A 56,939-nucleotide genomic window follows, 5' to 3' on the forward strand; every position below is an offset into this window, starting at 1 on the left:
GGCGGCGGTGGGGTCGGGGTTGATCAGGTGGACGTAGTCCTGGCGGCCGGCGGCGGTGGAGGCGCCGGGGAACCAGAAGTCGGCGCCGGGGGCGGTGCAGGAGGTGCCGAGCAGGCCGCGGCCGGCGCCGGCGTCCACGGTGGTGGTGGCCTGGGCGGCCCAGCCGGGGGCGAGGCGGCCGTCGGCGGTGCCGGTGAGCGCGGGGGTGGTCCGGCCGCCGTCGGCGGTGACCGGGGTGCCGGGCCGGGTGAGCGGGGCGACGGGTTTGCCGCCGCCGCCCGTGGCGGTGCCGCCGGCGCCGTCGGAACGCTGGGCGGGCCGCAGGCTCGCCGTGCCGTCATCGGTGCCGCCGGTGCCGGGCGGGGTGTAGGAGGTCCAGGTGGTGGAGGCGTAGTCGGTGCCCTCGACGCCCGGGCACAGCAGGGTGGAGCGTTCGACGGGCTTGCGGGCGACGGTGCCCTGCGTGGCGGGCCGGGTGGCGGTGTCGGGGGCCGGGGCGAGCGCGGTGGCGGCCCCGGTGACGGCGGCGAGCGCCACGACGACGCCGGCGAAGGAGACGATGGTGCGGTTCACTGCTGGTCGCTCCCGTCGCGGTGGTGGCTGCCGGGGTCGCCGGCGCCGTAGGCCGGGTCGTAGCCGTGCGGGTCGTAGGGCGCAGCCGCCGGCCCGGGCTGCTGGTAGCCGTACGGGTCGGGGTAGCCCTCGGGCGGCGGGTACGGCTCCTGGTAGCCCTGGTAACCGCCGTCCTGGTAGCCCTGGTAGCCGCCGTCGCCGGGGTAGCCGGTGTAGGGGTCGGGCTGCTGCTGCGGGTACGGGTAGGCGTACGGGTCGGTGTAGGGCTGGGCGTCGCCGTACTGGGGGGCGGGGTAGGGCTCGGGGGCGGGCGCGGGTTCCGGTTCGGGGGCCGGCGGTGCGGCCGGGGTCCCGGGGGCGGGCTGCCGTGTCGGGTCGGCGGCTTCGGCCGCTTCGGCGGCGGCGCGCAGGCGGCGGGCGCGGCGGCCTTCGCCGGCCACCGGCTGGGCGGGGATGGCGAGGGGTTCGGCCGCGGTCTCCTCGGGCAGGTCGTCGTCGACGTCGCGGCGCCGGCCCGGCAGCGCGAGGACGATCATGACCAGGGCGAGGAAGCCCTGCGCGGGCAGCCACAGGGTGTGCGCCAGCGGCTCGTGGTAGACGAGGTCGAACCGGCCGCCGTCGGCGGGGAGCCGGAAGCCCTGGGCCCAGCCGTCCACGGTGACCGGGGTCAACGGCTTGCCGTCGAGCGTGGCCTGCCAGCCGGGGGCGGCGGTGTCGGCGATCCGCAGGACGCGGCCGTCCGGGCCGGAGGGGATGGTGGTGTGCGCCTCGACCTTGCCGGCGGCCACGGTGACCGGGGCGGTGGCCGAGCCGCTGGGGGCGGTGATGGTGATCCGGGCGACGTCGGAGGAGACCCGCCACAGCGCGGTGCCGCCGGACTGGCTGAGCCGGTTCAGGCCCGGGGTGGCGTCCAGGATGCGGCTCATGGCGGCGGGGGCGCCGGGGCGCAGCAGCACGTAGCGGATGGCGTAGCCGCCGAGTTGGCCGGCCTGGTCGCCGCCGGAGCCGGCCACCAGGTTGCCGACGACCGCGTCGAGCCGGGGGTCGCGGCCGGCCTCGGCGGTGATCTCGGCGTCGCCGATGCGGGCGCCGGAGCCGCGGACCAGGCTGTAGGTGACGTGGCCGGGGTCGCCGTCGAGGACGAGGGTGCGGGCCTGGTCGCGGGTGGAGCTCTCCTCGGCGACGAAGGCGGGCACCTGGGTGGGGTCGCGGCGTTGCAGGGGTCCGGCGGCGCCTCCGATGGTCCAGGTGACGGCTGCGATCAGCGGGGCGGCGCCGGCGGCGAGCGCGATGAGCACGGCGACCGGTTGCCGCCAGCCGAAGCCGGAGGCGGAGATGCGTTCCCGGGCGCCCTCGGCGCCGACCACGGCGGCGGCCAGCAGGGCGAGCCCGTAGACGAGGGTGGCGGGGCCGGCCCAGGCGGTGTGGTTCTGGCCGGCGGCGGCCAGCAGCGCGGTGAGCGCGACGGCCCAGGCGGTCAGCACGGCGGTGCGGCGTTCCCGGCGCAGCGGGGCGGCCAGCGCGGCGAGGACCAGGCCGACGAGGAGGAAGCCGGCGCCGGCCTTGGGGCCGCCGGGGCTGAGCATGAGCAGGTCGAGCCCGGAGGCGGTGCCGCCGCGGTAGGGCAGCCCGGCCTCCCGCAGCCAGAACGAGGGGTGTTCCAGCAGCGTCAGCGACCAGGGGGCGAGCACGATCAGCGGGGTGGCCAGCACCCACAGCAGCCGCAGCGTCTGCGGCAGCAGCAGGGCGCGCCGGCCGCGTACCAGGTGGGCCACGAGCAGGAGCACCGACAGGACCGCGGCCAGCGGCCACACCACCGGGGTGAAGGCGGTGGTGGCGGTGAGCAGCAGGGCCAGGCCCCAGGTGGCGCGCCAGGTGGGGCGCAGGCCACGGTCGACGGCGGCGGCGGAGAGCTGGAGTCCGGCGGCGGCGACGGCGCAGCGGGCCATCAGCGGCAGCAGCACGGCGAGCATCGCGGTGCCGATCCGGCCGCCGGCCAGGGCGCCGGTGGCGGCGGGGAGGAAGGCGTAGGCGACGGCGGCCCAGGCGCGCAGCAGCCGGGATGCGACCAGGGGCCGGGAGGCGAAGTAGGCGCTGATGCCGGCCAGCGGCACGGAGGCCACCAGCAGCACGGTCAGGGTCAGCGAGGTGCTGCCGAAGAGCACGGAGGACAGCAGGGCGAGCGCCGCGAGGTAGGGCGGGGCGGCCTGGACGGTGCCGGTGCCGACGGCGTGCCAGGCGCCGGCGTAGGCGCCCCACAGGTCGTGGGCGCCGTCCGGGGCGGGCAGCAGGGCGCCGCCCATCAGCGAGCCGCCGCCGAGCAGGCCGCGGCAGGCGATGAGGGAGGCGAGCAGCAGGACGGCGAAGAGCACCGGTCCCGGCTTGTGGGCGACGCGCTTGAGCCGGGCGAACTGTTCGACGTCGAGGAACTCGGCGTCGTCGTCGCCGGGTCCGCTCTCGACGGCGCCGCCGTGGCGGCCGGCCGAGGAGGTGTCGGCCTCGGCGCGGCCGGCGACGTTGCCGAGGAGTTGTTCGACGGTGGCGCGGACGGTGGCGCCGTGCGGCGGGAACAGGGCGCGCAGTTCGGCCGGGGAGATGGCGGGTTTGCCGCGTTGTCTGCGGGCGGCGAGGATCCGGCCGGGCCGCAGCAGGACGCCGAGCAGCCCGGTGACCTCGTCCAGCGCCTGTCCGGGGACCTTGCCGACGAGGAGGCCGAGGGTGCGCAGCAGGGTGCTGAGGATGATGCGCACGGTCACGTAGGGCAGGGCGGCGCCACGGGTGTTGGCCAGCAGGGTGTAGACGGCGCCGGCCTTGTCGACCCGGTGCGGGGAGGGTCCGCGCAGCGCGAACCGTTTCGTCGCGGTCTCGGTGCCGGTGTCGGCGGCGCCGGTGGGGCGGCCGGCGGTGCGTCCGCCGCAGTCCACGGCGCGGCGTTCCCGGGAGGCGGCCTCGGCGTGCCGCAGTACGGCGTCGGGGGCGACGAGGACGCGGTGGCCGGCGGCGTTGACGCGCCAGCAGAAGTCGGTGTCGTCGCGCATGAGCGGCAGGCGGCGGTCGAATCCGCCGAGTCGGTCCCACACGTCCCGGCGGACGAGCATGCCGGCCGAGGAGACGGCGAGGACCTGGCGGACCTGGTCGTGCTGGCCCTGGTCCTGTTCGCGGCGTTCCAGGCCGGTCCAGCGGCGTCCGCCGCGGGCGATGCTGACGCCGACCTCCAGCAGTGCGCGCCGGTCGTACCAGCTGCGCAGTTTGGGGCCGACGACGGCGGCGGAGGGGGTGGTGTCGGCGACCCGCAGGAGTTCGGCGAGGGCGTCGGGGGCGGGTTCGCAGTCGTCGTGGAGGAGCCACAGCCACTGCACGGGTTCGCCGTTCGGCGCTCCGGCGGGGTGGGCGGGGCCGGCCGCGCGGACGGCTTCGGCGACGGCGGAGCCGAAGCCGGCGCGGCGGGCGAGGTGGACGACCCGGTCGGCGCCGAGGGCCTCGGTGAGCAGCCGGGGGGTGTCGTCGGTGCTGCCGGTGTCGGCGGCGACGACCTGCTGTACCGGCCGGTGCTGGCCGAGGAGTCCGGCGAGCGCGTCGGGGAGCCAGCGGGCGCCGTCGTGGGCGACGAGGACCGCGGTGACGACGTGGCGCGGGAATTCGACCGCGGGGGACGGGCCCTGGCCGGCGTCGTAGCCGTCGTAGGCCGGTGGCTGGGCGGAGTACGCGCCCTGGTGACTGTGCACGGACATCGAGGTGCGGGCCCCGGTTCGCTGGACTGCGGTGGGCGCGTGGCTCCCGTGGGGAGCTGACGAGCCTCGGACGGCCCCCCACACTAACGGCTCCCCGGCGGTGCGGTTCCGGCAGCGTTCGGTGGCAGGGCGTCCAGCGGCCTGACGGGCAGTCAGCCCGTTGGGTCGGGGCGGCGAGGGCGTCACCGGTTCGGGACCGGCGGCGGCGACCGGGGTTCGGCCGCGGAGCGGCAGGACGGGCGCGGGCCGGGGGCTTGCGCGTGGACGCCCTGGGGTGGCGCCCCGGGACACGGCCCGCAACGGCGGCCTCGACCGGGCCGTCGGGACGCGGCCTCGCAGTCCCGGACCGGGACCGGGCGGCGGCGTCGGCCGTGGCCTTCGATCGCGGCCTTAGATCGCGGCCTTCTTCAGGCGGCGGCGTTCCCGCTCGGACAGGCCGCCCCAGATACCGAAGCGTTCGTCGTTGGCGAGGGCGTACTCGAGGCATTCGGCGCGGACTTCACAGGCGAGGCAGACCTTCTTGGCCTCACGTGTGGAACCGCCCTTTTCCGGGAAGAACGACTCCGGGTCGGTCTGCGCGCACAGCGCGCGTTCCTGCCAGCCGAGCCCCTCGTCCGCCCCCTCGGCCAGCAGTAGCTGGAACTGCTCGGTCATGCGCGCCCCTCGTCCGTCCGTCGCTTCCCCGTGATGCCGTTGTTACCGTTCGCGGCTTGACGACACGTCTGAAATTACAAGTGTGCGGATCCGGGCCGGTCAAGCCGAGATCTGCTATTGAGCCCCTTATTCACTCTGCGGAACCAAGGGCATGCAGTAAGTGTTCAAATCAGCCCAAACCATGACACTCATAATCGGTGGTTCACTGCGGCCTCCCTCGCCCCGCGCGTCTGCGGTGTGAGACGCGGCAGCCACGCGCACCGTTCCCGTACGCCGCGCGGAGCGGGGTGGATCACAGTCCGATCACGAAAGCGCAACGGCGCCTCCGCGGACGGTTGCTGCGGCAGGTATCCCGACATCGGGTTGAGCAAACCTTTCACCTGAGTGGTCAACCGGATCAGGTGAAACATTGGCGAGGAACCCGGCATCAAGTTGACAAGGCGGTCGCTCAGCCGCTCTGCTGGTACGCATGCCAGTGACCTACCTGCCCGCCCGGACTCGCGCCCGCGAGTTCCGCTGCGTCGTGCCGGTGCACTGTGCCCTCTCCTGTCGCCGCTGTCCGAGCTGCCGCTGACCCGCCGCGCTCCAGCGCCGACGACCGCCCCGCACCACGGCCGTCGTCCTCCGCCGGCCCCGGCGGACCCGTACGACGCCGGACCCGTGCCCACCCCGCCCCGGGCCTCCGGCACCACGGCACACCCCACGCGTAACGCGCCCGCACCGGGCCCCGGCGCCGTACCACCCGCACGGCCCCCGCCCGGCCCCCAGACCCGTCACGACCACGAGGACTCCCCCGTGCACCGCGCCACCCCTCGGCCGCCGGCCCCGCTCCCGCACTCCGACATCTCCATCGCCGGCGACCCGCTCGCCCTGCCCCACCTGCTGCCGCCCGTACCGGCCCACCCCACCACCGTCGCCGGCTTCGCCGGGCTGGCCCGCGCCATCGCCGCCGACCGCGACCGCTGGGCGCCGAAGGTCCGCTTCGACCCGGTCAGCCGCTGGTACGACCGGCTGGCCACCGGTCCCGGGTACGAGGTGTGGCTGCTCAGCTGGCTGCCCGGCCAGGGCACCGGCCTCCACGACCACGGGCCGTCCAGCGGCGTACTGACCGTGCTCCACGGGGAGTTGACCGAACGGGCGCTCGGCGCCGGCGGCGAGACCCGGCGCACCCTGACCGCCGGTCACCAGCGGGTCTTCGCCCCCGGCTACGTGCACGAGGCCGTCAACGACACCCTGGAGCCCGCCGTCACGCTGCACGTGTACTTCCCCGGGCTGACCGAGATGAACCGGCACGGCTGCGCCCGCCCGGCGGCACGGGAGTCGGCCGTCCACTGACCCCGCCGGGCCTGCGAGACTGTCCCCCATGCGCATCGTGGTACTGGCCGGCGGCATCGGGGGCGCCCGTTTCCTGCGTGGCCTCAAGGCAGCGGCGCCGGACGCGGAGATCACCGTGATCGGCAACACCGGCGACGACATCCACCTGTTCGGTCTGAAGGTCTGCCCCGACCTCGACACCGTGATGTACACCCTCGGCGGTGGCATCCACGAGGAACAGGGGTGGGGACGGGCCGACGAAAGCTTCACGGTCAAGGAGGAGTTGGCCGCCTACGGGGTCGGCCCCGAATGGTTCGGCCTGGGTGACCGGGACTTCGCCACCCACATCGTGCGCACCCAGATGATCGACGCCGGGTATCCGCTCAGCGCGGTCACCGAGGCGCTGTGCGCGCGCTGGCGGCCCGGGGTGCGGCTGATCCCGATGAGCGACGACCGGGTCGAGACGCACGTCGTGATCGACACCCCGGAGGAGGGCCGGAAGGCCGTCCACTTCCAGGAGTACTGGGTGCGGCTGCACGCCTCGGTGCCCGCCCAAGCGATCCTGCCGGTCGGCGCCGAGACGGCCAAGCCGGCGCCCGGGGTGCTCCAGGCGATCGGCGAGGCCGATCTGGTGCTCTTCCCGCCGTCCAATCCGGTGGTCTCCATCGGCACCATCCTCGCGGTGCCCGGGATCCGCGCGGCGATCGCGGAGGCCGGGGTGCCGGTGGTCGGCCTCTCGCCGATCATCGGCGGCGCCCCGGTACGCGGCATGGCCGACAAGGTGCTGGCCGCCGTCGGGGTGGAGTCCACCGCCGCCGCGGTGGCCGCGCACTACGGCTCCGGGCTGCTCGACGGCTGGCTGGTGGACACCTCCGACGCCGCCGCGGTGGCCGAGGTGGAGGCCGCCGGGATCCGCTGCCGCGCGGTGCCGCTGCTGATGACCGACGTGGAGGCCGCCGCCGCGATGGCCCGCGAGGCGCTGGAGCTCGCCGAGGAGGTCCGGTGAGCACGCCCGGCTACCGGGTGTGGGGCGTGACCGGGATCCCCGAGGTACGCCCCGGCGACGACCTGGCCGCGCTGATCGCCGCGGCCGGCCCCGAACTGGCCGACGGGGACGTGCTGCTGGTCACCTCCAAGATCGTCAGCAAGGCCGAGGGCCGCGTCGTCGCCGCCGACGACCGCGAGGCGGCCATCGACGCGGAGACGGTACGGGTGGTGGCCCGGCGCGGACGGCTGCGCATCGTGGAGAACCGCAACGGCCTGGTGATGGCCGCGGCCGGGGTGGACGCCTCCAACACCGCCCCCGGCACCGTCCTGCTGCTGCCCGAGGACCCGGACGCCTCGGCCCGCCGGCTGCGCGCGGGACTGGCCGCGGCGCTCGGCGTCGACGTCGCCGTGGTCCTCACCGACACCTTCGGCCGCCCCTGGCGCACCGGTCTGACCGACGTGGCGATCGGCGCCGCCGGCCTGACCGTCCTGCACGACCTGCGCGGCGCCACCGACTCGCACGGCAACGAACTCAACGTCACCGTGGTCGCCGTCGCCGACGAACTCGCCGCCGCCGCCGAACTCGTCAAGGGCAAGGCCGACGGGGTGCCGGTGGCCGTGGTCCGCGGACTGGGCCACCTGGTACGGGACGACGACGGCCCCGGCGCCCGCGCGCTGGCCCGCGGCGCGGCCGACGACATGTTCCGGCTGGGCACCTCGGAGGCGCTGCGGCAGGCGGTGACGTTGCGGCGTACGGTGCGGGAGTTCACCGACGAGCCGGTGGACGGGGCCGCGGTACGCCGCGCGGTGGCCGCCGCCGTCACCGCGCCCGCGCCGCACCACACCACGCCGTGGCGGTTCGTCCTGCTGGAGTCCGCCGACTCCCGGCGGCGGCTGCTCGACGCCATGCGGGACGCCTGGCGGGCCGACCTGGAACGGGACGGCTTCCCGCCGCCGAACGTCGAACGCCGGCTGCGCCGCGGGGACGTACTGCGCCGGGCGCCGTACCTGGTGGTGCCCTGCCTGGTGGACGAGGGCGCGCACGCCTACCCGGACGAGCGGCGGGCCACCGCGGAACGCGAGATGTTCGTCGTCTCGGCCGGCGCCGCCGTGCAGAACCTGCTGGTCGCCCTCGCCGGGGAACAGCTCGGCTCGGCCTGGGTCTCCTCGACGATGTTCTGCCGGGACGTGGTGCGCAAGGTCCTCGACCTGCCGCCGTCCTGGGACCCGATGGGCGCGGTGGCCGTGGGCCGCCCCGCGACGGCCCCGCCGGCCCGGCCGGAACGCGACGCGGAGGGGTTCGTGGAGGTCCGCTGACCCCGGCGGCCCCCGGCGGCCCCCGGCGGTCAGATCAGGCGGAAGTCGCGCGGCGCGAACCGGGGGGCGCGGCGCGGCGGCCGGACGCCGGTGAGCAGGATCAGCCGGACGGCCCGGTGCCGCTGGCCGGCGTAGGGGGCGAGGAGTTCCAGCATGCCGGCGTCGTCGGTACGGGCGCCGGTGAGCGCGTGGCCGACGACGCCGGGCAGATGGAGATCGCCCACGGTGACGGCGTCCGGGTCGCCGTGGGTGCGCTGGACGGTCTCGGCGGCCGTCCACGGGCCGATGCCGGGCAGCGCCTGGAGCCGGGCGGCGGCCCGCTCCGGGGTCATCGCGGCGGCCTCCTCCATCCGGGCGGCGGCCCGCACCGCCCGCAGGATCGTCGCGGAGCGCTTGGCGTCCACCCCGGCCTGGTGCCACCCCCACGACGGGATCAGCGCCCAGGCGCGCGGCGCGGGCATCACCCGCATCCGCCCCACCCACTCGGCCGGGCCGGGCGCGGGCTCGCCGTACCGTTGCAGCAGCAACCGCCACGCGCGGTACGCCTCGTCGGAGGTGACCTTCTGCTCCAGGATCGACGGGATCAGCGATTCCAGCACCAGCCCGGTGCGGCACAGCCGCAGCCCCGGGTGGCGCCGGTGGGCCTCGTGGACGAGGCGGTGGCGGGGGGTGAAGCCGGCGGGTTCGTCGTGGGCGCCGAGCAGCTCCGGCAGCCGGTCGAGCAGCCAGGCGGCGCCCGGGCCCCAGGTCTCGGCACGGACGCCGCCGTCGCGGGGGGTCAGGCGGAGGGTGGCGGGGCCGTCGGGGGTGCGGGTGGCTCGCCAGAGCGAGCCGTCGGGGGTGACGCGGAACGCGGGGTCGCCTGGTCCTCGGCGCAGGGGGCCGAGGACCAGGTCGAGGTCGAGGGGTGCGTTCGGCACCCAGTGCCGCGTGCGGGGCGTATCCACCGTTCCGAGGCTACGTCCCCCGTACGCCCTCCCCCGCCCCGGCCTCCTCGGGGTTCCCCCGATCCCCCGTCTCGTCGTGGCTGACGTCACAGATTGTTCCCCCCGCCCACCCGTGGCTGTATTCGTCCAACGCGGGATGCGCACTGTCTGCCTGGGTTCCGGGGGCCCTCCGGGGTGACTCCTCGCTCCAGGTATCCGCCACAGCTTGGCTCCGGCTACTGGGTCGCTGCGGGGACACCCCTGCACGCCCCCGTTCTGTTGTGTTCCGCGCTGCGGCACGGGGTGGGTGAGAAGGAGATCGGGGTGACCCCAACCTCCTCACTCACCCCCACCCGCGAAGAGAGGCACCCGCACGACGGCGCAAGGGGGTGTGCCGGGGGTGTCCCCGCAGCGACCCAGCAGCCGGAGCCAAGCTGTGGCGGATACGCGGAGCGAGGAGTCACCCCCGGCGCGCCACCGACCCCGTACCGGCAATAGGCGAAGCCACCCCGTGCCGAACCAAACCAAAACCCACCCCACCCCCCACCGGACAGGGGCGAACGGGGCCACCCGGAACCCTGAAACGGGCGAACCGGCCACCACGTAATGGCTGACCGCCAGCGCGAGCGAACCCGCTGATCAGCAGCGTGTAGCGGACCGTCAGCGGTGTTGGAGGCGGGCGGCGGCTTGGCGGATCTGGGGGAGGAGGGCGTACAGGCGGGAGCCGGGGCATTCGGTGGGGTAGCCGTCGCGGTGGCCGGAGATCGCGTGGAAGCGGGGGTGGGCGCCGCGCCGGTAGCGTCCGTTGCCGCTGGAGGTGAGGGCCGCGGTGCCGCGCGGATCGCGTCCGGTCAGACCGAGCTTCCACGCCGCGAGCCGTTCCAGCGCGCGGAGGGCCGCGGTCGGCGGGCGCGTCCGCTGGTAGTCGCCGAGGAGGGCGACGCCCATGGTGTGGGCGTTGAAGCCGAGGGTGTGGGCGCCCATGACGGCCTTGGTGATGCCGCCGGCCCGGCCCTCGTAGATCCGGCCGCACTTGTCGATCAGGAAGTTGTAGCCGATGTCCCGCCAGCCGAGGCTGCGGACGTGGTAGCGGTAGATGCCGCGGATGATCGAGGGCACCTGGGAGCAGCGGTAGCCGTTGCCGGTGTCGCTGTGGTGGACGAAGACCGCGCGGATACCGGAGGTGTAGAGGTAGCCGCCCTTGCGGAGGCGTTCGTCGGCGCCCCAGCCGCGTCGGGTGGTGATCGCCGGGCGGGGGGCGCGGTGGCCGCGGGGGCGTTGTCTGCGGGGCTTGTGGCCGTGTGCGGGCCGGCCGCCGGGGTCGGCCTCCCCGGCGCGGGACTCGGCCTCCGCGTCCTCCTCCGCCTCGGCCTCGGCCGCGGCCTCGTCGTCGGTGACGTAGGTGTCGTCGTCCGACCACTCCTCGTCCGACCAGTCGTCGCCGTCGGCGGGGTCGTCGGCGTCGGCGGGCAGGACGTCGTCCGCCTCGTCCTCGTCGGCGGCGTCGGGGCCGGGGTCGATCATGTCGAGCCGCAGTCCGGCGGGGAGCGCGGCGGACAGGGCGCGTACCTGGACGCCGTCGGCGGGGCCGGTCCACAGCGGGGCGGTGGCGCCGCGCAGGTGTCCGGTGGCGCGGTCCGGGGAGCGCTCGTCGGGGGCGTCGTCGTCGTTCACCTGGACGGGGCGCCAGGGGGACCACCGGTGACCGGACGCCGAGCGGGTGCGCACCTCGACGGTGCCCGCCAGCCGGGCGGCGGGGTCGTTCCAGGTGAGGCCGAGGAGCGAGAAGGGTGCGACGGTCCGGGCCGGTACGCCTGCCACGTCGCGCCGGCCCACCGCCCGGGTGCTCGGCAGCCGGGTGAGCGGCAGGGTGTGGGTCCGGCCGGGCACCCCGTGGGCGGCCGGGCGGCGCGACGGGTGCCCGGCGGCGGAACGGAACGCGGGGCCGGCGACGGTACCGGAGGCTCGGGTGGGTTCGAGCAGTTGCGGGGTGAGCGCGACCGCGCCCGCGCAGGCGGTGGCGATCGCGGCCGTGGTGATGGCACGCGTAGTGATGGCACGCATGGACAAATAGTGACACAACCGGCAAATATGGCGAGTCATCATCTGGTGGTACGTCAACCCGGCGACCGGCGGCCTCGTAGGCTTGGCCTCGTGACCACTACCGCCCGCACCCCCGCCGACCTGTTGCGTTCCGCGCTGGAGACGGATCCGGCCCGGCCGCTGCTGACCTTCTACGACGACGCCACCGGTGAGCGCGTCGAACTGTCGGTGGCCACCTTCGGCAACTGGGTGGCCAAGACCGCCAACCTCCTCCAGGACGACCTGGCCGCCGAGCCCGGGGACCGGCTCGCGCTGCTGCTGCCCGCCCACTGGCAGACCGCGGCATGGCTGCTGGCCTGCTTCTCCACCGGGGTCGTCGCCGATGTGCAGGGCGATCCGGGCTCCGCCGACCTGGTGGTCAGCGGGCCGGAGACGCTGGAGCGGGCGCGGGCGTGCCGGGGTGAGCGGATGGCGCTCGCGCTGCGGCCGTTGGGGGCACGTTTCCCGCAAGCGCCGGAAGGTTTCGCCGATTACGCCGTCGAGGTGCCGTCGCAGGGCGACCGCTTCACCCCGTACGCGCCGGTGGACCCGGACGCGGTGGCGCTGGCACTGCCGGACGGCACCGAGCTGACCGGCGCCGAGGTGGTGGCCCGGGCCCGGACGCGGGCGGCGGAGCTGGGCCTGGAGCCGGGGTCGCGGCTGCTGTCGGCGCTGCCGTACGACGACTGGGAGGGGCTGGCCGCCGGGTTGCTGGCGCCGCTGGCGGCCGGCGCCTCGGTGGTGCTCTGCCGCAACCTCGACCGGCTCGACGAGGGCGGCCTCGACCGGCGCCGGGACTCCGAGCGCGTCACCCACACGGCCCTCGGCTGACCCGCGCGCTCCGCCCGCCCCGGGGAGATCGGACAGTTTGCCCGGGTGTAAACGCAGGCAATTTGTCACGGGCGCCCGTCAGGCGCTGAACTGTGCAGCCAGTGTGGGCGGTTCGGCCGGAACGGGGCGGTCGCGCGTACACGACGACCGACCGAGACGACCGACCGATCGTGCGCCCGGGGGGTAGGCGCGGCGTGCAGTGACGGAGGGCATGGGCAACCGTGGACACGCAAGGCCCTGGACACACCGGCCCGGAGGACGCGGGGACGGACCCCGCCGACCAGTGGGTCCTGGACCCGGAGACCGGCCGTTACGAACTGCGGCTGGACGCGGCCGGTGGCGGGGGCCGCGCGGGTGACTCGATCGCGTCCCGTCCCACCGTGCACGGCACCGGGGTGAGCGCGGTCGGCTCGGACGGCGACGGCTCCGGGGGCGCGCGGTCCGGCGGGCGGCGTGCCGCGCGGGGCGGACGCGGCCGGGCCGCCGGATCCGGCGGCGGGCGCCGCAAGGCGCGCGGCCGGGCCGCCGGCGGCAGCCGCAAGCGCAAGGTGCTGGGGTGGTCGGCGGGCGCGCTGGGGTTCGTCCTGGTCGTCGGCAGCGTCGGCGCCTACCTGCTGTACCAGCACTTCAACAGCAACATCAGCACCGTGGACGTGGGCGACGCGGGCAGCGGCGGTCCCACCTCCGACGGTCCGCTGAACATCCTGGTGATCGGCACCGACAGCCGGGTGGGCCTGGGCCGCAAGTACGGCGACGAGGGCAGCGTGGGCCACGCGGACACCACGATCCTGTTCCACGTGGCCAAGGACCGCAGCAACGCCACCGCGCTGTCCATCCCGCGTGACCTGATCACCGACGTCCCGGACTGCCCGACCCGGCAGTCCGACGGTTCCGTCAAGGTGATCCCCGGTCAGCGGGGCGTGCGCTTCAACACCAGCCTCGGTCAGGACGGCCGCGACCCGGGGTGCACCATGCGCACCGTCAAGAAGCTCACCGGGATCGACGTCGACCACTTCATGATGGCCAACTTCAACGCCGTCAAGGACCTGTCGACCGCGGTCGGCGGGGTGGACGTGTGCGTGGGCAAGGACATCGACGACAAGGGCGGGTCGGGGCTGAAGCTGACCCGCGGTCACCACGTGGTCGCCGGGGAGCAGGCGCTGGCGTTCGTCCGTACCCGGCATTCGGTGGGCAACGGCGGCGACCTGGACCGGATCAAGCTCCAGCAGCAGTTCCTGGGCTCGCTGATCCGCAAGATGAAGTCGAGCGGGACGCTGACCAGCCCCACCAAGCTGTACCGGCTGGCGGACGTGGCCACCAAGGCGCTCACCGTGGACACCGGCATCGGGACGGTGAAGAAGCTCGGCAACCTCGCCCAGGACCTGTCCTCGGTCAACCCGAAGGACATCACGTTCGCCACCGTGCCGGTGGTGGACAACCCGGCGGAGACGGTGCACGCCACGGTGGTGCTCAACCAGACTTCCGCGGGGGACCTGTTCGCGATGGTGCGGGCGGACAACCCGCTCGGCGGCGCGAAGAAGCGGCAGCAGACGGCCGCCGGGCACACCGCCGACCCCCGGCAGGGTCCGAAGGCCGACCCGGCCCAGGTGCGGGTGAACGTGCTCAACGGCAGCGGGCTGCTGGGCGCGGCGCAGGACACGGTGGCGTGGCTCCAGAACAGCCAGGGGATCGTCCGGTCGAGCAACGGCGGCAACGCGGCGGCCGGTTCGCCGCGGACCACCCTGGTCTACGCGGCCGGCCAGGCGGACCAGGCGCGCCGGCTGGCCGAGGTGATGGGGCTGCCGGCCGCGGCGCTCGAGCAGAGCCCGGCCGGGACGGCGTCGGCGCCGATGACGCTCACCCTCGGCAAGGACTTCACCGCCCCGGGGCAGCCGTTGACCGCGCCGACCAAGGCGCCCGCGGATGTACAGCACGTCAAAGCGAGCGATCAGAATCTCTGCGCCAAATGATCAGAAACAGAAGGTAACAAGCAAGGACGCAACCACACGCCCGATTCGGGTGTCTTACGGGCGTGACACGTTTGTCTGAGCAAGCCCCCGGCGGTGGCGAGGCCGCCGGGGACGGGCCCGGCCGTCCCCGAAGCGGCGGCCGGCGGCTCGTCCTGAAGTGGCTCACCGTCACCGCGACCGTGGTGGTGCTGGGCGCGGCGGCGGGCGCGTGCGCGTACTACGAACGCCTCAACGGCAACCTGCACAAGGGCGACCTCAACCTGGGCGGCAAGCCGCTGGACAAGGCGCCGGCCAACGCCGCCGGGCAGACCCCGCTCAACATCCTGCTGCTCGGCTCGGACGGCCGCAACACCGCCGAGGACCTGCGGCTCGGCGGCTCCCACGCGGACGCCGGGCGGGCCCCGCTGGCCGACGTCGAGATGCTGGTGCACGTCGCCGCGGACCGCGGCAGCATGACGGTGCTCAGCGTGCCCCGGGACACCCGGGTGACCATCCCGCGGTGCACCGACCCGGCCACCGGGACGACGTACCCGCAGACCGAGGACATCATCAACGCCAGCCTTCAGCACGGCGGTCCGGGGTGCACGGTGGCCACCTGGGAGGAGCTGACCGGCATCCCCATCGACCACTTCATGATGATCGACTTCTCCGGGGTGGTCGCCATGGCCGACGCGGTCGGCGGGGTGCCGGTGTGCGTGTCGGCCAACGTGTACGACAAGGACTCCGGGCTGCGGCTGACCAAGGGCACCCATGTGATCGCCGGGCAGCAGGCGTTGCAGTGGCTGCGTACCCGGCACGGCTTCGAGGACGGCAGCGACATCGGCCGCACCCACGCCCAGCACATGTATCTCAACGCCATGGTGCGGCAGTTGAAGTCCGGGGCGAAGCTGACCGACCCCGGTGAGCTGATGGGGCTGGCCGACGCCGCCACCAAGGCGCTCACCGTCGACAAGGGGCTGGGCTCGGTGAAGAAGCTCTACGACCTGGCCGACGACATCAAGCGGGTGCCGACCGGCCGGATCACCATGGCCACCATGCCGTGGGACCCCGACCCCAAGGCGCCGGACGAGCACGTGGTGCCCTCGGCGCAGGCCGCGGCGCTCTTCGCGATGATCCGCGGCGACCAGCCGGTGGACGGCGGCCCGGCGGCGAAGCCGCGTCCCGCGCCGCACCCCTCCCCCGCCGACACCGCCGCCCCGCGCGACCGGATCGCGGTGGGCGTGGCCAACGGCACCGGGACGGCGGAGCTGGCCCCGGTCCCCGGGCGGGCGGCGGAGATCACCGCGCGGCTGGCGGCGCTGGGGTTCACCGAGGCGACCACCGACACCACGCCACGGGCCCAGGCCGACACCACGATCAGCTACCCGGACGCCGGGCTGAAGGCCGACGCCGAGGAGGTCGCCAAGGCGCTGGGCATCCCGCTGTCGGCGGTCCGCAAGTCCCCCGAGGTCTCGGGCATCACCCTGGTCGTCGGGGCCGACTGGCGCGGCGGCACCGGCTACCCCGCCCCCGCGCCGCCGCCGTCCGCCGACCGCCTGACCCACTCCGCGTCCGCCCTCAACGCCGGTGACACCACGGCCTGTATGCAGGTCAACGTGGCCGGCGGCTACAGCTGGTAAGAGGAACCCCGCCATCCATGAGCAGCACCGCCGACCGGGCCGAGCCCGCGGCGGCCTCCGCCGAGGCTGCCTCCCCATCCCGTCGCAGCCGTGGCGGCGCCCCGCCCGCCCCGTCCGGCGGGCGGCGCCGCCGCGGGCGAATACTGCGCCGGCTGGCGGCCCTGGTCGCGGCGGCCCTGCTCGCCACGGCCGCCGCCGGCTGGCTGTACTACCAGCACCTCAACCACAACCTGCGCAAGGGGCAGCGCAGTAGCAGCAGCCATGTCTCGGTGCCCAGGCCCAAGCCGAACGCGGCCGGGCAGACCCCGGTCAACATCCTGCTGATCGGCTCGGACGGCCGCGACAGCGCGGACGACCTGGCGCTCGGCGGCAGCCGGGAGAACGCCGGCGGCCCGGCGCGGGCGGACGTGGAGATGCTGCTCCACCTGTCGGCGGACCGGAAGCACGCGGCGCTGGTGAGCGTGCCGCGGGACACCCGGACGACCATCCCGGAGTGCACCGACCCGGCCACCGGCCACCGTTATCCGCCGGTCAACACGATCATCAACGAGTCGCTGGCGCGCGGCGGTCCGGGATGCACGCTGGCCACCTGGGAGAAGCTCACCGGGGTGTGGATCGACCACTGGGTGCTGGTGGACTTCGCCGGGGTGGTGCGGATGGCGGACGCCATCGGCGGGGTGGAGGTGTGCGTCAAGCAGAACCTGTGGGACCGGCCCACCCCGGCCATCCCGCACGGCGGTTCGGGGCTGAAGCTGACCGCCGGCACCCACACCGTCCAGGGCGAGCAGGCGTTGCAGTGGCTGCGTACCCGGGACTCCTTCGGCAGCGACCTGGGGCGGGCCGAGGCGCAGCACATGTACCTCGCCTCGATGCTGCGCTCGTTGCGCTCGCAGGACGTCTTCGGCGACGCCGGGCGGCTGATGGACCTCGCGGACGCGGCGACCAGGTCGCTGCGGGTCTCCGAGGAGATCGGCTCGGTCAAGGACCTGTACGACCTGGCCACCCAGTTCCAGGACATCCCGTCGGACCAGGTGACCATGGTGACGATGCCCAACATCACCGATCCGCAGGACGACGACCATCTGCTGCCGGACCCGGTGGACGCCCCCAAGGTCTGGTCGATGCTCCGCAACGACGTGCCGTTCGACGGCGCCGGGAAGCAGACCGCCGGCACCGGCGCGTCGGCGTCGCCGTCGGCCGGCACCTCCCCGTCCGCCCCGACGGTGACGCCCACCGCCACGGCGTCCGCCACCGGGGCCGCCGCGCCCGATCCGGGGACGGTCGCGGTCACCGTGGTCAACGGCACGGCCGACGGCGACGGCGGACAGGTGGTGCCGGGGCGGGCCGGCGACGTGGCGCACGCGCTGGCCGGGCACGGGTTCACCAGGGCCGCGGCGAGCGAGGAGACCGCCTCCCAGCAGGGCAGCGGGGTGACCTATCCGGCCGGGGGCGGGGGACGGGCCAGGGCGGACGCGCTCGCGGTGGCCCGGGCGCTCGGGCTGCCGGCCGGCGCGGTGCGCGCCGCCAAGGGCTCCGACCCGGTCACCGTGACCGTGGGCGCCGACTGGCCGGAGGGCACCGACTACCGCAGCACGCTGCCGCAGGCGGTGCCCACCAGCGCCGACGTCCTGCACGGCGACGACCGGCACGCCTGCATGGACGTCTACAAGCCGTACCGCTGGTAGGGGCGTCAGACCTCGGCGCGCCGCCGCACCGGCGGGCGGCGGGAGGCGATGACCTTGCGCGCCAGCGACTTGGGGCTGGTCAGGAAGCCCCAGCCCCACGACATGTGCATGGTGGCCAGCGCCAGGGGGATGCGTACCCGGGCGGCGGCGTCCAGGCCCTTGCCGGCCGGGACGGAACCGGCGGCGATGGCCACCAGGTAGCCGCCGGGGACGATCCAGCCCACCGGGTGCACCAGGGCGCCCGCCACCACGCCCGCGGCGATGGCCACCACGGCGGCCGGCGGGGCCAGGTAGCGCAGGTTGATCGAGCCGGAGTGGTAGCGGGCGACGACGTGCCGCCAGCGCCCGTAGTTGCGGTACTGCTTGGCCAGTTCGCGTACGTTGGGCCGGGGGCGGTAGGAGACCCGCAGTTCGGGCGAGAACCAGATCAGGCCGCCGGCCTCGCGGATGCGGTAGTTGAGCTCCCAGTCCTGGGCGCGGATGAACTCCTCGTTGTAGCCGCCCTGTTCCTCCAGCACCTCGCGGCGGAAGACGCCCAGGTAGACGGTTTCGGCGGGGCCGGCCTGGCCGCCGGTGTGGAAGGCGGCGTTGCCCACCCCGATCCGGGAGGTCATGGCGGCGGCGACGGCCCGCTCCCAGGCGTTCTCCCCCTCGGCGTGCATGATCCCGCCGACGTTGGCCGCGCCGGTCTCCTCCAGCAGGCGGACGGCGGTGGCGATGTAGTCGGGGGAGAGCATGCCGTGGCCGTCGACGCGGACGACCACGGGGTGCCGGGACGCCTTGATCGCCGCGTTGAGCGCGGCGGGGGTGCGGCCGGTGGGGTTGGGCACGGTACGGACCCGGGGGTCCTCGGCGACGAGTTGCGCGGCGATCTCGTCGGTGCGGTCGTCGGAGGGGCCGAGGGCGATCACCACCTCCAGCTCGCCCGGGTAGTCCTGCTCCAGGATGTGCCTGACGGATTCGCGCAGGTGTCGTTCCTCGTTGAGCACCGGCATGATCACGGAGACCGCGGGGGTGGCGGTACGCAAAGGCTGGGCGTTCACCGGCGTCACGTTACCGCGAACGGGCCAGGGCGGATCGATCGGCCGGGTGGCCGGGGCGGGGCGGCGGCGTGGGAGCGCGGGCGGTACCGGACGGCGGCCTAGAGTGAACGTTTCTCCAGGCCCCCACCGGCCCGGTACCGGCCCGCTTCCGCGGAGGTGCGTTGGATGACCGCCCCTGTTGCCCGCCGCAGGCTGCGCAAACGGCGCGTGATGCGGCTGGCCGGAGCCGTCTCGCTGGCCGTGCTGACCACCAGCGGGCTCTCCCACATCGCGGTGGGCGGCCTGGGGCACGCGATCACCCGGGTGGACCCCTTCACGGGGCTGGGCCGGCGCCCCGCGGTGGGCGCCGGGCAGAACTTCCTGCTGGTCGGCACCGACGGCCGGGACCGGATCGGGGAACGGGACCGGGAGCGCTACCGGCTCGGCGGCGAGCCGTGCCACTGCACCGACACCATGATGCTGCTCCACCTGTCCGCCGACCGCTCCCGGCTGAGCGTGGTCGGCATCCCCCGCGACACCTACGTGGAGCTGCCCGCCCCCCACGGCGGCCGGCCGCGCCCCGCCAAGCTCAACGCCGCCTACGCGGTCGGCGGCCCGGGGCTGACCGTCCGTACCGTCGAGCGGCTCACCGGGGTGCGCGTCGACCACTACCTGGAGCTGGACTTCACCAGCTTCATGCGCACCGTCGACGCGGTCGGCGGGGTGCCGGTGTGCACCGCCCGCCCGCTGCACGACCCCAAGTCGGGGCTGGAGCTGCCGGCCGGCACCACCGTGCTGGACGGCGGCCGGGCGTTGCAGTACGTGCGCTCCCGGTACCTGGACGGCTCCGCCGACCTGGGCCGGATGCAGCGCCAGCAGCGGTTCGTGGCCCAGCTGATCCACCGGGCGACGGGCAGCGGGGTGCTGCTCAACCCGGTGCGGCTGTCCACCACGATCGGCTCGGCGCTCTCCTCGGTGCGCGCCGACAAGGGGCTGACCACCACCGATCTGCTCGACCTGGCCGGTACGGTGCGCGGTTTCACGCCCGCCTCGGCCGAGTTCGCCTCGGTCCCGGTGGCCGAGGCCGACCACCAGGTGCCGGGGGTCGGGTCGACGGTGCGGTGGGACCGGCGGCGGGCGGAGCGCCTCTTCGCGGCGGTGCGGCGGGACGAGCCGCTGGCGGCGGCCCGGGAGGAACGGGAGCACGACGGGGCGCCCGGTCCGGGGACGCGGGCGCCCGGCGGCGTCCGGAGCGCGGCGGCGTCCGGGCCGGGGCGCCCGCACGACCCGGCCCGGCCCCGGGTGCCGGTCCCGGTCGATCCGGCCACCGTCACGGTGCAGGTGATGACCGATGGCCCGCGCGGCCGGCTGGTCGCCGACGAGCTGCGGGCCACCGGTTTCCGGGTCGTCTCCGCGCCCCACCGCCGGCTGTGGTGGACGCCCCCGCACACGGTGATCGACTACGACCCCGGCCGGATCCGTTCGGCCCGTTCGCTGGCGGCGGCGCTGCCGGGGGCGGAGCCGCGTCCGCAGGAGGGCCTGGGGGCGGTGCTGCGGGTGACGGCGGGTGAGGACTTCGCCGGGGTCACCCCGGTGCGCCCGGACAACCCGGCGCCCAGGGTCAACCCGGCCACCGGGGTCGGTGCGGTCACCGGGGACCAGGTGGTGTGCCCCTGACGAGCCCGCCGACGACGCCGGTGGTCTCGTCGCCGTCGTGGTCGCTGCCGGCGGTGCCGGAGCCGGCCTGGGCGTTGAGGGTGCGGTCGATCTCCAGCCAGGAATCGGCGTGGGAATTGTCGATCAGGGTGAATCCGCTGCCGCCGGGCGGGTTTTGTCCGGCGACCGCGGTGGTCGTCGGCACGGTGAGCGCGAGCACGGTGGACGCGGTGACGGTGAGGGCTTTTCCGTAATGCCGCCGAAGTGGCACCGGACGGGTCATGAGACAGCCGTGGCGAGGGGTTGCGGAATGATTTCGGCCGGGGGCGCGTGGTGGCGGCTGATGTTCTTCTCCAGCAGTTCGGTGGAGACCTTCACCCCGACGCCGTTCTCCCCCATTTCCGGCAGCCGGCCGTCGGCGGCCTTGAGTTCGGCCAGCGCGGTGTCGATGGCGGTGTGCGCGGCGAACAGGCAGGGCGTGCTGTAGATGGCGACGTCCACGCCGAGTTCGGTGAGTTCGGGGAGGGAGATCCGGGGGGACTTGCCGCCGGCGATCTGGTTGAACAGCAGTGGTTTGCCGCCGATCACCTTGCGTACCTTGCGGATCCACTCGACGCTGCGGACCCCGTCGACCAGCACCACGTCGGCGTCGGTCTCGGCGAGCGCGGCGGCCCGGCGCAGGATCTCGTCCTCCTCGGTGGCGTCGGTGCGGGCCACCACGAGCAGGTCGCGGCGGCTTTCGAGGACCAGCTCCAGCTTGGCGAGGTACTCCTCCAGCGGCAGGATGAGCTTGCCGTCGGCGTGGCCGCAGCGGCGCGGCCGGCGCTGGTCCTCCAGGATCACCCCGGAGGCGCCGGCCTTCTCCAGCCGCTGCACGACGTGGCAGGCGACCTCCGGGTCGACGTAGCCGTCGTCGATGTCGACCAGCAGGTGGTGGTGGGGGAAGGCGAGCCGCAGCCGTTCGACGAAGGCGACCATGTCGGGCCAGGCGATGAAGCCGATGTCCGGCAGCCCGTAGTACGAGGCGGCGAAGCCGAAACCGGAGACGAAGAACCCGTTGTAGTGGCGGGCGGCGATCGACGCGGAATACATGTCGTAGATCCCGATCAGCGGTGTGGTCCGCGGACCGGAGATCTCCGTGCGCAGGGCATGCCCGTACCGCATTTGTCCTCCTTGGATTCCGGATGGGAACTCACCCGGGAAAACCGGCCGGCCGGATTTCCCGGGGCTCGCTCGGCAGCACCGCGCACGGCTTTTCGGCCATGCGCCGAGGACATGTCACAACGGACCTGTACCGGGCCTTACGTCCCCTTGGCGCGCCGGGAACGATGATGGCAGACGAGCAAAGGGAAATAAAGGCAACAGTAAAGAGTTCGCCAACTCATATCGTAGGATTAAGCCATCCGACGCACCGGGGACGTATCGCGGGGCCAGTTACTCGGCGAAGCCCTCGGCCACCCGCTGGTCGCGCAGCTCCATGATCGCCCGGCGCCGGGCCAGCCGGTGGGTGCGCCGGATCTGCGCCTCCTGCCAGCGGCGCCGGTCCTTCTCCGTCTCCGGGGCCAGCGGCGGCACCGCCCGCGGCTTGCCCTCCGCGTCCACCGCCACGAAGACCAGGTAGGCGCTGGCCACGTGCTGGGCGGGGGTGGCCTCGTTCCACCGCTCCGCCATCACCCGCACCCCGACCTCCATCGAGCTGCGGCCGGTCCAGTTCACCTGCGCCTTGACGATCAGCAGGTCGCCGACGCGCACCGGCTCCAGGAACGCCATCTCGTCCATGGCCCCGGTCACCGCCGGGCCGCCGGAGTGGCGTCCGGCCACCGCCCCCGCCGCGTCGTCCACCAGTTTCATCACCACACCGCCGTGCACCGTGCCCAGCAGGTTGGTGTCGTGCGCGGACATGATGTGCGACAGGGTGATCCGCGAGGCGGAGGTGGGCTTGGCGGGAAGGGGCTCAATCATGCGTCAACGGTACGTCGGCCGCCCTGGACGCCCGCCGTGGGACCCGTACGCTTCGCTCGACCGGTCACACCAGGCGCAGCGAGAGTCGTAGGTGTCATGAAGCCCGATCTTCCCCCCATCGCCGCCCCCGTCCAACTGGACCACCGCAGCACCGAGTTGCGTCTGCTCGCCGATCCGCGCACCTTCGCGGCGGTCCGGCGGACGGTACGGGCGCAGCTGGGCGAGTGGGGGCTCGCGGAGCTGACGACGGCGGCGGCGATGTGCGTGACGGAGCTGCTGAGCAACGTCCACAAGCACGTGCCGTCGCCGCGGTGCGTGCTGAGGTTCACCAGGATCACCGGGGGCATCCGGATTTCGGTCACCGACGGTGACCCGGCGATGCCGGTGGTGTGCGAGCCGGACTGCCTGGCGGAGCGGGGCCGCGGGCTCTTCCTGCTGACCGAGTCGGTGGCGGACTGGGGGGCGCGGCCGGATCCGGTGGGCGGGGGCAAGGTCGTCTGGTTCGAGCTGCGTACCGATGGATGAGCACAGGGTGACCGGTGGGGCGCGGGTGACGTGGCGGATCCGGGGATCATGGGCATGACTGTGTGAACAATCCATCAGTCCTGCTACAACCCCGTCTCCGATGCTGTCCGGCTCCGGCGCAGCGGGCACACTGCACTGCATGAACGGATGGCCCGAGGGTTGGACCGACGACAGCGAGCCGGAAGGCGCCCGCGTGATGCCACACGTACGGCGGCCGGCGAATCCGGGCCGGCCGTACGGCGGCGGTTACGGTGCGCAGCCGCCCGTACCCCCGCAGGGGTCCGCGGCGCGGTCGCCGCACGCCGAGCCTCCGCTGCCTCCGGAGCTGTCGCCGCGGCGGGGGGCGGCGCACGGCGCCGTGCCGCGGCAGGCCGCCGGGGCGGGCGGTGCCACCACCTACCGGGCCGGGCGCGGCGGCGGACGCGGCGGGCCGGGCGCCCCCGGCGGGCGGCCGAAGAACTGGCGCAAGCGCATCGGCTACGGCGCGCTGACCCTGGTCGTCGTCCTGCTCGCGGTCTCGGTGGGCACCTACTTCTGGGCCGACGGCAAGCTCAAGCACACCGTCGACCTGGCCTCGCTGCCGGACCGGCCGGCGGCCGGCCAGGGCACCAACTACCTGATCGTCGGCTCCGACAGCCGGGAGGGGATGACCGACGCGCAGAAGCAGGCGCTGCACACCGGGTCGGCCGACGGCAAGCGCACCGACTCGATGATGATCCTGCACGTCGGTGACAACGGCGACACCCTGCTGTCGCTGCCGCGCGACTCCTACGTCACCATCCCGGCGTTCACCGGCTCCAAGGGCACCCACTACCCGGCGACCCGGCACAAGCTCAACACCGCGTTCGCCTGGGGCGGCGGGGCGCTGCTGACCCGCACCGTCGAGTACAACACCGGGCTGCGCATCGACCACTACGCGGAGATCGGCTTCACCGGCTTCGTCGGCCTGGTCGACGCCATGGGCGGGGTCGACATGTGCCTGGACAAGCCGATCAAGGACACCGCCTCCGGCGCCGACCTGAAGGCCGGCTGCCAGACGCTGAGCGGCGCCCAGTCGCTGGCCTTCGTCCGCGAGCGCCACCAGGAGGCCGACCAGGACCTCGGCCGCATGCGCCACCAGCAGCAGTTCCTGTCCACGCTGGCCCACCAGGCGGCCTCCCCGGCCACCGTGCTCAACCCGTTCAAGCTCTACCCGGTGCTCGGCGCCGGGCTGGACACCCTGGAGGTGGACAACGACATGAGCCTGTGGGACCTGGGCGAGATGTTCTTCTCCATGAAGGGCGTCACCGGGGGCGGCGGCAAGTCGATGACCGTGCCGATCGGCAACGCCAACCTGCCCACCCCCTCCGACGGCGACGCGGTGACCTGGGACAAGGCCAAGTCGCAGCAGCTCTTCGACCAGCTCAAGAACGACCAGGCGGTGACCGTCTCGGACAAGTGAGCCGGCCCCGGTACGCTGCCGGGAACGCCGACGCCGGGCGGGGACGTGGTGTCCCGCCCGGCGTTCGCGTTCCCGGCGGTGTGCCGGCCGCGGCCCGGACCGCTCCCGGCGGCTCAGACCAGTTCCTTCTTCCGCTTGGCGGTGCCGACGAAGATCCCGGACAGGACCGCTCCGGCCAGCACGATCGCCGAGTTGACGATCACCGCGACGCTCACCCCGTGGAGTACCGCGTGGGAGGTGCTGGCGGCGCCGATCCCGGCGGTGGCGATGGCGCTCATGATCGGGGTGCCCATGGTGATCCCGATCTGCTGGGTCATGGTGGCCAGGCCGGTGGCCATGCCCTGCTCGTCGTCGGGCAGGCCCGAGGTGGCGGTGACCATGAAGCCCACGATGGCCAGCATGTTGCCGACGCCGCCGGCGAAGGTGGCCACCAGCAGCAGCCCCAGCCAGCCGTGGCTCTCGCCGAGGGTGGCCAGCGAGGCGGTGGCGACCGCCTGGAGCACACCGCCGGTGATCAGCGTGGCGCGGGTGCCGATGCGGGCGATGACCCGGGCCGCGGCGACCCCGCCGACGATGGTGCCGACGCCCAGGACGCCGAAGGAGAGCCCGGCGGCCAGCGGCGAGAAGCCCAGCACCTTCTGCAGGTAGAGGGTCATCAGGAAGACCAGCGAGGTCTCGGTGACGAAGGCGATCAGGCCCTGGATGTTGCCGAAGATCACCGAGCGGCGCTTGAGGACGCGGACCGGGACGAGCGGGGCGGCGGCGCGGGACTCGATGGCGTAGAAGGCGATCAGCAGCAGCACCCCGACGGCGAGCGCGCCGAGCGCCAGCGGGTCGCCCCAGCCCTTGTCACCGGCGGTGGTCAGGCCGTAGACGAGGGCGAGCAGACCGGCGGTGACGGAGATGGCGCCGGGCACGTCCAGCTTGGGGCGCTCGTCGGGACGGGACTCGCGGATCACGGCGGGGGCCAGCAGCAGCACGGCGAGGGCGACGGGGACGTTGATGAAGAAGGCCCAGCGCCAGGAGAGCAGGTCGGTCAGGACGCCGCCGAGGATGGCACCGGTGGTGAAACCGGCCGACATCAGGGCGCCGTTGAGGCCGAGCGCCTTGTCGCGCAGCGGTCCCTCGGGGAACGAGGAGGTCAGCAGGGCCAGCCCGGCCGGGGTGACGGCGGCGGTGGCCAGGCCCTGGGCGACCCGGGCGATCATCAGCATCAGCGGGTCGGTGGAGAGCCCGCCGAGCAGCGAGGCGCCGCCCAGCACGGCGAGTCCGACCAGGAAGAGCCGGCGGCGGCCCACGATGTCGGCGACCCGGCCGAACAGCAGCGTGAACCCGGCGGCGGCCAGCGCGAACGCGGTGACGATCCACTGGAGGTTGGCGAGCGAGAACCCGAGGCCCTTGCCGATGACGGGCAGGGCGACGTTGAGGATGGAGAAGTCGACCGCCAGCATGAACTGGGCGGCGAGCAGCACCACCAGGGTCAGCCGACGGCGGCCGGTCATGACGTTGTCGGGCGCGGTGTCCACGGCGAGCGCCGCGGTGTCGGGAGTGGTGTACGTCGTCATGCCGGTAAGACTGGTCCGCCCCGAGCGGCCCACCCAGCCCTCTGGTTTGCGTACCAATCGCGGGGTTACCAACGCGAGGGTTACCAATGGCGGGGTCATGCTGACGGCTCCTCGGCCGGCCGGGGAAGGTGCACACTGGGCCCATGGACCGTAAAGAGGGATCGTCCGAACTCGGGGAGTTCCTGCGGACCCGCCGCGCCCGCTTGCAGCCGGAGGACGTGGGACTGGTCAGTTACGGCAACCGGCGCCGGGTGCCGGGGCTGCGCCGCGAGGAACTCGCGCAGCTCGCCGGGGTGAGCGTGGCGTACTACACGCGGCTGGAACAGGGGCAGTCCGGCAACGCCTCGGACGACGTGCTGGACGCGATCGCCCGGGCGCTGCGGCTCGGTGAGGACGAGGTGGCCCACCTGCGCAACCTGGCCCGTCCCCGGCGGGCCAAGCGGCGCAAGGCCGCACCGGTGGAGTACGCCCGGCCGGGGGCACGGCAGTTGATCGCCGCGATGCCGGAGGTGCCGGCGGTCGTCCTCGACGTGCGCTTCGACGTCCTGGCGTGGAACCCGCTGGGCCACGCCCTGGTCGCCGGCCACCTGGACCCGGCCGCCCCGGACGACCCCGCCCGACGGCCCAACCTCCAGCGGCTGTTGTTCCTCGACCCGCGCACCCGGGAGCTGTATCCGCAGTGGGAGGACGAGGCCCGGCGGGCGGTCTCCAGTCTGCGGCTGTTCAGCGGAAGCAGCCCGGACGACGAGCGACTTGCCGAACTCGTCGGCGAGTTGTCCATGAAATCCGGGGAGTTCGCCGCCCTGTGGTCCCGGCACCCGGTGCACAACTGCACCTTCGGCCGCAAGTGGTTCCGCCACCCCGAAGTGGGCGAGCTGGAGCTGGACTTCGAGATGACGCTGCTCCCGGAGTCCGGGCACCGGCTGCTGATGTACAGCGCGGAGCCGGACTCCCCGTCCAAGGCGGCCCTCGGTCTGCTGGCCTCCACCGCCCGCCGCTCCCCCACCCGCCCCCCGGCCGACACCCCCGCCCAGACCCCCCACCGCTCCTGACCCCCGCCTCCCCCGCAAACCGCCGGCCCGCCACGGCGCGGCCCGGCCCCGCGGCCCTCGCGTACTCCCCCGGCGCGAGGGCCGTTGGTGTCGCAACGAGGTCAAATATCCCAGTACGGGAATATTTCCCAGATGCCGTAGACGGGTCTCGGTCGGGCCTCCTAACGCCTCCCCCGGGGGTCAGGGACCGGCCCTGACCAACGCTGAGGGGGGCGCCATGGCCCGTGAGGAACTGGCCCGGCTCACCGGTGAGGGGGATGGAGAGTGCGGGGGTGATGACTGCCCCAACGTCTACCTGACCGCGTCGGGATCGTTGGTGGTCCAGGGTGACGTGTCGAACGCCTTCGTCCCGCCGGACGGTGAAGCGCTGGTGGAGATCCCGGAGGCCGTTCTGAGGGAGGCCGTTCGTGCTCTTGGCTGGTGATGACTGGCGGAGGGCGTTCGACGCCATGGAGTACGAGGCGTGGCGTTTGGAGACCCTGCCCGTCTACCGGGTCCCGCAGGAGGAAGACGCCATCCGCCGCTTTCTGGCGGGGGAGCCGGTGACGCGACAGGCAACACAGCCTTGGTTCGACCGGGTCCAGGCTTACGTGGCGAGCGGACGCAGCGTCGGACGGGTCCACATCGTCACGCAACCGCTCTCGGACTACCTCCGCTTCGAGTTCGACCATTACCGTCACAATGTCGAGGCCGGGGAAGCCGTTCGCGTCCTCGACGTGACGAACCGCCCCAACCCTCTGGACGGGGTCCAGGACTTCTGGATGTTCGACCGTTCCCGCATCGTGCTCATGCACTACGAGGCGGACGGCACCCAGGTGAGCCGGGAAGTATACGGCGGCGACCCGGAGCCGTTCCGGGAGTACCAGCGCATCGCCCTGGCGGAATCGGTTCCCTTCGAGGAGTACGTGAAGGGTCTTGACGCTTGAAGCGGAGCGGCTAGGGAAACCGAAAGCCGACCTGGCCGAGACGTTGCGCACACTTCGGAAGCGAGTCGGGCTTTCCCAAGTCCGGCTCGCTCAGCGTTGTCGGATGTCCCAGTCGAAGATCAGCAAGTTGGAAACCAATGAGATCACGCCGACTCTGGTTGACGTCGATCTCATCTTGCGGGCGCTCAAAGCCCCTGAGCATGTGATGGCCGAGGTGACGGCCATGGCTCGGCTCGCGAACACGGAGTGGCACCCCGTCCGGGCCTCGTGGCGGCGTGGACTGGAGAAGCGCCAGGCGGAGCTGGCCGGTCTGGAGGCGAAGGCCACGGAACTCCGGTACTTCCTCCCGGCAATGATCACAGGGTTGTTGGCTACCCCCGAATACATTCGGGCGAGCCTCGAATATTCACCGGGAGACGTCTCCAGGACTGTGGCACGAAAGCTTGAGCGGCAAGCGGTGCTTTACGACGCCACGAAGCGCTTCACCTTTCTGCTCACCGAGCAGGCCATCAGGTGGGCCGTGGTGCCGGCCCCGGCCATGGCCGTGCAGATCGACCATTTGGCGTCGCTGTCCCATCTGCCCAATGTCCGGATCGGACTCGTGCCCATGGGTACGGTCATGAGCCGTGGCCCCATGAACACGTTCACCGTCTACGGCGAGAGACTGGCCACGGTCGAGACCTTCACGGGCCGAACCGTCTTCAGCGACTCCCGCGACATCGCCGAACACCTGGAGATCTTCCAGCAGTACGAACAGCTTGCCCAGTTCGGAGACGCGGCAAGGAATCTGCTTCGGGAATGGGCCGGCCTCTACCGTTGATCTTTAGTAGACAACGGGAATGACTCTCGCCTACATCCGTCAACCGGCGGACCATGGTCGAACCACGAAGCCGGGGCGGGGGCCCACGGGCGTTCACACACCATCCGACCAGGAGGAAGAGACGTGACGATCACGCATGCCGGCCAAGCCGAGGTCCTGGGCCTCATCAGCCCCGCCCTCCGGGCGCGGCTCATCACGGACGTGCGCAAGAACTGGCCCGACCTCACCGACGACATGGGCGAGCGCGGCGTGAACCAGACGGCGGCCTTCCTGGTCACCAGCGCCCGCACCACCGAGACGCTGACGCCCTCACTACGGGTGGACGCGTTCTGGCACCGGTTCATCCTGCGGTCGCAGGACTACGCCGCGTTCTCCGAGAGGTTGGGTGCCGGGTTCATCCACCACTTCCCGGACCCCTCCGAGCAGACCGATCCCGTCAAGGGCCGCGCCGCCCTGGAGCGGGCCACGGCCGCCATCGCGGCGGCCGGGTTCACCATCGACGCCGAGTTCTGGCCCGGAATGGGCGCTGCGGAGTGCACCCAGTGCCACGCTGGATGCACCGACAGCCCCGTGAACACGTAGCCACGGCAGGTCGGTCGGCCGCCCGGCGTCCTGCCGGGCGGCCATGCCCGTGGGCAGGAACGGAGGACATGTGACGGACCCCCGCAGTGCGGCATGGGACACGCATGCACACACCAGACCTCAACGGCGCACGACGAACGCCAAGGGCGAGACGACCTGGTTCAACTGGACCCAACATCCCGACCACGGCCCGGGGGCCGAAGCGCTCGGGCTGAAGCCCGGGGACAGCGTCCTCGATCTGGGGTGCGGGTCGGGCGGTAACCTCGCGCACCTGGCCACACTCGGCATGCGGGCCGTGGGAATCGACTTGTCGGGCGCCCAACTCGCCAAGGCCCGCGAACGCTGGGCGCACGTGGACGGGATGGAACTGCACCAGAGCGACGCCCTGGCCTTCCTGGCAGCCTCCGCCACTTCGTACAACGCGATCTACTCGGTGTTCGGCGCGGCCTACTTCACCGATCCTGGTCAGGCCCTGCCCGCCGTTCACGGGCGCCTCCTGCCCGGGGGCGTCTTCGCCATGTCGCAGCATCCACCGGTGGAAGGCTGCTACGGCTGCCAGGCGTCCTACATCCCGCGCGGGCCCGACGAGGACCCGGCAATCGTCAAGCGATGGGACCACCCCCCGGCGGTGTGGACCGGGATGTTGAAGAAGCACGGGTTCGAGGACGTGACCGTCACCGTCCTCCCCGCGCCGGAACACAGCAGGCGCCGAATCGGCACGCTGCTGGTCCGTGGGGTGCGCGGCTCGTCGTAGGAAGGGGGCCCGGCCGTCGACGGCCGGGCCCCCTTCGTCCGGGCAAGGCGGAGGTGCGGTACCCCGCTACGGCAAGTTGCGGGCCATCACGATCCGCTGGACCTGGTTCGTGCCCTCGTAGATCTGCGTGATCTTGGCGTCGCGCATCATGCGCTCCACCGGGTAGTCGCGGGTGTAGCCGTAGCCGCCGAGGAGTTGGACGGCGTCGGTGGTGATCTCCATGGCGACGTCGGAGGCGAAGCACTTGGCGGCGGCGCCGTGGAAGGTCAGGTCGGCGTCGCCGCGTTCGGACTTGGCGGCGGCGGCGTAGGTGAGCTGGCGGGCGGCCTCCAGTTTCATGGCCATGTCGGCCAGCATGAACTGGATGCCCTGGAAGTCGGCGATGGCCTTGCCGAACTGCTTGCGCTCGGTCACGTAGCCCTTGGCGTAGTCCAGGGCGCCCTGGGCGATGCCGAGGGCCTGGGCGGCGATGGTGATGCGGGTGTGGTCGAGGGTCTTCATCGCGGTGGCGAAGCCGGTGCCCTCGGCGCCGATCATGCGGTCGGCGGGGATGCGGACGTTGTCGAAGTAGACCTCGCGGGTGGGCGAGCCCTTGATGCCCAGCTTCTTCTCCGGGGCGCCGAAGGAGACGCCCTCGTCGGACTTCTCCACCACGAAGGCGCTGATGCCCTTGGAGCGCTTCTCGGGGTCGGTGACGGCCATCACCGTGTAGTACTCGGAGACGCCCGCGTTGGTGATCCACCGCTTGACGCCGTTGAGCACGTAGGAGTCGCCGTCGCGTACCGCGCGGGTCTTCATGCCGGCCGCGTCCGAGCCCGCCTCCGGCTCCGACAGGCAGTAGGAGAACATCGCGTCGCCCTTGGCCAGCGGCCCCAGGTACTTCTTCTTCAGCTCCTCGGAGCCGGAGAGGATCACCGGCAGCGAGCCGAGCTTGTTGACCGCCGGGATCAGCGAGGAGGAGGCGCAGGCGCGGGCCACCTCCTCGATCACCAGCACGGTGGCGAGCGCGTCGGCGCCGGCGCCGCCGTAGGACTCCGGGACGTGGACCGCGTGCAGGTCGGCGGCGACCAGGGCGTCGTGCGCCTCCTGCGGGAAACGCGCCTGCTCGTCGACGTCCGCGGCGAACGGTGCGATCTTCGCCTCGGCGAGCGAACGCACCGTCTCACGGAGCATCTCGTGCTCCTCGGAGAGGCGGTAGAGATCGAATTCGTTGGAACCCGCCAAGGCGTCTCACTCCCGACATCCGCATAACCGTGCCCGCCGTGCGGGCGCGCCTGCTAATTACCGTTAAGTAACGTCATCCTAGGCCCGAGGCCGACTCCGCGATACGTGAGCTACCCGACAGCCTGCCCGGCCACGCCCCCACGCACCGCCTCGTCGCACGGCGGCCCGACTATGCTCGGTTGCCACGCGTGCAACCGATGCAGCACCTCGCACCACCCGTGGCACCCCCGAAAGGCGATACAGGCGTGAAGCTCACCGTGATCGGCACCGGATACCTCGGAGCGACCCACGCGGCGGCCATGGCGGAGCTGGGCTTCGAGGTGCTGGGGCTGGACATCGATCCGGACAAGATCGCCATGCTCTCCCGGGGCCACCTGCCGATCTACGAGCCCGGCCTGGACGAGCTGCTCCAGCGGCACGTCGACGGGGTGGCCGGCTCCACCGGGCGGCTGCGCTTCACCACCGACTGGCAGGAGGCCGCCGACTTCGGCGACGTCCATTTCGTGTGCGTCAACACCCCGCAGAAGCGCGGCGAGTACGCCTGCGACATGTCGTACGTGGAGAGCGCGGTGGAGTCGCTCGCCCCGCATCTGACCCGGCCGACGCTGGTGGTGGGGAAGTCCACGGTGCCGGTGGGCAGCGCCGAGCGGCTGGCGGAGCGGCTGGCCGCGCTCGCCCCGGCCGGGGCCGCCGCGGAGCTGGCGTGGAACCCGGAGTTCCTGCGCGAGGGGTTCGCCGTGGAGGACACCCTGCACCCGGACCGGATCGTGATCGGGGTGCGCTCGGAGGAGGCGGAGAAGGCGCTGCGGGAGGTCTACGCCACCCCGATCGGGGCCGGCACCCCGCTGGTGGTCACCGACTACGCCACCGCGGAGCTGGTGAAGAACGCCGCCAACTCCTTCCTGTCCACCAAGATCTCGTTCATCAACGCGATGGCCGAGGTGTGCGAGGCGGCCGGCGGTGACGTGGTCAAGCTCGCCGAGGCCATCGGGTACGACGACCGGATCGGCCACAAGTTCCTGCGCGCCGGGATCGGCTTCGGCGGCGGCTGCCTGCCCAAGGACATCCGCGCCTTCATGGCCCGGGCCGGCGAGCTGGGGGCCGACCAGGCGCTGACCTTCCTGCGCGAGGTCGACTCGATCAACATGCGCCGCCGGGGGCACATGGTGGAGATGGCCCGCGAGGCGTGCGGCGCCGACGGCTCCTTCCTCGGCAAGCGGATCGCGGTGCTGGGCGCCACCTTCAAGCCCGACTCCGACGACGTACGGGACTCCCCCGCGCTCAACGTGGCCGGCCAGATCCAGCTCCAGGGCGGCCAGGTCACCGTCTACGACCCCAAGGGGATGGAGAACGCCGCCCGGCTCTTCCCGACCCTGACCTACGCCGCCAGCGCGCTGGAGGCGGTGCGCGGCGCCGACGTGGTGCTCCATCTGACCGAGTGGCGCGAGTTCCGTGAGCTGGACCCGGTGGCGCTGGGTTCGGTGGCCGCCGTCCGGCGCATCCTGGACGGCCGCAACACCCTCGACCCGCAGACGTGGCGGTCGGCGGGGTGGACGTTCCGGGCGATGGGCCGCCCGCGGGTGTGAGGCGCCCGGCCGGGCCGCGCGGCCCGGCCGGCCATCGGCACGGTCAGCCGTCGAGCTGGTCGATGGTGGCGGTCGACGGGCCGCGTACGGAACGCAGCCGGACGGCCACCGACTCCGCCTCGCGCAGCACCCGCAACGGGTTGTGCCAGGTCAGCTTCGCCAGGTCGGTCTCGGACCAGCCACGGCGCAGCAGCTCGGCGACGAGGTTGGGGTAGCCGGAGACGTCGGCGAGGTCGGCCGGGGTGAAGGCGGTGCCGTCGTAGTCGCCGCCGACGCCGATGTGGTCGACGCCGGCGACCTCGCGCATGTGGTCGAGGTGGTCGGCGACGGTCGCCGCGGTGGCCACCGGACGCGGGTTGGCGGCCTCGAAGGCGCGCTGCACCGCCATCGCCTCGGGCGTGGTGTCCAGCGGGTGGAAGCCGTGGGCGCGCATGTTGTCGTCGGCGGCCCGGGTCCAGGCGATCGCCTCGGGCAGGATGAACTTGGGCACGAAGGTGGCCATCGCCACGCCGCCGTTGGCCGGCAGGGCCGCGAGCACGTCGTCGGGGACGTTGCGGACGTGGTCGCAGACCGCGCGGGCGGAGGAGTGCGAGAAGATCACCGGCGCCTCGCTGACCCGCAGCGCGTCCCGCATGGTGTCGGCGGAGACGTGGCTGAGGTCGACGAGCATGCCCAGCCGGTTCATCTCGCGGACGACCTCCTCGCCGAACCGGGTCAGTCCGCCGGCCGCGGGCTCGTCGGTGGCCGAGTCGGCCCACGGGACGTTGTCGTTGTGGGTGAGGGTCAGATAGCGCACCCCGAGCGCGTACAGCGCCCGCAGGGTGGCCAGCGAGCAGTTGATGGAGTGGCCGCCCTCGGCGCCCATCAGGGAGGCGATCCGGCCCTCGGCGCGGGCGGCCTCCACCTCGTCGGCGGTGAACGCCGGCCGCAGGTCGGCCGGGTGGCGCTCGGCGAGCCGCAGCACGCAGTCGATCTGCTCCAGGGTGGCGCTGACCGCGTCGTCGCCGGCCAGGTCGGAGCGGACGTAGACGGACCAGAACTGGGCGCCCACGCCGCCGGCCCGCAGCCGGGGCAGGTCGGTGTGGAGCACCCCGGTGCGGTCGGCGGCGATGTCGAGCCGGTCGAGGTCGTAGCGGACCTGTTCGCGCAGCGCCCACGGCAGGTCGTTGTGGCCGTCGACCACCGGGTGGGCGGCGAGGAGTTCGCGGGCGCGGGCCGTCAGGTCGCCGCTCACTTGGCGAACCCGAAGTTCTTGCCGCCCTCCACCTTGGTGCGCAGCCGCCGGCCCTTCTCGGTGGCCTGGTGGTTGAGGTCCTCCTGGAAGTGGCCCATGCGCTCGGCGAGTTCGGGGTCGAACGCGGCGAGCATGCGGACCGCGAGGAGCCCGGCGTTGCGGGCGCCGCCGACCGAGACGGTGGCCACCGGGACGCCGGCCGGCATCTGCACGATGGACAGCAGCGAGTCCATGCCGTCGAGGTACTTCAGCGGCACCGGCACCCCGATGACCGGCAGGGTGGTGACCGAGGCGAGCATCCCCGGCAGGTGGGCGGCGCCGCCGGCCCCGGCGATGATCGCCTTGAGCCCGCGGCCGGCCGCCTGCTCCCCGTAGGCGATCATCTCGCGCGGCATGCGGTGCGCGGAGACCACGTCCACCTCGTAGGACACCTCGAACTCGTCGAGCGCCTGGGCGGCGGCCTCCATCACGGGCCAGTCGGAGTCGGACCCCATGACGACGCCGACGGCGGGCGCCTCGGCCGTGCGGGCGCCGGAGCTGGGTGCGGGCGGGACGTTGCTCACTCTTGGATCGTTCCTCGCAGGTAGTCGGCGGCGTGCCGGGCGCGTTCGCGGACGTCGGCCAGGTCGTCGCCCCAGGTGTTGACGTGCCCGACCTTACGGCCTGGCTTGACGTCCTTGCCGTACATGTGGATCTTCAGCCCCGGGTCGCGTGCCATGCAGTGCAGATAGGCGAAGTACATGTCGGGGAAGTCGCCGCCGAGGACGTTGCACATCACGGTCCAGCGGGCACGCGGGCGCGGGTCGCCGAGCGGCAGGTCGAGCACGGCGCGCAGGTGGTTGGCGAACTGCGAGGTGACCGCGCCGTCCTGGGTCCAGTGGCCGCTGTTGTGCGGGCGCATGGCGAGTTCGTTGACGAGGATCCGGCCGTCGCGGGTCTCGAACAGCTCGACCGCGAGGTGGCCGACGACGCCGAGGTCCTTGGCGATGGTGAGCGCGAGTCGCTGGGCGGCGGCGGACAGTTCGCCGGACAGTCCGGGGGCGGGGGCGATCACGGTGTCGCAGACGCCGTCGACCTGGACGGACTCGACCACCGGGTAGGCGACCGCCTGGCCGTGCGGGGAGCGCACGACGTTGGCGGCGAGTTCGCGGGCGAAGTCGACCTTCTCCTCGGCGAGCACCGGGACGCCGGCCTTGAACGGCTCGGCGGCCTCGGTGACGTCCCGGACGACCCATACGCCCTTGCCGTCGTAGCCGCCACGGACGGTCTTGAGGACGACGGGGAAGCCGTCGGTGCCCTCGGCGGCCCCTTCGGCGGCGAAGGCGGCGACGTCGGCCGGGTCGGCGACGATGCGGTTGCGCGGGCAGGGCACCCCGATCGCGGCGAGCCGGGCCCGCATCAGCCCCTTGTCCTGGGCGTGCATCAGGGCGTCGGGGCCGGGGCGTACGGTGACGCCCTCGGCCTGAAGGGCCCGCAGGTGTTCGGTGGGTACGTGCTCGTGGTCGAAGGTGAGCACGTCGCAACCGCGGGCGAAGGCGCGCAGGGTGTCGAGGTCGCGGTAGTCGCCGACCACCACGTCGTTGACCACCTGGGCCGCCGAGTCCTGCGGGGTGTCGCTGAGGAGCCTGAACCTGATGCCGAGGGGGATGCCCGCCTCGTGCGTCATACGCGCGAGCTGGCCGCCCCCCACCATGCCGACTACGGGGAATGTCACCCGTCCAGGGTATCGGCCGTTGCCCGGTTCCATGACGTGGGCCTCGTAGGAACGCACCAAGAGCCGCTCCGGGGGCGCCTCCGGCCTCGGCGGATCGCACAGAACGCGACGGACGGAGCGGCCAGTGTGCGACACGCCCGAGCGCGTGGGGACGTCACGAGAATGTAAGACGAATTTCAGCCTGCGCACCGAACCCCATCGCCACCTGGATCGTCTACGCTCACGCGGGTGCGCCGTACCCGGCCTCCCGCACCCTCAACTGGCTCGAAACAAGCGGGTTTCATACCCTTGCCGAAGCCGCGTTACACCACTCGACAGGCGCTCGTTCATTTCCGGTGGTTAGCATGAGGGCCGGGGGAACAGCCGAACAGCCCAGAAGACCGGCCACCTACAGACAGGGTCCAGCGATCATTATGAGTCGACTGAGCGCGTTGAACGCCCGACTGAGGTTCCTCTACCGCGAGATCGCCAAGTTCGGCATCGTCGGGATCGCCGGCATCGGCGTCAACCTGGTCGTGTTCAACCTGCTGCGCAACGTCACCAACCTGCAGACGGTCCGCTCCAGTGTCGTCGCCACCGCCGTCGCCATCGCCTTCAACTACGTGGGCTTCCGGTACTTCACCTACCGCGACCGGGACCGTGGCGGGCGCGGCAAGGAGATGGGCCTGTTCACGTTCTTCAGCGTGATCGGCCTGGTCATCGAGAACGGCATCCTGTACGGCGCGACCTACGGCATGGGCTGGGACGGCCCGCTGGCCAACAACTTCTTCAAGTTCGCCGGCATCGGCGTGGCCACGCTCTTCCGGTTCTGGTCCTACCGCACCTGGGTCTTCCGCTCGCTGCCGGCGCAGGCCGTGGAGCAGGCCGAGGCGATCCTCAGCGACGCCGAGCGGCAGCAGCGGGTCAACATCGCCCGCAGCGCCGAATAACCCGATCGGGCGACCCCGCACCGGGCCGCCCCCGCACCGTCCTTCCGGGCCCCCGCAGCGGGGCCCGTGGCGTTCGCGGGCGGAAGACCGGGCCTGGCGGCGTCACCGTATCGGCGACGGCCCCTGGTCGTCCTCCGCGGGGCGTGTGGCGGCCCCCGGGGCGCCCTCCCGGGCCAGGAAGAGCGCGAAGACCGGCGGACGCCCCTGGAGCAGCTCCAGCCGCCCTCCGTCGGCCTCGGCGAGGTCACGGGCGACGGCGAGCCCGAGGCCGGTGGAGTTGCGGCCGGACACGGTGCGCTCGAAGACCCGGGAGCCCAGGTCGGCGGGGACGCCCTGGCCCTCGTCGGTGACCTCGACGACGACCTGGTTGCCGGTGACCCGGGTGTGGATGCCGACCGCGCCGGCGCCGTGCATCAGGGCGTTCTCGATCAAGGTGGCCAGCACCTGGGCGACCGCGCCGGGGGTGCCCACCGCGCGCAGCCCGGGGGTGCCGGAGCGGGAGATGCCGCGGCCCTCACCCCGGTAGGCCGGACGCCACTCCTCCAGCTGCTGCTTGATCACCTCGTCGAGGTCGAAGGCGACCGCCGAGCCGGTGCGCGGGTCGCGGGAGTTGGTCAGCAGCCGCTGCACCACGTCGGTGAGGCGCTCGACCTGGCCGAGGGCTATCGTCGCCTCCTCCTTGACCGTGTCGTGGTCGTCGGTGGCGATGATCTCCTCCAGCCGCATGGAGAGTGCGGTCAGCGGGGTGCGCAGCTGGTGGGAGGCGTCCGCGGCGAGCCGCCGTTCCGCGGTGAGCATCCGGGCGATCCGTTCGGCGCTGGCGTCGAGGACGTCGGCGACCCGGTCCAGCTCCGGCACCCCGTACCGCTTGTGGCGCGGGCGGGGGTCGCCGGAGCCGAGGCGTTCGGCGGTCTCGGCGAGGTCGGTCAGCGGGGCCACCAGCCGCCGGGCCTGGCCGATGGCGAGGACCACGGCGGCGGCGATGGCCAGCAGCGCCACCGCGAGGATCACCAGCAGGGTGCGGCCGATCTCCTGGCTTATCACCGACCGCGGCTCCTGGACCACCACGGACTCGCCGTGCACCCCGTCCCGCCGGGCCTGGACGACCTGGCCGGACGGGGGCGTGCCCAGGGTGATCGGCGGCTGCCCGGGGACCCGCACCACGGCGTACCGGCGGGAGTCGATCTGCCGGGTCAGCGCGGGCGGGGAGACCTTCTCGCCGGCCGCGATGCGGTTCTCCACCACCCCGATGAGCTGGATGGCGTCGGACTGCACGGCGTCCTTGGCGCTGCTCTCGATGGTCCGGCTCTCCACGATCACCAGGGAGAGGCCGAAGACCGCGATCACCACGAGGACCACGGCCAGGGTGGAGTTGATCAGTCGGCGGCGCATCGGGGGCGGGCGGCGGCGCGGGCCGCGGTCAGTTCTTCTCGAAGCGGAAGCCGACGCCGCGCACGGTGGAGATGTACCGCGGGTTGGCGGCGTCGTCGCCGAGCTTCTTGCGCAGCCAGGAGATGTGCATGTCGAGCGTCTTGGTCGAGGACCACCAGGTGGTGTCCCACACCTCGCGCATCAGCTGGTCGCGGGTGACCACCCGGCCGGCGTCCCGCACCAGGACCCGCAGCAGGTCGAACTCCTTGGCGGTCAGCGACAGTTCGTCGTCGCCGATCCACGCCCGGTGCGACTCGACGTCGATGCGCACGCCCTGGGTGGCCGGCTGCGACTCGGCGCTGCCGCGGCGCAGCAGGGCCCGCACCCGGGCGAGCAGTTCGGCGAGGCGGAAGGGCTTGGTGACGTAGTCGTCGGCGCCGGCGTCGAGGCCGACCACCGTGTCCACCTCGTCGGCCCGGGCGGTGAGGACGAGCACCGGGAAGCCGTGGCCCTCGGTGCGCAGCCGGCGGCACACCTCCAGGCCGTCCATCCCGGGCAGGCCGAGGTCCAGCACGAGCAGGTCCACGCTGCCCTGGAGCCCGGCGTCGAGCGCGGTCGGTCCGTCTTCGCGCACCTCCACGTCGTATCCTTCGCGGCGCAGTGCGCGTGCGAGCGGTTCCGAGATGGAGGCGTCGTCCTCGGCGAGCAGTACGCGGGTCATGGGCTGATGGTAGTCCGCGGGGCATCGCCCGGGGGCGCACGGGCGGGCGCACGCAGGGGCATTGCCGGAGCCAGGGGTCCACGGCGGTCTCGCGTACGGTTCCGGGCGCCCCTGTGACGTATCTCTCAAGCCGGTGCAAAGGGCACGCATCTTGACCTACCGTGTGAGGACGTCCTTAGCACTACCAGGAGACCTTTGGCCGACACGACGTGCCAAGGTCCCTTATTCGTGCGGAGACCGGCACGAACCGGGATCCTCAGTGACGTGAACCAGTCGGCCGGGCCCTTGCGTCGAAGGTGACGCACGGGCAGGGGGCCGGCCACCCCCCACCGCGGGCGCGTCCTGGTGACAGCGCGCGTCCCAGCACACAAGGAACGACCATGGCGTCCAGCCTGACGAAGGACGCCGCCGCGCAGGTCACCCCTGCATCCGGCGGCAAGACCTTCTTCGGCCACCCGCGCGGCCTGGCCACTCTCTTCATGACCGAGATGTGGGAGCGCTTCAGCTTCTACGGCATGCGCGCCCTGCTCGTGCTCTACCTGGTCGCCCCGGCGGCCAAGGGCGGTCTCGGTTTCGCCGCGGCGACGGCCGCCGCGATCTACTCGGTCTACAACGCCACGGTCTACCTGCTGGCGATGCCCGGCGGCTGGATCGCCGACCGGTTGTGGGGTCCCCGCAAGACGGTCGCGGTGGCCGGCACGATCATCATGATCGGCCACTTCCTGCTCGCGGTGCCGGTCGAGATCTCCTTCTTCGTCGGCCTGGTCTTCATCGCCATCGGTTCCGGCCTGCTCAAGGCCAACATCTCCACGATGGTCGGCCACCTGTACCCGGACCGCAACGACCCGCGCCGGGACGGCGGCTTCACCATCTTCTACATGGGCATCAACCTCGGTGCCTTCGCCGCCCCGCTGGTGATCGGCACCATCGGCCAGAACGTCAACTGGCACCTGGGCTTCGCGCTCGCCGGTGTCGGCATGGCGCTGGGCCTCGCCCAGTACCTGCTGGGCACCCGCCACCTGGCCCCGGTCAGCAACGAGGTGCCGGCGCCGATGCGCAGCGAGGAGCGCACCGCGCTGCTGCGCAAGGCGGGCCTGTGGGCGCTGGCCGCGGTGGTCTTCTACGTGGTGGTGCTGGCCACCGGCTCGTTCACCATCAACTGGGTGCTGTGGCCGCTGTCGCTGGCCGGTATCGCGCTGCCCGCCTGGTACTTCGTGCGGATCCACCGGGACCGTGACCTGACCTCGGACGAGCGCTCGAAGATGACCGGTTACGTCTGGTTCTTCATCGCCGCCGCCGTGTTCTGGATGATCTACGACCAGTCCGGTTCGACCCTGACGGTCTTCGCCCAGGACCACACCGCGGGCAGGCTGTGGGGCGTCGGCTTCCCGAGCAGCTGGTTCCAGTCGCTCAACCCGCTGTACATCATGGCGCTGGCCCCGGTCGTCGCCGCGCTGTGGGTCAAGCTGCGGTCGAAGAACCCGTCGACCACGGTGAAGTTCGCCTACGGTCTGCTCGGCATCGGCATCTCCTTCGGCGTGATGATGATGGCCCAGGCCGCGGCGTCCGGCGGGGCCAAGGTGACCCCGCTGTGGCTGGCGCTGGTCTACCTGATCCAGACGGTCGCGGAGCTGTGCCTGTCGCCGGTGGGCCTGTCGGTCTCCACCAAGCTGGCGCCGGCCAAGTACGCGGGCCAGATCATGGGGCTGTGGTTCCTCGCGGTGACCGCCGGTGACTGCGTGGCCGCCATCACCCAGCTGGTGCTCGGCAACGCCTTCCTCTCCCAGGCGTCCTTCGCGGTGCAGGGCGCGATCGCGGCGCTGGCCGGCGTGGCCTTCGTGCTGTGGCGCAAGAAGGTCATCCGGCTCATGGGCGACGTGCACTGACGTCCCACCGTGGTCCGACCGGGGCCCCGCGGCTCATAGTGCCGCGTCAGCCAGGGTTCGCCCCGTCGCGGCGTCCGGCACGGCGCCTCGCGGCGTTGCCGGATCAGCCGAGTAGACCCACTACGAGGCCGATCCGGCGCCTTGCGACGCACCGCACCGGACGCCGCTCCTTACCGGGCAAACCCTGGCTGACGCGGCACTACAGCCGCGGGGCCCCGGCGTACCCGGGCGTCAGCGCCGGGCGCGGCGCCTGGGCAGGAAGGTGAAGACGGCCGCGCCGAGCAGCACCAGGGTGCCGGCGACGAGGCCGAGGGCGTGCAGGGCGCCGGTGTCGCTCGCGCCGGTCTGGGCGAGTCCGCCGGCCGATCCGGTGCCGGTGGAGCCGCCGGTGCCGGAGGTGGTGGCGCCGGTGGTCCCGGTGGTGCCGGCCGAGCCGCCGCCGGTGCCGCCCGGCTGGGCGGAGGTGTCCAGAGTGAGCGAGGCGCCCGGGTCCTTGGCCGGGGTGCAGGTGGTCGTGGTGCCCAGCGCCTCGACGGTGAGGACGCCCGGGGTCAGCGTGGCCTTTCCGGTGACGCCCGGCTTGTAGGTGCCCGTCAGGTCGGGGATGACGATGGGGGCGCCGGCCTTGATGGGCTGGGCGTTGACCGGTCCGGTGGTCGCCACCGAGCCGGAGTCGGCGCCGCCCACGGCGACCCGCATCGAGGGCTTGACCGCGCCCGCCGGGATGTCGGCCGGGCTGTTCATCACGCTCTTGGCGAAGTGCACGGTGAGCGCGAAGTCCCCGCCCGCCTTGGCCGCGTCGATCTCCACCGGCGAGACGGCCTCCTTGGCGCCGATCGGCGTCCGGCACTTGTAGTCCACGTCGACCGGGGTGCCCTTGAACGAGGTGGGCCCGCCGGATCCGCCGGTGCTCTGGCCGCCGCTGGTGCCGGACGTCGAGGTGCCGCCGGACGTCGTGGTGCCGCCCGATGACGTCGTGCCGCCCGATGTCGTCGTACCGCCGGACGTCGTCGTACCGCCGGACGTCGTCGTACCGCCCGATGTCGTCCCACCCGACGAGGACGTCCCGCCCGTGGACGTCCCGCCCGTCGTCGTACCGCCCGAACTGCCGCCGTCGGACGTCACCTTGATGGTGACCGCGGGCGGCACGGTCGCCGTGGCCTTGCACTTGGTGTCCGTGGAGAGGGGTTTGCTGACGTTGATGTCGTAGTCGGCGGGGGTGAGGGTGACGTCGCCGGCCTGGGTGAGCTTGAGCGTGCCGGTCATGTCGGAGAGGACCATGGGGCTGTTCTTGGGGATCGGCGGGTTGCTGCGGGGGCCGGAGACGGCGAGGGAGCCGGTGGCCGCGCCGCCGATGGTCAGGTGGCCGCTGGGCTGCACGGTGTCCTTGCCCAGGTCGATGATGCCCGGGTTGTTCGAGGCGGCCTGGAGGGTTTTCCACACCACCGTGACCGTGTCGCCGACCTTGGCCGTGGCGGGGGCGGTGATGTCGGCCTTGGTGGTGCCGTTCACCGGGGGCAGCCCGGAGATGGGCGGCGGGACGCACTGGGTGGCGAAGTCGGACTCGGCGGCACGGGCGGCCCCGGAGGAGAGCATCAGGGCGGCCCCGCCGAGGGCGAGCGCGAGACCGGCCGCACCGGCGGCCCGGGTCGCGGATGGTCGGGTACGTAACGTGGTCACGGGGTTCCCTTCGCGCTGGGACGGTCATCGGTGGACGGTGCGGAGGGCGTGGCCGGTGCGGGGCGCGCGCCGGGCATGGAGTGCGGGGCGAACCACGGCAGCGTGGCGGCCCGCGGACCGGGCGGCGGACCGGACGGCGGGCGCCGGGGGCCTCGGGGGCGGCGTGGCCGTATCCGGTCGACCACCGCCATGCCGATCCGGAAGACGGCGGCCGGGACCACCACGCACAGCAGCACCCAGAAAAGCGTCACGCCCCAGGGGCGGGCGACGGACCAGGGCTGGACGGCGAGCACCCGGCCCGCGTACGCCACGCTGATCCGGTAGTCGCCGTGGGCGCCGGCCGCCAGCTCCACCGGGAGCCGTACCAGGGCCTTGGCGCCGGGGGCGACCGTGCCGTGCCACCGCTGGTCCTGCCACTGCGGGGAGTAGACGCCGTGGGCGACGCCGATCCGGAAGACCGGGTCGCGGGCCGGGTCGGCGGCGGTGTTGCCGACGGTGAGCACCAGTTGCCGCTGGGCGGGGGCGCCGAACCAGGTCAGCAGGGAGCCGTCGCCGTCGAGCCGGACGGCCAGCGCGGTGAGCCGGCCGCCGCCGTCGTTCGGCGGCAGCGGGGCGACCGGGTGGCCGGCCACGGTGAACGGGGCGTCCACGGCGGCCGGTTGGCCCAGCACGGTGGCCACGTGCACCACGCACGGGCACGGCTTGGGCGGTTCGGCCACCGGCAGCGACTGCCGGAAGGCGCCCGTGGTGTCGGTGGTGGCGGTGCGGCCGGCCGCGTTGGCGCAGGCGTCGGTGCCGCCGATGGCGTCCTGGCCGCAGATGAGCAGGGTCAGCAGGGTGTGCGGGCGCCAGCCGGTGCCGGTGACCGTGACGGTGCCGCCGGCCCCGCCCTGCTGGGCGCCCAGGCGTACCGCGGGGCCGTCCGCGGCGGCGGCCGGGAACGGCAGGGCCAGCGCGGCGAGTACGGTCAGCAGGGCCGCGGCCCACGTCCTGGCCGTCGCGCTCACGGTCGGGCTCCCGTCTCCCGGCGGGGCGGCCGGCCCCCGCGCCGCCGTCGGCTCCACAGCCCGGCCGCGCCGAGTCCGGCGCCGGCCACCGGGAGCGCCACCGCGAGCGCGCCGGTGGACACGGCGGTCCAGCCGGCCGTGGCGGTGGCGGGCGGGGCGCCGGGGACGGTGGCGGTCACCCGGATCCGTACCCGGTCGGCGGCGGGCGGGTGCGGCCACACCAGGCTGAACGCCGCCGAGCGGCCCGGTGCCACGGTGACCGCCGGCCGGTACGCGGCCGGCCGCCAGCTCGTGCCCAGCAGCCCGTCCGCGCGCACGTCCAGCGACGGCGCCGACACCTCGGTGTTGCCGCGGTTGACCAGGGTGCCGTGGATCCGCGCGCCGCCGCCGGGCGCCGGGCCGACCCCGACCCCGGTGACCGACAGCGCGGTCAACTCCCGTCCGGTGACGCGCAGATGGACGGGGACCACGGCACGCCGCCCGCTTTCGGAGGTGACGACCACGGCGGCCGGATGGCCGCCGGGGCGGGCGTCGGCGGGGACGGTGACGGTGAACGGCACGTCGGCCCGGGTACGCGCCGGTATCCGCGGGGCCGCGTCGGCGAACCGCAGCCAGCCCCCCGCGTCGGCCGCGGTGGCCGGATCACCCGCGGTCACCCCACCGCCCGGACCGGCCACCGCGTCCGCCCCGCGCACCGTGAACCGCTCCGCCGTGCGGCCGGTCTCGGTCACCGAGACGGCGTCGTGGAGCACGGCACCGGGCGGACCCTCCAGGTAGACGTAGGGGCGGTCGCCGGCCGGGCGGGCGGTCCAGCCGCCGGTGGCGGCGCAGGCGAGGACGAGGAGTCCGGCCGCGCGCCACCGTCGCGCCGGCCGGGCCGGTCGCGGGGACGTGGGCGACGCCATGAGCGCTCCTCCCGCTGGTCGCCGGTGCGTGGTGGCTACCGGGTCCGGGTGCGCCGGCCCAGCCAGAGGACGCCGCCGGCGCCGAGCAGCAGGACGGTGCCGCCGAGGGTGCCGAGCGCCACCGCGTCGTCGGCCGGGCCGGTCCGGGGCAGTTCGGCGCCGCCGCCGGTGGTGGAGCCCGTGGAACCCGTGGAGCCGCCGGCGGCGGTGACGTCGAGGGTGAGCGAGGGGCCGGGGTCGTTGCCGGGGGTGCAGGTGGTGGTGGTGCCGAGCGCCTTGATGGTGAGCACGCCCGCGGTGAAGGTGACCTTGCCGGTGGCCTTGGGGGTGTAGGTGCCGCTCAAGTCGCTGATCTTGATCGGGGTGTTGGCGGGGACCGGCTGGTCGTTGGGGGGTCCGGAGACGTTCACGGTGCCGGAGTCGGCGCCGCCGACCTTGACGACCGCGCTGGGGTTCATCGCGCCCTTGCCCAGTTCGATCGGACTGGAGGAGACGCCCTTCTCGAAGGACATGGTGAGCCGGTAACCGGAGCCGTCCGGCGCGGCCTTGATGCCGATGGGCGACACACCGCTCTTGGGGCCGATCGGGGTCTGGCACCGGTAGTCGACGTCGACCGTGGCGGCGTACGCCCCCGGCGCCACGGCCAGCGCCGCCCCGGCCACCAGTACGGTCGCGGTGGTGAGCGCCGCGACCCGGGCCGTCGTCCCGCGCGTGGAGTAGGACACGGCTGCCTCCCTTCGTGCCATCCGCCCATTACTGACGGCACATCAGATTTGGCGCCCGACAGTACGCCGGGGACCGTGCCGAGGGAAGAGCGACGGCCGCCCGGGACCTCAGGTGAGCGCCTCGGGCCGCGGGCAGGAGGGCTCGAAGTCGGCGACCGCCCGCAACGTGTCGGCCAGCAGCCGGGCCAGCAGCGCCCCGACCGTGCCACGGTCCGGCTCCCGGTCGCGCAGCCAGTCCAGGGTGAGCCCCTCCACGCACGACATCCAGCCGATCAGCGCCAGCCGGGCCAGCGGCGGCACCTCGGCGCGCCCCCAGGCGCCCTCGGCGATGGCGGCCAGGATCCGGTCCCGTACCCGGTCCCGGATGGCGTGCACCTCGGCGTCGGAGCCGACGCCGCCGGTGACGATGGCGCGGTAGGCGGCCTGGTGGTGCTCGGCGTAGCGCAGGTAGCCGTCGATGGTGCGGCGCAGCCGGTCGGCCGGGGTAAGGCCGCCGGTCTCCTCGGCGCGGGCGACGAGGTCGGCCACCGAGTCCTCGATGATCGCCAGGTAGTAGCCGCGTTTGCTGGCGAAGTAGTAGTAGATCAGCCCCTTGGCGACGTCCGCGTGGCGGGCGATGTCGTCCATGGACAGCGCGTCGTAGGACGTGTCGGCGAACAACTTCCGCCCGATGGCGATCAGTTCGGCGCGGCGGGCGCGGTACCGCGCGGAGTCCGGGCGCCCACCGGCCCGTTGACTAATGTTCAAAACGGCGCCACTCTCCAAGTGTCGCGGGTCACAGGCCCGCAGTATGGACCACCCCCTGCGCGTCCGTCTGCCCCAGGGAGGTACCTTCCGTGAGCACCGCGCCCCCCTCTCGTCCCGCCCCCTCAGGCCCCCCTCCGGCGCCGCCCGGCGAGGGCCGCACCGCGTGGCGCCGGGCCGCGCCGCCGGCCATGGCCGCCGTCACCGCGGTCGGCGCCATGGCGATCGCGATGGCACACGGCGCGCTGGCCGCCTCCTTCGCCGTCTCCGGCACCAGCTTCCAGGTCTCCTCCGGCCGGCTGACCAGCGCCGGGCTGGCCTCCTACGTCGCCACCGACCACGCCACCGACGGCTCCGGCCACCCGGTGGCCCTGCTCGGCCTCGGCCGGGCCGTCCTCAGCGACATCTGCCAGGCGGTGACGGTCAAAACCCCGGTCGGCGATGTCGTCTTCAAGCTCACCGCGGGCGGCCGGGCCGGCCAGGTCACCGCCGACCGGCTCGTCATCGACGGCTCCGACCTGGTGGGCGACGCCTACTTCGGCACCGCGCAGATCGGGCGGGACGCCTCCGCCCTCGACCAGGTGCCCGGGGTGCACGGCAAGGCCGGCGACTTCGGCCTTCAGGCGGGGCGGATCAGCGTGGCCGGGGTGCGGTCGCACGCGTGGTCGGCCACCGGCGGCGACTTCCGGCTCAAGGGGCTCAGGCTCGACGTCTCGCTGGACGGCCGGCGGTGCTTCTGACCGCCGGGGCCCGACCCGGTGCCGGTGCGGCGCGGGCCCGGCTGCGCGCCTGGCGCCGTACCCGCCCGTTCTGGGCCGGGCTGCTGCTGGTGCTGGCCGGGGCGGAGCTGCCGCTGGCCCCGCTCGCCCCGTTGCCGGTGCTGGTGAGCCTGGGGGTGGGCGGGCTGGCCGCGCTCGGCATCGGGGCGGCGCTGGTGGTGGCCGGGCTCTTCCTGTGGTTCGCCCCGCACGCCCGGCACTACGTGGCGGTCAACGCGCTGATCCTGTCGGTGGTCTCGTTCGCCGCCACCAACCTGGGCGGCTTCGGGGCCGGGATGGCGCTGGGTGTGGCGGGCGGCGCGATGGGGTTCGCCTGGACGCCCGGGCCGCGCGGACCATCGCGTACGGCGCGGCGGCGGGGCCGTACCCTCGCGGTCGCGGTGCCGTTGCTGCTGCTCGCGGTGGCGGTGCCGGCGCGGGGCCCGAAAGCCGCGGCGTCGCCCGCCCGGTACGCCCCGGTGCCGGCGCCGGTCACCGCGCCGGTGGTGACCACGACCCGGTTCGCGCCGGACGGCTTCACCGTCGCCGGGATCACCGAGGTGGTCACGGCGGCCGGGCCGCGCAAGGTGATGGTGCTGCGGATGCGGGCCGCGTCGCTGACCGACTACCGCCTCACCACCCGCGACCCCGGTCCCCGACTGGCGCTCGGCGCGCGGTCGTTGCGGCTGACCGGGGCGGTGACGCTCTACCTGACCCGGTTCAGCGGTTGTCTGGAGGGCGTGGTCTGTCTGACGTTCACCCCGGAGCGGCTGCCGGTGCCGCCGCTGGTGCCGCCGTTCGTCTACCTGACCCGGGTCTGCGCCGAGCAGGCGCTGGTGACCTCGGACGCCATCAGCGCCGACGGGCTCACGCTGCGTACCCCCGGATGACGCGCCGCCCCGGCCGGGGAACCGGCCGGGGCCGGGTCAGCCCGGCCAGGCCAGCTCCGCCCAGACGGTCTTGCCCGGCATCCGCTCGGCCCGCCGCACGCCCCAGTCGAGGCAGAGCCGCTGCACGATGAACATCCCGTGGCCGCCGGGGCGCCCGGCGCGGTGCGGGGTGCGCGGCGCCGGATCGCCGGTGCCGCCGTCGGTGACCTCCAGCCGCAGCAGCTTCGGGGCGCCGTGCAGCCGCAGCTCCTGGGGGCCGCCGCCGTGCAGGCAGGCGTTGGTGACCAGCTCGGAGACGACCAGCAGGATGTCCTCCGCGCTGGCCCGGCGGTCGGCGCTGGTGGCGGGAAGCCACCCCCAGTCGTGCAGCGCCTGCCGCGTGAAGTCGCGGGCCAGCGGTACCACCCCGCTGGCATCGGCGAGGGTGAGCGTACGCACCTGGTACCCGGACGGCGCGACGACGCCCGAGTCGTCCGGGCCGCCGTGGTCCCGCCCACGGTCGTCCGGCGCGAAGGGCCGGGTGGTGCTCATCAGCGCTTCACCTCACCGATGTCCGACAGTTCGAGGAGTCTTCTGCCCGACGACGCCCGGGCAAACACCCATGGGTTCCCCTGGGTGGCGGGGCGTCCTCGGGGCCGGCCGGCGGTTCACCGGCCGGTACGACGGCAGGGCGTCATCCGGCCAGCGCCTCGGCCAGAGTGTCGTGCACGGTGAAGACGGCTTCCGCCCCGGTGATCTCGAAGACCCGGGCGACCACCGGCCGCAGTCCGGCGAGGTGGACTCCGCCGCCGGCGGCCTCGGCCTTCAGCCGGGCGCCCAACAGCACGTTCAGGCCGGTGGAGTCGCAGAACTCCAGCTTGGAGCAGTCCACCACGAGCTTGGTGCACCCCTCGTCCACGCTGCGTTCCATCGGCTCCCGGAGGAGCTCGGCCGTGTGATGGTCGAGCTCACCGGCGGGCGTGAAGATCGCACAATGCCCCTGCTGCTGCACGGCGACACTGAGACGGTCCCGGCCGGTCGTGCCGACCACCCCGCGGTCCATGCGGTTCCTCCTGGTTGGCCTGGTGACTGCGCCTTGAAACCTTACGCCGTTCGTGGTGCTCACGGTAGCCGGACCGGGTGAGCGCGCGGCGTGTCGGACCCCCTCGGAACCCCCGCGAGCCCTTGCGACCTCTTCACACCGAACTTGCACCGGCGCACTGTGAAGGGGTAGGGCTGGAGGGGAGATGTCCGTACACGGCCGGTTGGGAGGCGCCGCAGGGAGCACGCTGCCGGTGACGGCAGCCAGTGATACCGGCCTGAGGGAGGAGATCATGGCACCCCAGCTCGACGCAGAAACGCTTCGGGAGCAGAGCGGAGACGCGGGCTCCGAGGAGGTGTACGAGGCGTCGACGAACCCGCCCGCCGACGGGTCGGCGCGGATCCCGGAACTTCCGGAGATCCCGCCGTTCGACGAGGTGGGACCGCTGGACGCGCGGGCCCTGTCCAAGACGCTCTTCCGGCGTCTGGAGACCCTGGAGGAGGGCACCCACGAACACGCGTACGTCCGGAACACGCTGGTGGAGCTGAACCTGGCCCTGGTCAAGTTCGCCGCCTCCCGCTTCCGGTCGCGCAGCGAGCCGATGGAGGACATCGTCCAGGTGGGCACCATCGGTCTCATCAAGGCGATCGACCGGTTCGAACTGAGCCGCGGTGTGGAGTTCCCCACTTTCGCGATGCCGACGATCATCGGCGAGATCAAGCGGTTCTTCCGCGACACCAGCTGGTCGGTACGGGTGCCGCGGCGCCTGCAGGAGCTCCGGCTCGACCTGGCCAAGGCCGGTGACGAGCTGGCCCAGAAGCTGGACCGGGCGCCCACCGTGGCGGAGCTGGCCGACCGGCTCGGGCTCAGCTGCGAAGAGGTCATCGAGGGCATGGCGGCCAGCAACGCCTACACCGCCAGCTCGCTGGACGCCCAGCCGGAGGAGGACGACTCCGAGGGCGCGCTGGCCGACCGGATCGGGTACGAGGACCACGGTCTGGAAGGCATCGAGTACGTGGAGTCGCTCAAGCCGCTGATCGCCGAACTCCCGCCGCGCGACCGCAAGATCCTCTCGCTGCGCTTCGTGGGAAACCTCACCCAGTCCGAGATCGGTGAGGAGCTGGGCATCTCGCAGATGCACGTCTCCCGGCTGCTGTCGCGGACGCTGACCAAGCTGCGCCGCGGCCTGCTCACCGAGGAGTGAGCGCGAGCCGTTGACGAGGAGGGCCGGACCCGGCGGGTCCGGCCCTCCTCGTCATGGCACCGAGCGGGTCACACCACGCGCGCCCCGGCCCGCCAGACGGCGCGCACCAGCGGCACCCCGGGCCGGTAGGCCAGGTGCACGTGGGAGGGGGCGTCCAGCAGGACGAGGTCGGCGCGGGCGCCGGGCCGGAGCCGGCCGATGTCGGTGCGGCGCAGCGCGGCGGCGCCGCCCGCGGTGGCCGCGTGGACCGCCTCGTCGGGTGTCATGCCCATCTCCCGTACCGCCAGCGCCACGCAGAACGGCATGGAGCTGGTGAACGACGACCCGGGGTTGCAGTCGGTGGACAGGGCGACGGTGACCCCGGCGTCCAGCAGTCGGCGCGCGTCGGGGTAGCGGGAGCGGGTGGAGAACTCGGCGCCGGGCAGCAGGGTGGCCACGGTACGGCCGCCGGCCAGCGCGTCGACGTCGGCGTCGGTCAGGTGGGTGCAGTGGTCGGCGGAGGCCGCGTCGAGCTCCACGGCGAGCTGGACGCCGGGGCCGGGGCCGAGCTGGTTGGCGTGGACCCGGGGCACCAGTCCGCGGTCGCGGCCGGCGGTGAGGATGGCCCGGGCCTGGTCGCCGTCGAAGGCGCCGCGCTCGCAGAAGACGTCCACCCAGCGGGCGTGCGGGGCGCAGGCGTCCAGCATGGCGCCGGTGACCAGCGCCACGTATCCGGCCGGGTCGTCGGCGTACTCGTCCGGGACGATGTGGGCGCCGAGGAAGGTGACCTCGTCGGTGTGGCGGGCGGCGACGCGCAGCGCGCGGGCCTCGTCGGCCACGGTGAGCCCGTAGCCGGACTTGGTCTCGATGGTGGTGGTGCCCTGGCGCAGCGCCTCGGCGGTGTAGCGGGCCACGGCGGCGTCGAGTTCGGCGTCGGTGGCGGCCCGGGTGGCGGCGACGGTGGTGCGGATGCCGCCCGCGGAGTAGGCGCGGCCCTCCATGCGGGCGTTGAACTCGGCGGTGCGGTCGCCGGCGAAGACCAGGTGGGAGTGGGAGTCGACGAACCCGGGAAGCACCGCCCGCCCCTCGGCGTCGAGGTGACTGTCGGTGGCGGGTGCTTGACTGGTCGTACCGATCCAGACGACGCGATCGCCGTCGATGACGACGGCCGCGTCCTCGACGAGCCCGAGCGGGCCCCGGCCGAGGGAGGGGTCGTTGGTGACCAGGGTGGCGATGTTGCTGATGAGGGTGGTCATCGTGGTGGTGCTCTCCTTCGGGGGCGGCCCGCCGGGGGTCAGGTGCGCTCGTGCAGGGCGCCGATCGCCCCGGCGAGCGCCGCGGGCACGTCCGGGACGAGCTGGTGGTGGCCGTCGCGCACGATGTGGCGGCCGGCCACCACGGTGTGGCGCACGTCGGCCGCGGTGGCGGCGAATACCGCGGTCTCGGCGGCGAAGCGGGGCGCGGGTCCGGCGGTGCGCACCGAGTCCAGGGCGATCGTGGTGAGGTCGGCGAGGGCGCCGGCCTCGATGCGGCCGGCGTCGGTCCAGCCGAGGCAGGCGTGGCCGTCCTCGGTGGCGGCGCGCAGCAGCGCGGCGGCGGTCCAGTGGCCGCGGGTGCGGCTGCGCAGCCGTTCGTCCAGCTCCATGGCGCGGGCCTCCTCCAGCAGGTCCACCACCGCGTGGCTGTCGCTGCCCAGGCTCAACGGGGCGCCGGCGGCGGCCAGTTCGGGGGCCGGGCCGATGCCGTCGGCCAGGTCGCGTTCGGTGGTGGGGCACATGCACACGGTGGTGCCGGCGCCGCCGAGCAGCGTGATGTCCTCGCCGGTCAGATGGGTGGCGTGGACGGCGGTGGTGCGCGGGCCGAGCACCCCGTGGTCGGCGAGGAGCCGGGTGGGGGTGCGGCCGTGCGCCGCCTGGCAGGCGTCGTTCTCGGCGGTCTGCTCGGACAGGTGGACGTGGAGCGGCGCGGCGCGTTCCCCGGCCCAGCGGGCCACGGTGGCCAACTGGTCGGCGGGGACCGCCCGCACCGAGTGGATCGCGGCGCCGACCTTGGCGTGGCCGCCGCCCTTGAGCCCGTCCGCGCGCACCGCCCACGCCTCGGCGTCGCCGTCGCTGAACCGCAGCTGTCCGGGCTGCGGCGGGGTGCCGAAGCCGGCCGACAGGTAGCAGGTGTCCAGCAGCGTGATGCGGATCCCGGCCTCGGCGGCGGCGGCGATCAGCGCCTCGCCCATGGCGTTGGGCTCGGCGTAGGGGGTGCCGTCGGGCTGGTGGTGCAGGTAGTGGAACTCGCCGACGCAGGAGATGCCGGCCAGCGCCATCTCGGCGTAGACGGCACGGGCGAGGGCGAAGTAGCTGTCGGGGGTGAGTTTCCGGGCGACGGAGTACATGACCTCGCGCCAGGTCCAGAAGGTATCCGGCGCGCGCAGCACGCCTTCCGCCGCGGCGTGTCCCCGCGCGAGCGGGGGTGTTCCGGTCCCGGATCCCACCTGTACGGTGCCGCGCAGGGCGCGGTGGAAGGCGTGGCTGTGGGCGTTGGCCAGCCCGGGGATGGTCAGTCCGCGCAGCGTGGTGGCGCCGGGCGGCGGGGCGGGCGTGCCGGTGCGCACGGCCGTGATCCGCCCGTCGGCGGTCTCCACGGTGACCCCGGCCTCCACCGTGCCGGCGAGCCAGGCGTACTCGGCCCAGTAGGTGGTCACTGGCACGCGAGGCCCTCCAGTACGTCGGCGAGTGCGGTGACCCCGGCCCGGCAGTCGTCCTCGGCGGCGTGCTCGGCCGGGGAGTGGGAGACGCCGGTGGGGTTGCGCACGAAGAGCATGGCGGTGGGGACGGCGGCGGAGAGGATGCCGGCGTCGTGGCCGGCCCCGGTGGGCAGCACGGGCACCGGGCGGCCATCGGTGCCGAGGCGGGCGGCGAGCCGGTCGCGCAGCGCGTGGTCGAACTCGACGACGGGGGTGAACGATTCGCGGGTGACGCTCACCCGGACCCCGTCGCGGGTGCCGCGTTCGGCCGCGGCGCGTTCGATCTCGGTGACCACGGCGGCCAGCGTCTCCTCGTCGGCGGCACGGGAGTCGAGCCAGCCGCGGACCAGGGAGGGGATGGCGTTGACGCCGTTGGGTTCCACGGCCACCTTGCCGAAGGTGGCCAGCGCGCCGGCCAGCCGGGCCTTCTTGCGGGCGGCGAGCACGGTGTTGGCGTAGGTGAGCATCGGGTCGTGGCGGTCGTCGAGCCGGGTGGTGCCGGCGTGGTTGGCCTCGCCGTGGAAGTCGAACCGCCAGCGGCCGTGCGGCCAGATCGCGGAGGCGACGCCCACCGGCGCGCCGGCCAGGTCGAGCGCCCGGCCCTGCTCGACGTGGAGTTCGACGAACGCGCCGACGCGGGCGAGGCGTTCGGGGTCGGCGCCGATCGCCTCCGGGTCGCATCCGGCGTCGGCCATGGCCCGGGTCAGGGTGACCCCGTCGGCGTCGCGCAGCGCGGCGGCCTGCTCGGGGGTGAGCACGCCGGCGGTGAGCCGGGAGCCGACGCAGGCCACGCCGAAGCGGGCGCCCTCCTCGTCGCCGAAGTTGACGACGGCCAGCGGGCGGATCGGGGTGCGTCCGCGGGAGCGCAGTTCGTCGAGGGCGGCGAAGGCGGCGACCACGCCGAGCGGTCCGTCGAAGGCGCCGCCGTCCGGCACCGAGTCCAGGTGGGAGCCGGTCACCACGGCGTCGCCGGCCGAGGGGTCGCCCAGCCAGGCCCACTGGTTGCCGTTGCGGTCGGTCTCGTAGGCCAGGCCGCGGGCGGTGGCCTGGTCGCGGAACCAGGCCCGGCAGTCGGCGTCGGCGCCGGTCCAGGCGTAGCGGCGGTAGCCGCCGGAGCCGGCGTGGCGGCCGATCGGCAGCAGTTCGCGCCACATGCGCAGGAAGGGGTCGCCGGAGGGCGGGGGCGGGGCGGTGGTGCCGGCGGCCGGGCCGGCGGCGGTCACGCGTCCTCCCGCATGGGGACGCGGACGCCGCGCTCGGCGGCGACCGAGTCGGCGATGTCGTACCCGGCGTCGACGTGGCGGATGACGCCCATGCCGGGGTCGTTGGTGAGCACCCGGCGGATCTTCTCGCCGGCCAGCGGGGTGCCGTCGGCGACGGTGACCTGGCCGGCGTGGAGGGAGCGGCCCATGCCGACGCCGCCGCCGTGGTGGATGGAGACCCAGGAGGCGCCGGAGGCCACGTTGACCATGGCGTTGAGCAGCGGCCAGTCGGCGATGGCGTCGGAGCCGTCGAGCATGGCCTCGGTCTCCCGGTACGGGGAGGCCACCGAGCCGCAGTCGAGGTGGTCGCGGCCGATGACGACGGGGGCGCTCAGCTCGCCGGAGGCCACCATGTCGTTGAAGCGCTCGCCGGCCTTGTCGCGTTCGCCGTAGCCGAGCCAGCAGATGCGGGCGGGCAGCCCCTGGAAGTGGACGCGTTCGCCGGCCATCTTGATCCAGCGGGCCAGCGACTCGTTCCGCGGGAACAGGTCCAGGATGGCGCGGTCGGTGGCGGCGATGTCCTTGGGGTCGCCGGAGAGCGCGGCCCACCGGAAGGGGCCCTTGCCCTCGCAGAACAGCGGCCGGATGTAGGCGGGGACGAAGCCGGGGAAGTCGAAGGCGCGGGTGTATCCGGCGAGTTGGGCCTCGCCGCGGATGGAGTTGCCGTAGTCGAAGACCTCGGCGCCGGCGTCGAGGAAGCCGACCATCGCCTCCACGTGCCGGGCCATCGACTCGCGGGCCCGGGTGGTGAAGCCGGCCGGGTCCTTGGCGGCGGCGTCGGCCATGTCCTCGAAGGCGACGCCGACCGGCAGGTAGGACAGCGGGTCGTGGGCGGAGGTCTGGTCGGTGACGATGTCGATGGGGGCGCCCATGGCGAGCAGTTGCGGGACGAGTTCGGCGGCGTTGCCCAGGACGCCGATGGACAGCGGCTTGCGCTGGTCGCGGGCGTCGACGGCGAGCTTGAGCGCGTGGTCGAGGGAGTCGGCGCGCACGTCGAGGTAGCGGTGTTCGATGCGGCGCTCGATGGCGCGCGGGTCGCAGTCGACGCAGATGGCGACGCCGTCGTTCATGGTGACCGCGAGCGGCTGGGCGCCGCCCATGCCGCCGAGTCCGGCGGTGAGGGTGATCGTTCCGGCGAGGGTGCCGCCGAACTTCTTGGCGGCGACGGCGGCGAAGGTCTCGTAGGTGCCCTGGAGGATGCCCTGGGTGCCGATGTAGATCCAGGAGCCCGCGGTCATCTGGCCGTACATGGTCAGGCCGAGGGCCTCCAGGCGGCGGAACTCCTCCCAGGTGGCCCAGTCGCCGACCAGGTTGGAGTTGGCGATGAGCACCCGGGGGGCCCATTCGTGGGTGGTCATCACGCCGACCGGGCGGCCGGACTGGACGAGCATCGTCTCGTCGTCCTTGAGCGTCCGCAGGGTGCGCACCATGGCGTCGAACGAGCGCCAGTCGCGGGCCGCCTTGCCGGTGCCGCCGTAGACGACGAGCTTGTCGGGGTGCTCGGCGACCTCCGGGTCGAGGTTGTTGTGGAGCATCCGCAGCGCGGCCTCCTGCTGCCAGCCGCGCGTGCTCAGCGCGCTGCCCCGGGGGGCACGGACCGGACGGGGACCGGGGTCGTTCACGGCCGATGCGGACATGCGGGTCGCCTCCTCGCACAGCGTCGCCCGACCGGGTTGGATCGGGCCATTCACATATTTGCTGGCTGAATAGTTGTAGTCAACAGGTCGACGCGCTGCCGGTGCCCGCGTCCTCTGGCCGCCGCGGGCCCGCGGTGATGGAGTGGGGCCATGGCCGACGTCCCGCACCCCGCGTCCACCGTCTCCGCCTTCCCCGCCGCCGCCGGGCGACGCGCCCTGGCGCTGCGGGCCGCCGTCGAGCAGCGCCTGGTCACCCCGGAGCAGCCGCTGGCCGGGCTGCTCGACGTGGCCGGGGTCCGCGCCTCGGCGGCCGAGCTGCGGGCCGCGTTCGCCACCCCGGGCGTGGCGGTCACCCACACCTTCGCGGTCAAGGCCGCCGCCCTGGTGCCGGTGCTGCGGCTGCTGCACGCCGAGGGGATCGGCTGCGAGGTGGCCGGCCCCGGTGAGCTGGCGCTGGCCCGGGCGGCCGGGGTGCCCGCGGAGCTGACCGTGCTGGACTCCCCCGCCAAGACCGACGGCGAGCTGCGCGAGGCGCTGCGCCTGGGCGTCGCGGTCAACGCCGACAACTTCGCCGAACTCGCCCGGCTGGACGCCCTGGTGGCCGGCGCGCCCGGCGGCCTCCCCGCCTCGCGGCTCGGGGTACGGGTCAACCCGCAGCTCGGCGCGGGCACCATCGGCGCGCTGAGCACGGCCACCGCCACCTCCAAGTTCGGCGTGGCGCTGCGCGACGAGGGCGCCGCCGACCGGCTGGTGCGGGCGTTCCTGGCGCGCCCGTGGCTGACCCGGCTGCACGCCCACGTCGGCTCCCAGGGGTGCCCGCTCGAGCTGATGGCGCGGGGCGTGCGGGTGGTGTACGAGCTGGCGGAGCGGATCAACGCGGAGGCGGGCCGGCGGCAGGTGGACACCGTGGACATCGGCGGCGGCCTGCCGGTGAACTTCGCCTCCGACGAGGTGACCCCGACCTTCCGGGGCTACGCCGACCTGCTGCGGGCCACCGTGCCCGGGCTCTTCGACGGCCGCTACGGCATCGTCACCGAGTTCGGCCGCTCGCTGCTGGCCAAGCACGGCACGGTGCTGGCCCGGGTGGAGTACGCCAAGTCGGCCGGCGGCCGGCCGATCGCGGTGACCCACGCCGGGGTGCACGTGGCCACCCGTACCGTGCTCACCCCGGCGGTGTGGCCGTTGCGGGTGATCGCGCTGGATCCGCTGGGGCGCCCCAAGGACGGGGAGCCGGTGGTGCAGGACGTGGCCGGACCGTGCTGCTTCGCCGGTGACCTGGTGGCCGAGGGGCGCGCCCTGCCGCCGCTGGCCGAGGGCGACTGGGTGGCGCTGCCGGACACCGGGGCGTACTACTTCTCCACGCCGTACCAGTACAACTCGATCCCGCGGCCGGGGGTTCACGGGTACGTGTGCGACACGGACGTGCCGTCCGGCGTGCGTTTCGGCACGGTCCGCGCGCCGCAGACGCTCGCCGGGGTGGTGGCCGAGTCCGGGGGTGGCGACCCGGAGGCGCTGGCCGCGCTGGGGTGAGGGTCAGGCCGCCCGGACGACCGTTTTCGTCCGCCGGGCGCCGCCGGGGCGGGCGTCCCCGGCGGCCGGGCCGGTGGTCTCGTACCCGGTGACGCCGCCGCCCGCCGGGCCGTGGCGCAGCGCCTGCTCGGGGCGGACCCACAGCAGGACGGCGTGCCGGTGTTCCCAGCGGCCCAGGCGCACCGCCTTGGCCCACAGCCC

Annotated in this window: 51 protein-coding genes (2 of these 51 only partly in view); 23 read left to right on the top strand and 28 right to left on the bottom strand. The window is 73.6% G+C overall.

The window, feature by feature from the left end; all coding sequences use genetic code 11:
* The 3 genes from SCATT_RS09490 to SCATT_RS09500 all read right to left on the bottom strand — a co-directional run.
* Positions 1-573, bottom strand: partial view of a DUF5719 family protein gene (locus SCATT_RS09490; protein WP_014142785.1) — the beginning only. It extends 924 nt beyond the left edge of the window; the window shows 573 of its 1,497 coding nt (coding positions 1-573); it begins with the start codon at positions 571-573; its stop codon lies off the left edge, out of view.
* Positions 570-4,304 (bottom strand): glycosyltransferase family 2 protein, encoded by a 3,735-nt coding sequence (locus tag SCATT_RS09495; RefSeq protein WP_014142786.1) that lies wholly within the window; start codon positions 4,302-4,304, stop codon positions 570-572. The genes SCATT_RS09490 and SCATT_RS09495 overlap by 4 nt, the downstream gene beginning before the upstream one ends.
* A gap of 390 nt (positions 4,305-4,694) precedes the next feature.
* A complete protein-coding gene (locus SCATT_RS09500; RefSeq protein ID WP_014142787.1) occupies positions 4,695-4,958 on the bottom strand; it encodes a WhiB family transcriptional regulator in 264 nt (87 codons plus the stop codon).
* A gap of 795 nt (positions 4,959-5,753) precedes the next feature.
* On the opposite strand from SCATT_RS09500, the gene SCATT_RS09505 reads away from it, so the two are divergent.
* The 3 genes from SCATT_RS09505 to SCATT_RS09515 are packed head-to-tail and all read left to right on the top strand — an operon-like array spanning position 5,754 to position 8,576.
* Complete coding sequence (locus tag SCATT_RS09505; protein WP_014142789.1) at positions 5,754-6,293, top strand: cysteine dioxygenase; 540 nt, start codon at positions 5,754-5,756, stop codon at positions 6,291-6,293.
* A gap of 28 nt (positions 6,294-6,321) precedes the next feature.
* Positions 6,322-7,278 (top strand): 2-phospho-L-lactate transferase, encoded by a 957-nt coding sequence (gene cofD / locus SCATT_RS09510; protein ID WP_014142790.1) that lies wholly within the window; start codon positions 6,322-6,324, stop codon positions 7,276-7,278.
* A complete protein-coding gene (locus SCATT_RS09515; protein WP_014142791.1) occupies positions 7,275-8,576 on the top strand; it encodes a coenzyme F420-0:L-glutamate ligase in 1,302 nt (433 codons plus the stop codon). Before cofD ends, SCATT_RS09515 begins: the two co-directional genes overlap by 4 nt.
* 29 nt (positions 8,577-8,605) lie before the next feature.
* On the opposite strand, the gene SCATT_RS09520 is transcribed toward SCATT_RS09515, so the two are convergent.
* Both SCATT_RS09520 and SCATT_RS09525 read right to left on the bottom strand, forming a co-directional pair.
* Positions 8,606-9,496, bottom strand: coding sequence for a DNA-3-methyladenine glycosylase family protein (locus SCATT_RS09520; protein ID WP_014142792.1), 891 nt, complete (start codon positions 9,494-9,496; stop codon positions 8,606-8,608).
* Between the two features lie 666 nt (positions 9,497-10,162).
* Positions 10,163-11,566: a peptidoglycan recognition protein family protein gene (locus SCATT_RS09525; RefSeq protein ID WP_014142794.1), complete on the bottom strand. Its 1,404-nt coding sequence runs from the start codon at positions 11,564-11,566 to the stop codon at positions 10,163-10,165.
* Between the two features lie 90 nt (positions 11,567-11,656).
* On the opposite strand from SCATT_RS09525, the gene SCATT_RS09530 reads away from it, so the two are divergent.
* The 4 genes from SCATT_RS09530 (at position 11,657) to SCATT_RS09545 (ending at position 17,689) form a co-directional block, all read left to right on the top strand.
* A complete protein-coding gene (locus tag SCATT_RS09530) occupies positions 11,657-12,415 on the top strand; it encodes a TIGR03089 family protein (protein ID WP_014142795.1) in 759 nt (252 codons plus the stop codon).
* 221 nt (positions 12,416-12,636) lie between these two features.
* Positions 12,637-14,385, top strand: coding sequence for an LCP family protein (locus SCATT_RS09535; RefSeq protein ID WP_014142796.1), 1,749 nt, complete (start codon positions 12,637-12,639; stop codon positions 14,383-14,385).
* A 62-nt stretch (positions 14,386-14,447) separates the two neighbouring features.
* Positions 14,448-16,004, top strand: a complete 1,557-nt coding sequence (locus tag SCATT_RS09540) for an LCP family protein (RefSeq protein ID WP_014627763.1) — start codon at positions 14,448-14,450, stop codon at positions 16,002-16,004.
* Between the two features lie 17 nt (positions 16,005-16,021).
* Positions 16,022-17,689 (top strand): LCP family protein, encoded by a 1,668-nt coding sequence (locus SCATT_RS09545; RefSeq protein WP_014142798.1) that lies wholly within the window; start codon positions 16,022-16,024, stop codon positions 17,687-17,689.
* A gap of 5 nt (positions 17,690-17,694) precedes the next feature.
* Here the strand turns inward: SCATT_RS09545 and SCATT_RS09550 are convergent, their stop codons facing one another.
* Positions 17,695-18,732: a glycosyltransferase family 2 protein gene (locus tag SCATT_RS09550; RefSeq protein WP_014142799.1), complete on the bottom strand. Its 1,038-nt coding sequence runs from the start codon at positions 18,730-18,732 to the stop codon at positions 17,695-17,697.
* 165 nt (positions 18,733-18,897) lie between these two features.
* Here SCATT_RS09550 and SCATT_RS09555 point away from each other — a divergent pair, with 165 nt between their 5' ends.
* Positions 18,898-20,388, top strand: a complete 1,491-nt coding sequence (locus SCATT_RS09555; RefSeq protein ID WP_014627764.1) for an LCP family protein — start codon at positions 18,898-18,900, stop codon at positions 20,386-20,388.
* On the opposite strand, the gene SCATT_RS09560 is transcribed toward SCATT_RS09555, so the two are convergent.
* From SCATT_RS09560 to SCATT_RS09570, 3 genes are all read right to left on the bottom strand, one after another.
* On the bottom strand, positions 20,360-20,650 hold the full coding sequence (locus tag SCATT_RS09560) for a hypothetical protein (RefSeq protein WP_157894822.1): 291 nt from the start codon (positions 20,648-20,650) through the stop codon (positions 20,360-20,362). The two genes, SCATT_RS09555 and SCATT_RS09560, sit on opposite strands and share 29 nt — an antisense overlap.
* Complete coding sequence (locus SCATT_RS09565) at positions 20,647-21,531, bottom strand: isocitrate lyase/PEP mutase family protein (protein ID WP_014142802.1); 885 nt, start codon at positions 21,529-21,531, stop codon at positions 20,647-20,649. Before SCATT_RS09565 ends, SCATT_RS09560 begins: the two co-directional genes overlap by 4 nt.
* 270 nt (positions 21,532-21,801) lie before the next feature.
* Positions 21,802-22,329, bottom strand: coding sequence for an acyl-CoA thioesterase (locus SCATT_RS09570; protein WP_014142803.1), 528 nt, complete (start codon positions 22,327-22,329; stop codon positions 21,802-21,804).
* Positions 22,330-22,425: 96 nt separating this feature from the next.
* Here SCATT_RS09570 and SCATT_RS09575 point away from each other — a divergent pair, with 96 nt between their 5' ends.
* Together SCATT_RS09575 and SCATT_RS09580 are read left to right on the top strand one after the other, a co-directional pair.
* On the top strand, positions 22,426-22,854 hold the full coding sequence (locus SCATT_RS09575; RefSeq protein ID WP_014142804.1) for an ATP-binding protein: 429 nt from the start codon (positions 22,426-22,428) through the stop codon (positions 22,852-22,854).
* A gap of 139 nt (positions 22,855-22,993) precedes the next feature.
* Positions 22,994-24,295 carry an LCP family protein gene (locus tag SCATT_RS09580; RefSeq protein WP_042507630.1) on the top strand — a complete coding sequence of 434 codons (1,302 nt, stop codon included), beginning with the start codon at positions 22,994-22,996 and terminating at the stop codon, positions 24,293-24,295.
* A gap of 113 nt (positions 24,296-24,408) precedes the next feature.
* On the opposite strand, the gene SCATT_RS09585 is transcribed toward SCATT_RS09580, so the two are convergent.
* Positions 24,409-25,860, bottom strand: coding sequence for an MFS transporter (locus SCATT_RS09585; protein WP_014142806.1), 1,452 nt, complete (start codon positions 25,858-25,860; stop codon positions 24,409-24,411).
* A 143-nt stretch (positions 25,861-26,003) separates the two neighbouring features.
* Here SCATT_RS09585 and SCATT_RS09590 point away from each other — a divergent pair, with 143 nt between their 5' ends.
* The 6 genes from SCATT_RS09590 to SCATT_RS09615 all read left to right on the top strand — a co-directional run bounded on the left by SCATT_RS09590 (position 26,004) and on the right by SCATT_RS09615 (position 29,994).
* Complete coding sequence (locus tag SCATT_RS09590; RefSeq protein WP_014142807.1) at positions 26,004-26,912, top strand: helix-turn-helix transcriptional regulator; 909 nt, start codon at positions 26,004-26,006, stop codon at positions 26,910-26,912.
* Between the two features lie 217 nt (positions 26,913-27,129).
* Positions 27,130-27,336, top strand: a complete 207-nt coding sequence (locus SCATT_RS09595; RefSeq protein ID WP_014142808.1) for a hypothetical protein — start codon at positions 27,130-27,132, stop codon at positions 27,334-27,336.
* On the top strand, positions 27,320-27,838 hold the full coding sequence (locus SCATT_RS09600) for a DUF6879 family protein (RefSeq protein WP_014142809.1): 519 nt from the start codon (positions 27,320-27,322) through the stop codon (positions 27,836-27,838). Before SCATT_RS09595 ends, SCATT_RS09600 begins: the two co-directional genes overlap by 17 nt.
* Positions 27,828-28,658 (top strand): helix-turn-helix domain-containing protein, encoded by an 831-nt coding sequence (locus SCATT_RS09605; RefSeq protein ID WP_078590680.1) that lies wholly within the window; start codon positions 27,828-27,830, stop codon positions 28,656-28,658. Before SCATT_RS09600 ends, SCATT_RS09605 begins: the two co-directional genes overlap by 11 nt.
* Before the next feature lie 123 nt (positions 28,659-28,781).
* A complete protein-coding gene (locus SCATT_RS09610) occupies positions 28,782-29,240 on the top strand; it encodes a glycine-rich domain-containing protein (protein WP_014142811.1) in 459 nt (152 codons plus the stop codon).
* Between the two features lie 70 nt (positions 29,241-29,310).
* Positions 29,311-29,994: a class I SAM-dependent methyltransferase gene (locus SCATT_RS09615; RefSeq protein WP_014142812.1), complete on the top strand. Its 684-nt coding sequence runs from the start codon at positions 29,311-29,313 to the stop codon at positions 29,992-29,994.
* Positions 29,995-30,060: 66 nt separating this feature from the next.
* Here SCATT_RS09615 and SCATT_RS09620 read toward each other — a convergent pair whose 3' ends face one another.
* Complete coding sequence (locus SCATT_RS09620) at positions 30,061-31,218, bottom strand: acyl-CoA dehydrogenase family protein (RefSeq protein WP_014142813.1); 1,158 nt, start codon at positions 31,216-31,218, stop codon at positions 30,061-30,063.
* A gap of 197 nt (positions 31,219-31,415) precedes the next feature.
* Between SCATT_RS09620 and SCATT_RS09625 the strand changes: the two genes are divergently transcribed.
* Positions 31,416-32,804, top strand: coding sequence for a UDP-glucose dehydrogenase family protein (locus SCATT_RS09625; protein ID WP_042507562.1), 1,389 nt, complete (start codon positions 31,416-31,418; stop codon positions 32,802-32,804).
* A gap of 43 nt (positions 32,805-32,847) precedes the next feature.
* On the opposite strand, the gene SCATT_RS09630 is transcribed toward SCATT_RS09625, so the two are convergent.
* The 3 genes from SCATT_RS09630 to SCATT_RS09640 all read right to left on the bottom strand — a co-directional run bounded on the left by SCATT_RS09630 (position 32,848) and on the right by SCATT_RS09640 (position 35,785).
* On the bottom strand, positions 32,848-34,038 hold the full coding sequence (locus SCATT_RS09630) for a dipeptidase (protein WP_014142815.1): 1,191 nt from the start codon (positions 34,036-34,038) through the stop codon (positions 32,848-32,850).
* Complete coding sequence (gene purE, locus SCATT_RS09635; protein WP_173405702.1) at positions 34,035-34,532, bottom strand: 5-(carboxyamino)imidazole ribonucleotide mutase; 498 nt, start codon at positions 34,530-34,532, stop codon at positions 34,035-34,037. The genes SCATT_RS09630 and purE overlap by 4 nt, the downstream gene beginning before the upstream one ends.
* Before the next feature lie 65 nt (positions 34,533-34,597).
* Entirely contained in the window at positions 34,598-35,785 is a 1,188-nt protein-coding gene (locus tag SCATT_RS09640) for a 5-(carboxyamino)imidazole ribonucleotide synthase (protein ID WP_078590870.1), read from the bottom strand.
* 380 nt (positions 35,786-36,165) lie between these two features.
* On the opposite strand from SCATT_RS09640, the gene SCATT_RS09645 reads away from it, so the two are divergent.
* Positions 36,166-36,681 carry a GtrA family protein gene (locus tag SCATT_RS09645; protein WP_014142818.1) on the top strand — a complete coding sequence of 172 codons (516 nt, stop codon included), beginning with the start codon at positions 36,166-36,168 and terminating at the stop codon, positions 36,679-36,681.
* 102 nt (positions 36,682-36,783) lie between these two features.
* On the opposite strand, the gene SCATT_RS09650 is transcribed toward SCATT_RS09645, so the two are convergent.
* Both SCATT_RS09650 and SCATT_RS09655 read right to left on the bottom strand, forming a co-directional pair.
* Positions 36,784-38,073 (bottom strand): ATP-binding protein, encoded by a 1,290-nt coding sequence (locus SCATT_RS09650; protein WP_014142819.1) that lies wholly within the window; start codon positions 38,071-38,073, stop codon positions 36,784-36,786.
* Between the two features lie 28 nt (positions 38,074-38,101).
* Positions 38,102-38,773: a response regulator transcription factor gene (locus tag SCATT_RS09655; protein WP_014142820.1), complete on the bottom strand. Its 672-nt coding sequence runs from the start codon at positions 38,771-38,773 to the stop codon at positions 38,102-38,104.
* A 380-nt stretch (positions 38,774-39,153) separates the two neighbouring features.
* Here SCATT_RS09655 and SCATT_RS09660 point away from each other — a divergent pair, with 380 nt between their 5' ends.
* Positions 39,154-40,659: a peptide MFS transporter gene (locus SCATT_RS09660; protein ID WP_014142821.1), complete on the top strand. Its 1,506-nt coding sequence runs from the start codon at positions 39,154-39,156 to the stop codon at positions 40,657-40,659.
* Between the two features lie 231 nt (positions 40,660-40,890).
* Here SCATT_RS09660 and SCATT_RS09665 read toward each other — a convergent pair whose 3' ends face one another.
* The 5 genes from SCATT_RS09665 to SCATT_RS09685 all read right to left on the bottom strand — a co-directional run bounded on the left by SCATT_RS09665 (position 40,891) and on the right by SCATT_RS09685 (position 45,723).
* Positions 40,891-42,339, bottom strand: a complete 1,449-nt coding sequence (locus SCATT_RS09665; protein ID WP_014142822.1) for a hypothetical protein — start codon at positions 42,337-42,339, stop codon at positions 40,891-40,893.
* The gene (locus SCATT_RS09670; RefSeq protein WP_014142823.1) at positions 42,336-43,346 is read right to left on the bottom strand and encodes a neocarzinostatin apoprotein domain-containing protein; all 1,011 of its coding nucleotides are present in this window, start codon (positions 43,344-43,346) and stop codon (positions 42,336-42,338) included. The genes SCATT_RS09665 and SCATT_RS09670 overlap by 4 nt, the downstream gene beginning before the upstream one ends.
* Positions 43,343-44,251: a hypothetical protein gene (locus SCATT_RS09675; RefSeq protein ID WP_014142824.1), complete on the bottom strand. Its 909-nt coding sequence runs from the start codon at positions 44,249-44,251 to the stop codon at positions 43,343-43,345. The genes SCATT_RS09670 and SCATT_RS09675 overlap by 4 nt, the downstream gene beginning before the upstream one ends.
* 35 nt (positions 44,252-44,286) lie before the next feature.
* Positions 44,287-44,976 (bottom strand): LPXTG cell wall anchor domain-containing protein, encoded by a 690-nt coding sequence (locus SCATT_RS09680; RefSeq protein ID WP_014142825.1) that lies wholly within the window; start codon positions 44,974-44,976, stop codon positions 44,287-44,289.
* A gap of 108 nt (positions 44,977-45,084) precedes the next feature.
* The gene (locus SCATT_RS09685; protein ID WP_014142826.1) at positions 45,085-45,723 is read right to left on the bottom strand and encodes a TetR/AcrR family transcriptional regulator; all 639 of its coding nucleotides are present in this window, start codon (positions 45,721-45,723) and stop codon (positions 45,085-45,087) included.
* Positions 45,724-45,911: 188 nt separating this feature from the next.
* Here SCATT_RS09685 and SCATT_RS09690 point away from each other — a divergent pair, with 188 nt between their 5' ends.
* Together SCATT_RS09690 and SCATT_RS09695 are read left to right on the top strand one after the other, a co-directional pair.
* Positions 45,912-46,460 (top strand): DUF6230 family protein, encoded by a 549-nt coding sequence (locus SCATT_RS09690; protein ID WP_014142827.1) that lies wholly within the window; start codon positions 45,912-45,914, stop codon positions 46,458-46,460.
* Complete coding sequence (locus SCATT_RS09695) at positions 46,451-47,368, top strand: DUF6114 domain-containing protein (RefSeq protein WP_014142828.1); 918 nt, start codon at positions 46,451-46,453, stop codon at positions 47,366-47,368. Before SCATT_RS09690 ends, SCATT_RS09695 begins: the two co-directional genes overlap by 10 nt.
* A 36-nt stretch (positions 47,369-47,404) precedes the next feature.
* On the opposite strand, the gene SCATT_RS09700 is transcribed toward SCATT_RS09695, so the two are convergent.
* Positions 47,405-47,899 carry an ATP-binding protein gene (locus tag SCATT_RS09700; protein ID WP_014142829.1) on the bottom strand — a complete coding sequence of 165 codons (495 nt, stop codon included), beginning with the start codon at positions 47,897-47,899 and terminating at the stop codon, positions 47,405-47,407.
* A gap of 142 nt (positions 47,900-48,041) precedes the next feature.
* Positions 48,042-48,410 (bottom strand): STAS domain-containing protein, encoded by a 369-nt coding sequence (locus SCATT_RS09705; RefSeq protein WP_014142830.1) that lies wholly within the window; start codon positions 48,408-48,410, stop codon positions 48,042-48,044.
* 271 nt (positions 48,411-48,681) lie between these two features.
* Between SCATT_RS09705 and SCATT_RS09710 the strand changes: the two genes are divergently transcribed.
* Complete coding sequence (locus SCATT_RS09710) at positions 48,682-49,593, top strand: RNA polymerase sigma factor SigF (RefSeq protein WP_014142831.1); 912 nt, start codon at positions 48,682-48,684, stop codon at positions 49,591-49,593.
* A gap of 68 nt (positions 49,594-49,661) precedes the next feature.
* On the opposite strand, the gene hutI is transcribed toward SCATT_RS09710, so the two are convergent.
* The 4 genes from hutI to hutU are packed head-to-tail and all read right to left on the bottom strand — an operon-like array spanning position 49,662 to position 55,208.
* Entirely contained in the window at positions 49,662-50,828 is a 1,167-nt protein-coding gene (gene hutI / locus SCATT_RS09715) for an imidazolonepropionase (protein ID WP_014142832.1), read from the bottom strand.
* Between the two features lie 38 nt (positions 50,829-50,866).
* Positions 50,867-52,273: a formimidoylglutamate deiminase gene (locus tag SCATT_RS09720; RefSeq protein WP_014142833.1), complete on the bottom strand. Its 1,407-nt coding sequence runs from the start codon at positions 52,271-52,273 to the stop codon at positions 50,867-50,869.
* Positions 52,264-53,532: an allantoate amidohydrolase gene (locus SCATT_RS09725; protein WP_014142834.1), complete on the bottom strand. Its 1,269-nt coding sequence runs from the start codon at positions 53,530-53,532 to the stop codon at positions 52,264-52,266. The genes SCATT_RS09720 and SCATT_RS09725 overlap by 10 nt, the downstream gene beginning before the upstream one ends.
* Entirely contained in the window at positions 53,529-55,208 is a 1,680-nt protein-coding gene (gene hutU / locus SCATT_RS09730) for a urocanate hydratase (RefSeq protein ID WP_014142835.1), read from the bottom strand. The genes SCATT_RS09725 and hutU overlap by 4 nt, the downstream gene beginning before the upstream one ends.
* Positions 55,209-55,358: 150 nt before the next feature.
* Between hutU and SCATT_RS09735 the strand changes: the two genes are divergently transcribed.
* On the top strand, positions 55,359-56,738 hold the full coding sequence (locus SCATT_RS09735) for a type III PLP-dependent enzyme domain-containing protein (RefSeq protein WP_014142836.1): 1,380 nt from the start codon (positions 55,359-55,361) through the stop codon (positions 56,736-56,738).
* A 3-nt stretch (positions 56,739-56,741) separates the two neighbouring features.
* Here SCATT_RS09735 and SCATT_RS09740 read toward each other — a convergent pair whose 3' ends face one another.
* Positions 56,742-56,939: the 3' portion of a hypothetical protein gene (locus tag SCATT_RS09740; RefSeq protein ID WP_014142837.1), read on the bottom strand. Its footprint extends 387 nt past the window's final position; the window shows 198 of its 585 coding nt (coding positions 388-585); its start codon lies off the right edge, out of view; it ends in the stop codon at positions 56,742-56,744.

Origin of the sequence: Streptantibioticus cattleyicolor NRRL 8057 = DSM 46488 (assembly GCF_000240165.1) — a bacterium.
In the GTDB taxonomy this organism is placed as follows: domain Bacteria; phylum Actinomycetota; class Actinomycetes; order Streptomycetales; family Streptomycetaceae; genus Streptantibioticus; species Streptantibioticus cattleyicolor.

Coding starts and splice junctions, on each gene's coding strand:
- SCATT_RS09545 (WP_014142798.1), top strand. CDS start 16,022: ATGAGCAGCACCGCCGACCGGGCCGAGCCCGCGGCGGCCTCCGCCGAG.
- SCATT_RS09700 (WP_014142829.1), bottom strand. CDS start 47,899: ATGAGCACCACCCGGCCCTTCGCGCCGGACGACCGTGGGCGGGACCAC.
- cofD (WP_014142790.1), top strand. CDS start 6,322: ATGCGCATCGTGGTACTGGCCGGCGGCATCGGGGGCGCCCGTTTCCTG.
- SCATT_RS09570 (WP_014142803.1), bottom strand. CDS start 22,329: ATGATTGAGCCCCTTCCCGCCAAGCCCACCTCCGCCTCGCGGATCACC.
- SCATT_RS09660 (WP_014142821.1), top strand. CDS start 39,154: ATGGCGTCCAGCCTGACGAAGGACGCCGCCGCGCAGGTCACCCCTGCA.
- SCATT_RS09675 (WP_014142824.1), bottom strand. CDS start 44,251: ATGGCGTCGCCCACGTCCCCGCGACCGGCCCGGCCGGCGCGACGGTGG.
- SCATT_RS09655 (WP_014142820.1), bottom strand. CDS start 38,773: ATGACCCGCGTACTGCTCGCCGAGGACGACGCCTCCATCTCGGAACCG.
- SCATT_RS09580 (WP_042507630.1), top strand. CDS start 22,994: ATGAACGGATGGCCCGAGGGTTGGACCGACGACAGCGAGCCGGAAGGC.
- SCATT_RS09705 (WP_014142830.1), bottom strand. CDS start 48,410: ATGGACCGCGGGGTGGTCGGCACGACCGGCCGGGACCGTCTCAGTGTC.
- SCATT_RS09710 (WP_014142831.1), top strand. CDS start 48,682: ATGGCACCCCAGCTCGACGCAGAAACGCTTCGGGAGCAGAGCGGAGAC.
- SCATT_RS09560 (WP_157894822.1), bottom strand. CDS start 20,650: ATGACCCGTCCGGTGCCACTTCGGCGGCATTACGGAAAAGCCCTCACC.
- SCATT_RS09735 (WP_014142836.1), top strand. CDS start 55,359: ATGGCCGACGTCCCGCACCCCGCGTCCACCGTCTCCGCCTTCCCCGCC.
- SCATT_RS09690 (WP_014142827.1), top strand. CDS start 45,912: ATGGCCGCCGTCACCGCGGTCGGCGCCATGGCGATCGCGATGGCACAC.
- SCATT_RS09595 (WP_014142808.1), top strand. CDS start 27,130: ATGGCCCGTGAGGAACTGGCCCGGCTCACCGGTGAGGGGGATGGAGAG.
- SCATT_RS09500 (WP_014142787.1), bottom strand. CDS start 4,958: ATGACCGAGCAGTTCCAGCTACTGCTGGCCGAGGGGGCGGACGAGGGG.
- SCATT_RS09565 (WP_014142802.1), bottom strand. CDS start 21,531: ATGCGGTACGGGCATGCCCTGCGCACGGAGATCTCCGGTCCGCGGACC.
- SCATT_RS09495 (WP_014142786.1), bottom strand. CDS start 4,304: ATGTCCGTGCACAGTCACCAGGGCGCGTACTCCGCCCAGCCACCGGCC.
- SCATT_RS09575 (WP_014142804.1), top strand. CDS start 22,426: ATGAAGCCCGATCTTCCCCCCATCGCCGCCCCCGTCCAACTGGACCAC.
- SCATT_RS09585 (WP_014142806.1), bottom strand. CDS start 25,860: ATGACGACGTACACCACTCCCGACACCGCGGCGCTCGCCGTGGACACC.
- hutU (WP_014142835.1), bottom strand. CDS start 55,208: ATGTCCGCATCGGCCGTGAACGACCCCGGTCCCCGTCCGGTCCGTGCC.
- SCATT_RS09590 (WP_014142807.1), top strand. CDS start 26,004: ATGGACCGTAAAGAGGGATCGTCCGAACTCGGGGAGTTCCTGCGGACC.
- SCATT_RS09650 (WP_014142819.1), bottom strand. CDS start 38,073: ATGCGCCGCCGACTGATCAACTCCACCCTGGCCGTGGTCCTCGTGGTG.
- hutI (WP_014142832.1), bottom strand. CDS start 50,828: ATGACCACCCTCATCAGCAACATCGCCACCCTGGTCACCAACGACCCC.
- purE (WP_173405702.1), bottom strand. CDS start 34,532: ATGGGGTCCGACTCCGACTGGCCCGTGATGGAGGCCGCCGCCCAGGCG.
- SCATT_RS09625 (WP_042507562.1), top strand. CDS start 31,416: ATGCAGCACCTCGCACCACCCGTGGCACCCCCGAAAGGCGATACAGGC.
- SCATT_RS09640 (WP_078590870.1), bottom strand. CDS start 35,785: ATGGAACCGGGCAACGGCCGATACCCTGGACGGGTGACATTCCCCGTA.
- SCATT_RS09645 (WP_014142818.1), top strand. CDS start 36,166: ATGAGTCGACTGAGCGCGTTGAACGCCCGACTGAGGTTCCTCTACCGC.
- SCATT_RS09525 (WP_014142794.1), bottom strand. CDS start 11,566: ATGCGTGCCATCACTACGCGTGCCATCACCACGGCCGCGATCGCCACC.
- SCATT_RS09555 (WP_014627764.1), top strand. CDS start 18,898: ATGACCGCCCCTGTTGCCCGCCGCAGGCTGCGCAAACGGCGCGTGATG.